Annotated in this window: 51 protein-coding genes and 1 pseudogene (1 of these 52 cut by a window edge); 27 read left to right on the forward strand and 25 right to left on the reverse strand. The window is 66.1% G+C overall.

Annotation, left to right across the window (positions count from 1 at the left end; genetic code table 11):
- The 6 genes and pseudogenes from LDO54_RS14290 to LDO54_RS14315 all read left to right on the forward strand — a co-directional run.
- Positions 1–493, forward strand: a pseudogene (locus LDO54_RS14290) (hypothetical protein); the annotation flags it as partial.
- Complete coding sequence (locus tag LDO54_RS14295; RefSeq protein ID WP_224011347.1) at positions 490–1,002, forward strand: hotdog family protein; 513 nt, start codon at positions 490–492, stop codon at positions 1,000–1,002. The pseudogene LDO54_RS14290 and the gene LDO54_RS14295, both read left to right, overlap by 4 nt.
- A 13-nt stretch (positions 1,003–1,015) precedes the next feature.
- Entirely contained in the window at positions 1,016–1,330 is a 315-nt protein-coding gene (locus LDO54_RS14300) for a hypothetical protein (RefSeq protein WP_224011348.1), read from the forward strand.
- A 419-nt stretch (positions 1,331–1,749) separates the two neighbouring features.
- Entirely contained in the window at positions 1,750–2,355 is a 606-nt protein-coding gene (locus tag LDO54_RS14305; protein WP_224011349.1) for a DUF2760 domain-containing protein, read from the forward strand.
- Positions 2,352–4,220, forward strand: a complete 1,869-nt coding sequence (locus LDO54_RS14310; protein WP_224011350.1) for an Hsp70 family protein — start codon at positions 2,352–2,354, stop codon at positions 4,218–4,220. The genes LDO54_RS14305 and LDO54_RS14310 overlap by 4 nt, the downstream gene beginning before the upstream one ends.
- 35 nt (positions 4,221–4,255) lie before the next feature.
- Positions 4,256–7,144, forward strand: coding sequence for an Hsp70 family protein (locus tag LDO54_RS14315; RefSeq protein ID WP_224011351.1), 2,889 nt, complete (start codon positions 4,256–4,258; stop codon positions 7,142–7,144).
- Positions 7,145–7,253: 109 nt separating this feature from the next.
- Here LDO54_RS14315 and LDO54_RS14320 read toward each other — a convergent pair whose 3' ends face one another.
- From LDO54_RS14320 to LDO54_RS14345, 6 genes are all read right to left on the reverse strand, one after another.
- Positions 7,254–8,648: an MFS transporter gene (locus LDO54_RS14320; RefSeq protein ID WP_224011352.1), complete on the reverse strand. Its 1,395-nt coding sequence runs from the start codon at positions 8,646–8,648 to the stop codon at positions 7,254–7,256.
- A gap of 24 nt (positions 8,649–8,672) precedes the next feature.
- Positions 8,673–9,449: a type IV pili methyl-accepting chemotaxis transducer N-terminal domain-containing protein gene (locus tag LDO54_RS14325; protein ID WP_356789968.1), complete on the reverse strand. Its 777-nt coding sequence runs from the start codon at positions 9,447–9,449 to the stop codon at positions 8,673–8,675.
- 454 nt (positions 9,450–9,903) lie between these two features.
- Positions 9,904–11,043: a porin gene (locus tag LDO54_RS14330; protein ID WP_224011353.1), complete on the reverse strand. Its 1,140-nt coding sequence runs from the start codon at positions 11,041–11,043 to the stop codon at positions 9,904–9,906.
- 166 nt (positions 11,044–11,209) lie between these two features.
- The gene (locus tag LDO54_RS14335) at positions 11,210–12,040 is read right to left on the reverse strand and encodes an ABC transporter ATP-binding protein (RefSeq protein WP_224011354.1); all 831 of its coding nucleotides are present in this window, start codon (positions 12,038–12,040) and stop codon (positions 11,210–11,212) included.
- Complete coding sequence (locus LDO54_RS14340) at positions 12,037–13,161, reverse strand: FecCD family ABC transporter permease (protein ID WP_224011355.1); 1,125 nt, start codon at positions 13,159–13,161, stop codon at positions 12,037–12,039. The genes LDO54_RS14335 and LDO54_RS14340 overlap by 4 nt, the downstream gene beginning before the upstream one ends.
- Complete coding sequence (locus tag LDO54_RS14345) at positions 13,158–14,474, reverse strand: ABC transporter substrate-binding protein (protein ID WP_224011356.1); 1,317 nt, start codon at positions 14,472–14,474, stop codon at positions 13,158–13,160. Before LDO54_RS14345 ends, LDO54_RS14340 begins: the two co-directional genes overlap by 4 nt.
- Before the next feature lie 124 nt (positions 14,475–14,598).
- On the opposite strand from LDO54_RS14345, the gene LDO54_RS14350 reads away from it, so the two are divergent.
- Positions 14,599–15,345, forward strand: coding sequence for a response regulator (locus LDO54_RS14350; protein ID WP_224011357.1), 747 nt, complete (start codon positions 14,599–14,601; stop codon positions 15,343–15,345).
- On the forward strand, positions 15,342–16,841 hold the full coding sequence (locus LDO54_RS14355; RefSeq protein ID WP_224011358.1) for an ATP-binding protein: 1,500 nt from the start codon (positions 15,342–15,344) through the stop codon (positions 16,839–16,841). The genes LDO54_RS14350 and LDO54_RS14355 overlap by 4 nt, the downstream gene beginning before the upstream one ends.
- Before the next feature lie 19 nt (positions 16,842–16,860).
- On the opposite strand, the gene LDO54_RS14360 is transcribed toward LDO54_RS14355, so the two are convergent.
- A complete protein-coding gene (locus tag LDO54_RS14360; RefSeq protein WP_224011359.1) occupies positions 16,861–17,655 on the reverse strand; it encodes an NAD(P)H-dependent oxidoreductase in 795 nt (264 codons plus the stop codon).
- 72 nt (positions 17,656–17,727) lie between these two features.
- On the opposite strand from LDO54_RS14360, the gene LDO54_RS14365 reads away from it, so the two are divergent.
- The 7 genes from LDO54_RS14365 (at position 17,728) to LDO54_RS14395 (ending at position 26,293) form a co-directional block, all read left to right on the forward strand.
- Positions 17,728–18,636, forward strand: coding sequence for a LysR family transcriptional regulator (locus tag LDO54_RS14365; RefSeq protein ID WP_224011360.1), 909 nt, complete (start codon positions 17,728–17,730; stop codon positions 18,634–18,636).
- Between the two features lie 429 nt (positions 18,637–19,065).
- Positions 19,066–20,700 (forward strand): peptide ABC transporter substrate-binding protein, encoded by a 1,635-nt coding sequence (locus LDO54_RS14370; protein ID WP_224011361.1) that lies wholly within the window; start codon positions 19,066–19,068, stop codon positions 20,698–20,700.
- Positions 20,701–20,713: 13 nt separating this feature from the next.
- Positions 20,714–21,652, forward strand: coding sequence for an ABC transporter permease subunit (locus LDO54_RS14375; RefSeq protein ID WP_224011362.1), 939 nt, complete (start codon positions 20,714–20,716; stop codon positions 21,650–21,652).
- Positions 21,653–21,677: 25 nt separating this feature from the next.
- The gene (locus LDO54_RS14380) at positions 21,678–22,562 is read left to right on the forward strand and encodes an ABC transporter permease (protein WP_224011363.1); all 885 of its coding nucleotides are present in this window, start codon (positions 21,678–21,680) and stop codon (positions 22,560–22,562) included.
- A gap of 1 nt (position 22,563) precedes the next feature.
- Complete coding sequence (locus LDO54_RS14385; RefSeq protein WP_224011364.1) at positions 22,564–23,547, forward strand: ABC transporter ATP-binding protein; 984 nt, start codon at positions 22,564–22,566, stop codon at positions 23,545–23,547.
- Positions 23,544–24,596 (forward strand): ABC transporter ATP-binding protein, encoded by a 1,053-nt coding sequence (locus tag LDO54_RS14390; protein ID WP_290371080.1) that lies wholly within the window; start codon positions 23,544–23,546, stop codon positions 24,594–24,596. Before LDO54_RS14385 ends, LDO54_RS14390 begins: the two co-directional genes overlap by 4 nt.
- Positions 24,597–24,691: 95 nt before the next feature.
- Entirely contained in the window at positions 24,692–26,293 is a 1,602-nt protein-coding gene (locus LDO54_RS14395; protein WP_224011365.1) for an OprD family outer membrane porin, read from the forward strand.
- Between the two features lie 40 nt (positions 26,294–26,333).
- Here the strand turns inward: LDO54_RS14395 and LDO54_RS14400 are convergent, their stop codons facing one another.
- From LDO54_RS14400 to LDO54_RS14410, 3 genes are all read right to left on the reverse strand, one after another.
- Entirely contained in the window at positions 26,334–26,720 is a 387-nt protein-coding gene (locus LDO54_RS14400; protein ID WP_224011366.1) for a carboxymuconolactone decarboxylase family protein, read from the reverse strand.
- Positions 26,704–27,210 carry a MerR family transcriptional regulator gene (locus LDO54_RS14405; RefSeq protein WP_224011367.1) on the reverse strand — a complete coding sequence of 169 codons (507 nt, stop codon included), beginning with the start codon at positions 27,208–27,210 and terminating at the stop codon, positions 26,704–26,706. Before LDO54_RS14405 ends, LDO54_RS14400 begins: the two co-directional genes overlap by 17 nt.
- Positions 27,211–27,313: 103 nt before the next feature.
- Positions 27,314–28,201: a LysR family transcriptional regulator gene (locus LDO54_RS14410; RefSeq protein ID WP_224011368.1), complete on the reverse strand. Its 888-nt coding sequence runs from the start codon at positions 28,199–28,201 to the stop codon at positions 27,314–27,316.
- Positions 28,202–28,305: 104 nt separating this feature from the next.
- Here LDO54_RS14410 and LDO54_RS14415 point away from each other — a divergent pair, with 104 nt between their 5' ends.
- A complete protein-coding gene (locus tag LDO54_RS14415; RefSeq protein ID WP_224011369.1) occupies positions 28,306–28,905 on the forward strand; it encodes a short chain dehydrogenase in 600 nt (199 codons plus the stop codon).
- 140 nt (positions 28,906–29,045) lie between these two features.
- Positions 29,046–30,791, forward strand: coding sequence for a tetratricopeptide repeat protein (locus LDO54_RS14420; RefSeq protein ID WP_224011370.1), 1,746 nt, complete (start codon positions 29,046–29,048; stop codon positions 30,789–30,791).
- 70 nt (positions 30,792–30,861) lie between these two features.
- On the opposite strand, the gene LDO54_RS14425 is transcribed toward LDO54_RS14420, so the two are convergent.
- Positions 30,862–32,382 carry a SulP family inorganic anion transporter gene (locus tag LDO54_RS14425; protein WP_224011371.1) on the reverse strand — a complete coding sequence of 507 codons (1,521 nt, stop codon included), beginning with the start codon at positions 32,380–32,382 and terminating at the stop codon, positions 30,862–30,864.
- A 413-nt stretch (positions 32,383–32,795) separates the two neighbouring features.
- Between LDO54_RS14425 and LDO54_RS14430 the strand changes: the two genes are divergently transcribed.
- Together LDO54_RS14430 and LDO54_RS14435 are read left to right on the forward strand one after the other, a co-directional pair.
- Complete coding sequence (locus LDO54_RS14430; protein WP_224011372.1) at positions 32,796–33,233, forward strand: carboxymuconolactone decarboxylase family protein; 438 nt, start codon at positions 32,796–32,798, stop codon at positions 33,231–33,233.
- An 8-nt stretch (positions 33,234–33,241) separates the two neighbouring features.
- A complete protein-coding gene (locus tag LDO54_RS14435; RefSeq protein ID WP_436975585.1) occupies positions 33,242–33,661 on the forward strand; it encodes a cupin domain-containing protein in 420 nt (139 codons plus the stop codon).
- 31 nt (positions 33,662–33,692) lie between these two features.
- Here LDO54_RS14435 and LDO54_RS14440 read toward each other — a convergent pair whose 3' ends face one another.
- Both LDO54_RS14440 and sfnG read right to left on the reverse strand, forming a co-directional pair.
- Positions 33,693–35,609 (reverse strand): hypothetical protein, encoded by a 1,917-nt coding sequence (locus LDO54_RS14440; protein WP_224011373.1) that lies wholly within the window; start codon positions 35,607–35,609, stop codon positions 33,693–33,695.
- Between the two features lie 710 nt (positions 35,610–36,319).
- Positions 36,320–37,423 carry a dimethylsulfone monooxygenase SfnG gene (gene sfnG / locus LDO54_RS14445; protein WP_224011374.1) on the reverse strand — a complete coding sequence of 368 codons (1,104 nt, stop codon included), beginning with the start codon at positions 37,421–37,423 and terminating at the stop codon, positions 36,320–36,322.
- Positions 37,424–38,043: 620 nt separating this feature from the next.
- On the opposite strand from sfnG, the gene LDO54_RS14450 reads away from it, so the two are divergent.
- Entirely contained in the window at positions 38,044–39,186 is a 1,143-nt protein-coding gene (locus LDO54_RS14450) for a porin (RefSeq protein ID WP_224011375.1), read from the forward strand.
- A 251-nt stretch (positions 39,187–39,437) separates the two neighbouring features.
- On the opposite strand, the gene LDO54_RS14455 is transcribed toward LDO54_RS14450, so the two are convergent.
- Positions 39,438–40,088 (reverse strand): histidine phosphatase family protein, encoded by a 651-nt coding sequence (locus LDO54_RS14455; protein ID WP_224011376.1) that lies wholly within the window; start codon positions 40,086–40,088, stop codon positions 39,438–39,440.
- 171 nt (positions 40,089–40,259) lie between these two features.
- Here LDO54_RS14455 and LDO54_RS14460 point away from each other — a divergent pair, with 171 nt between their 5' ends.
- Positions 40,260–40,589, forward strand: coding sequence for a hypothetical protein (locus LDO54_RS14460; RefSeq protein WP_224011377.1), 330 nt, complete (start codon positions 40,260–40,262; stop codon positions 40,587–40,589).
- A 129-nt stretch (positions 40,590–40,718) separates the two neighbouring features.
- On the opposite strand, the gene LDO54_RS14465 is transcribed toward LDO54_RS14460, so the two are convergent.
- The 5 genes from LDO54_RS14465 to LDO54_RS14485 form a co-directional block, all read right to left on the reverse strand.
- On the reverse strand, positions 40,719–41,576 hold the full coding sequence (locus LDO54_RS14465) for a sugar phosphate isomerase/epimerase family protein (RefSeq protein ID WP_224011378.1): 858 nt from the start codon (positions 41,574–41,576) through the stop codon (positions 40,719–40,721).
- Positions 41,573–42,823, reverse strand: coding sequence for an NAD(P)/FAD-dependent oxidoreductase (locus LDO54_RS14470; RefSeq protein WP_224011379.1), 1,251 nt, complete (start codon positions 42,821–42,823; stop codon positions 41,573–41,575). The genes LDO54_RS14465 and LDO54_RS14470 overlap by 4 nt, the downstream gene beginning before the upstream one ends.
- Positions 42,824–42,838: 15 nt before the next feature.
- Positions 42,839–43,903 carry a sugar ABC transporter substrate-binding protein gene (locus LDO54_RS14475; RefSeq protein ID WP_436975586.1) on the reverse strand — a complete coding sequence of 355 codons (1,065 nt, stop codon included), beginning with the start codon at positions 43,901–43,903 and terminating at the stop codon, positions 42,839–42,841.
- 43 nt (positions 43,904–43,946) lie between these two features.
- Positions 43,947–44,270 (reverse strand): non-heme iron oxygenase ferredoxin subunit, encoded by a 324-nt coding sequence (locus tag LDO54_RS14480; RefSeq protein WP_224011380.1) that lies wholly within the window; start codon positions 44,268–44,270, stop codon positions 43,947–43,949.
- A gap of 67 nt (positions 44,271–44,337) precedes the next feature.
- The gene (locus LDO54_RS14485; RefSeq protein WP_224011381.1) at positions 44,338–45,414 is read right to left on the reverse strand and encodes a fatty acid desaturase; all 1,077 of its coding nucleotides are present in this window, start codon (positions 45,412–45,414) and stop codon (positions 44,338–44,340) included.
- Positions 45,415–45,650: 236 nt separating this feature from the next.
- On the opposite strand from LDO54_RS14485, the gene LDO54_RS14490 reads away from it, so the two are divergent.
- The gene (locus tag LDO54_RS14490) at positions 45,651–46,706 is read left to right on the forward strand and encodes a LacI family DNA-binding transcriptional regulator (protein ID WP_224011382.1); all 1,056 of its coding nucleotides are present in this window, start codon (positions 45,651–45,653) and stop codon (positions 46,704–46,706) included.
- Between the two features lie 28 nt (positions 46,707–46,734).
- Here the strand turns inward: LDO54_RS14490 and LDO54_RS14495 are convergent, their stop codons facing one another.
- A complete protein-coding gene (locus tag LDO54_RS14495) occupies positions 46,735–47,649 on the reverse strand; it encodes an AraC family transcriptional regulator (protein WP_224011383.1) in 915 nt (304 codons plus the stop codon).
- 105 nt (positions 47,650–47,754) lie between these two features.
- On the opposite strand from LDO54_RS14495, the gene LDO54_RS14500 reads away from it, so the two are divergent.
- Positions 47,755–48,507, forward strand: coding sequence for an SDR family NAD(P)-dependent oxidoreductase (locus tag LDO54_RS14500; protein WP_224011384.1), 753 nt, complete (start codon positions 47,755–47,757; stop codon positions 48,505–48,507).
- A 55-nt stretch (positions 48,508–48,562) separates the two neighbouring features.
- On the opposite strand, the gene LDO54_RS14505 is transcribed toward LDO54_RS14500, so the two are convergent.
- The 4 genes from LDO54_RS14505 to LDO54_RS14520 all read right to left on the reverse strand — a co-directional run bounded on the left by LDO54_RS14505 (position 48,563) and on the right by LDO54_RS14520 (position 52,173).
- Positions 48,563–49,000 carry a MarR family winged helix-turn-helix transcriptional regulator gene (locus LDO54_RS14505; protein WP_224011385.1) on the reverse strand — a complete coding sequence of 146 codons (438 nt, stop codon included), beginning with the start codon at positions 48,998–49,000 and terminating at the stop codon, positions 48,563–48,565.
- A gap of 17 nt (positions 49,001–49,017) precedes the next feature.
- Positions 49,018–50,916 (reverse strand): FAD-binding monooxygenase, encoded by a 1,899-nt coding sequence (locus LDO54_RS14510; protein WP_224011386.1) that lies wholly within the window; start codon positions 50,914–50,916, stop codon positions 49,018–49,020.
- Between the two features lie 261 nt (positions 50,917–51,177).
- Positions 51,178–51,795 (reverse strand): glutathione S-transferase family protein, encoded by a 618-nt coding sequence (locus LDO54_RS14515; RefSeq protein ID WP_224011387.1) that lies wholly within the window; start codon positions 51,793–51,795, stop codon positions 51,178–51,180.
- 12 nt (positions 51,796–51,807) lie between these two features.
- Positions 51,808–52,173: a hypothetical protein gene (locus LDO54_RS14520; protein ID WP_224011388.1), complete on the reverse strand. Its 366-nt coding sequence runs from the start codon at positions 52,171–52,173 to the stop codon at positions 51,808–51,810.
- 92 nt (positions 52,174–52,265) lie between these two features.
- Between LDO54_RS14520 and LDO54_RS14525 the strand changes: the two genes are divergently transcribed.
- Both LDO54_RS14525 and LDO54_RS14530 read left to right on the forward strand, forming a co-directional pair.
- The gene (locus LDO54_RS14525; RefSeq protein ID WP_224011389.1) at positions 52,266–52,712 is read left to right on the forward strand and encodes a MarR family winged helix-turn-helix transcriptional regulator; all 447 of its coding nucleotides are present in this window, start codon (positions 52,266–52,268) and stop codon (positions 52,710–52,712) included.
- A gap of 37 nt (positions 52,713–52,749) precedes the next feature.
- On the forward strand, positions 52,750–52,950 hold the full coding sequence (locus tag LDO54_RS14530) for a hypothetical protein (RefSeq protein ID WP_224011390.1): 201 nt from the start codon (positions 52,750–52,752) through the stop codon (positions 52,948–52,950).
- Between the two features lie 16 nt (positions 52,951–52,966).
- Here LDO54_RS14530 and LDO54_RS14535 read toward each other — a convergent pair whose 3' ends face one another.
- On the reverse strand, positions 52,967–53,680 hold the full coding sequence (locus LDO54_RS14535; protein WP_224011391.1) for a FadR/GntR family transcriptional regulator: 714 nt from the start codon (positions 53,678–53,680) through the stop codon (positions 52,967–52,969).
- A 191-nt stretch (positions 53,681–53,871) separates the two neighbouring features.
- Between LDO54_RS14535 and LDO54_RS14540 the strand changes: the two genes are divergently transcribed.
- Both LDO54_RS14540 and LDO54_RS14545 read left to right on the forward strand, forming a co-directional pair.
- Positions 53,872–55,398, forward strand: coding sequence for a UxaA family hydrolase (locus LDO54_RS14540; RefSeq protein ID WP_224011392.1), 1,527 nt, complete (start codon positions 53,872–53,874; stop codon positions 55,396–55,398).
- 139 nt (positions 55,399–55,537) lie between these two features.
- On the forward strand, positions 55,538–56,284 hold the 5' portion of the coding sequence (locus LDO54_RS14545) for a 2-keto-3-deoxygluconate permease (protein WP_224011393.1). 261 nt of this gene lie beyond the right edge of the window; only the first 747 of its 1,008 coding nucleotides appear in the window; it begins with the start codon at positions 55,538–55,540; the stop codon falls past the right edge of the window.

A 56,284-nucleotide genomic window follows, 5' to 3' on the forward strand; every position in this document is an offset into this window, starting at 1 on the left:
CCTGCTCGAAGCGCTCGCGCAGGTGGCCGTGGACCGCGTGCCGACGCTGCTGGTCGCCTACGACTGCGAGTATCCCGAGCCGCTGCGCACGGTGCGTCCGATCGCGGATGCGTTCGGCGTGGCGCTGGTGCTCACGCCGGTCGCGCATGACGATGCCGATGCCGACGACAGCGACAATGAAAACGGCAATGAAAGCGGCAACGCAGGCACACGCGTCTGCATCGAAGCGAAGCTCACCGATGCGCCCGCCACGCAACTCGACGCGCCCGAACTCGAAGCGCTGCGCGTCAACAATCCGGCAGCACGCGTGCTGCCGCTGCTGCATGCGCTCGCGGCGCGGCAAGCGGCGAGCGTGGTGATCGACTATCTGCCGGAAACGCGCGTGCGGCTCGATCTGTCGTGGCCCGATGCGCGCGCCGATGGCGTGTCGGATGTTGCGTCGGACGTTGCGTCGGAGATCGCTTCAGGCGCTGCGCGCGAGGCCGCGCCATGACACCCGAAGCGCCGACGCTCGCCGCGCCGCTCGACCGCGACTGGATCGCCGCGCACATTCCGCACAGCGGCGCGATGTGCCTGCTCGACCGCGTCGAAGCCTGGGACGACACGCAGATCCGCTGCCTCGCGACCAGCCATCTCGACGCGCACAATCCGCTGCGCTCGAACGGCCAGCTCGCCTCGGTCTGCGGCATCGAATACGCGGCGCAGGCGATGGCCGTGCACGGCGCGCTGATCGCCGCGAATGGTGCGAACGGAGGCGCGCAGCGTCCGCGCGCGGGCTTTCTCGCGAGCGTGCGCGGCGTCGAAGCGCAGGTCGCGCGGCTCGACACGCTGGACGCGCCGCTCATCGTCGAAGCCGAGCGCGTCGGCGGCGACGGCACGACGGTGCTTTATCGCTTCACGCTGCGCTGCGAGGCGCGCGTGCTGATGACGGGACGCGCGGCGGTCATGCTCGACGCGTCCGCGGCCGGGGCGCTGCGGCGGCCCGCCATCGACAACACCTGAAGGGAGAACCAAGATGAAAAACACGCGAATCCTGCTGGCCGCGCTGGTGCTCGGCCTCGTCAGTTCGGCCTCGTTCGCCGACGTCCACGAAGTGAAGGAAGACATCAAGCACGACACGAAGTCGGCGGCGAAGGCGACCGGCCACGCCGCGAAGGACTTCGGCCACGCCACGGCGAGCGCGGCAAAGAGCGTCGGCCACGGCATCGCGCACGGCTCGCGCGAAGGCTGGGACGCGACCAAGCGCGTGACCCACGAGGGCTGGGACGCCACCAAGCGCACCACCAAGCGCGTGTTCCATAAGGACGACGCGGCGGGCGACGACGCCTGACGTGCCGGGGCACACGTCCAACTCGTCCGATCAGGACGATCAGGACGACCCGAACGACGGCATTCCCGTGCGATACGCCGTCTGCATCACCCGAAGCGCGCGGGCGGCCGTTCCGGCCATCGCGCCCGCGCCCGCGCCGCCCAAGCCTCGCCACTACCTCGCGATACCCCCGCCAGACGCCCGCCACACCGGCCTCGCACGCCGGTTTCCCTCCTCCGAACGGCCAATTTGCCCGCTTTTTGTCCGGTAAGCGCCCGCGACAAGGCAAAATACGGGTTTCGAGCCCGCACGGGCTCATGTTTTTTCCCGCCGGCCGCTCCGCACACGGGGCCAGAACACGGCGAAGCCACGCGAAAGACGCAGCGGCGCCCGGCCCGGCCGGACGCTCGCCCTCGCGTGCGAGACCACTGGAGTTGTTGATGACCGAAGCCAAGATTTCCTTCGCTGGCCGCCTTTCGCTGGCCATCGGATCGTTTTTCGCCATTCTCGGCGACGCCGACCTCGCGGCCGGCGTGCGCCGTCTGCGTAACGGCGAAGCCGTCGCGACCGCGCCGCAAGCACCCGTGCCTGCCGCCGCGCCCGTAGCGACTCCGGCGCCCGCGCCCGCCCCAGTCGTCCCCGCGCCCGTCGCCGCCATCGAGGAAGCCAGCCCGCAATCGGCGCTGCAACTGCTCGGCCTGCTGCAGCGTAACGCGCGCTTCGTCGACTTCGTCGAGGAAGACATCGCGGGCTACAACGACGCCGACATCGGCGCGGCCGCGCGCCTCGTCCACGAAGGCTGCCGCGCCACGCTGCGCGAGCACTTCACGATCCGCCCGGTGCGCAGCGAGGCCGAAGGCAGCCGCGTGACCCTCGCGGAAGGCTTCGACGCCACCGCCATCCGCCTGACCGGCAATGTGGTCGGCTCCGCGCCCTTCAACGGCACGGTCAGCCATCGCGGCTGGCGCGTCGAAGACGTCAAACTGCCCAAGCTCGTGAAGTCGCACGACGCGAAGGTCATTGCACCGGCCGAGGTGGAACTGTGAGCGATCCGCGTTTTTCGATCGGCGTCGATCTGGGCACGACGCACTGCGCCCTCTCCTACGTCGACCTCGCCGCCAGTGACGGCGAGAAGACCGTGCAGGGCGTGTTGCCCGTCACGCAACTCACCGCGCCCGGCGCGATCGAGTCGCCCGAGCTGCTGCCCTCGTTTCTCTATCTGCCGAACGCGGGCGAACTCACGCCCGGCGACCTGACGCTGCCGTGGACCGCCTCGCGCGACTACGCCGTCGGCGAAATGGCGCGCAGCCGTGGCGCGGGCACGCCCATCCGCCTCGTGTCGAGCGCGAAAAGCTGGCTCTGCCATCCGGGCGTGGACCGCCGCGCGGCGATCCTGCCGAACGACGCGCCGCCCGAAGTCGCGCGCGTCTCGCCGCTCGAAAGCTCGATCCGCTATCTGACGCATCTGCGCGAAGCCTGGGATCACGCGCATCCCGACGCGCCGTTCGCGCAGCAGGACGTCACCGTCACGATTCCGGCCTCGTTCGATCCGGCCGCGCGCGAACTGACGGCCGAAGCCGCGCAGGCCGCGGGCTACACCAGCATGACGCTGCTCGAAGAACCGCAGGCCGCGCTCTATAGCTGGATCCAGAAAAGCGGCGGCGCGTGGCGCAAGGACGTGAAGGTCGGCGACATCATCCTCGTCGTGGACGTGGGCGGCGGCACCACCGACCTTTCGCTGATCGCCGTGGTCGAGCGCGAAGGCAATCTCGAACTGCTGCGCGTGGCCGTGGGCGAGCACATCCTGCTCGGCGGCGACAACATGGACCTCGCGCTCGCGCACGTGGTCGCGCGCAAGCTCGCGCAGCAAGGCACGCAGGCCGATCCGTGGCAGCTGCGCGCGCTCACCTACGCGTGCCGTTCGGCCAAGGAGCAACTGCTCTCCGACGCCAGCCTCGAAGCCGTCCCGCTGGTCGTGCCGAGCCGAGGCTCGAAGCTGATCGGCGGCTCGATCCGCACCGAACTCACGCGCGCCGAACTCACGGCCACGATTCTCGAAGGCTTCTTCCCGCGCGTGGACGCGGCGGCGCGCCCGGTCGTGCGCACGCGCGCCGGTCTCACGCAACTGGGCCTGCCCTACGCGCAGGACGCGGGCGTCACGCGCCATCTCGCGGCCTTCCTCGGCCGCCAGGTCGCGGCGCTCGCGGAAGTCGAAGGCTTCGGCGCGCCCGCCGAAGGCACGAGCTTCCTGCATCCCACGGCCGTGCTGTTCAACGGCGGCGTGTTCAAGTCGTCGCTGCTGGCCGGGCGCGTGCTCGAGATCATCAACGGCTGGCTCGCGGCGGAAAGCGCGGCGAGCGCGCGTCTGCTCGGCGGCGCGGACCTCGACCTCGCGGTCGCGCGCGGCGCGGCCTATTACGGCTATGTGAAGCGCGGCAAGGGCGTGCGCATCCGCGGAGGCACGGCGCGCGCGTACTACGTGGCGATCGAGTCGGCCATGCCCGCGGTGCCGGGCCTGGAGCCGCCCATTTCGGCGCTCTGCGTCGCGCCCTTCGGCATGGAAGAAGGCAGCGACGCCGCCTTGCCGCCGCAGGAATTCGGCCTCGTCGTGGGCGAGCCGGTGCAGTTCCGCTTCTTCGGCTCGTCGGTGCGCCGCCAGGATCAGGTCGGCACGATGCTCGACTTCTGGTCGCCCGACGAACTTCAGGAACTCGAATCGATCCAGGCCACGCTGCCTAGCGCGGGCCGCACCGTGGGCGAAGTCGTCGCGGTCAGGCTGCATGCGCGCGTGACCGAAGCGGGCACGCTCGAACTCGAAGCCGTGCCGTCGGGTAGCGACGAGCGCTGGAAGGTCGAATTCGACGTGCGCGGCGGCGCGAGCGACGGTGCGAACCAGGGCGCTGACTTCTGAGCGCACGCTTGAAGTCCGATCCGCATGAGCACGCGATGAAGCAATACGTCGTCGGCATCGACCTGGGAACGAGCAACACGGTCGTGGCCTGGGCCGAAGCCGGCGCAAGCGGGGCCGATGCGGGCCAGGTCGGCGTGTTCGAAATCGAGCAGCTGACGGGGCTCGGCGAGGTGAGCGCGCAGCCGCTGCTGCCATCCGCGCGCTATCACCCCGCGCCCGGCGAACTCGCGGCCGAGGCGCTGCGGCTGCCTTGGCCTGAATCCGCTTCTTCGGCTGCCGCTTCCCCGGCTGACGCGCCCGCGCCCGTCGTCGGCAAGCTCGCGCGCACGCTCGGCGCGCAGGTGCCGGGGCGGCTCGTCGCCAGCGCGAAAAGCTGGCTCTCGCACGCCTCGGTCGACCGCCTCGCGCCGATCCTGCCCTGGGGCGCGCCCGAGGACGTCGCCAAGGTTTCGCCCGTCGATGCGAGCGCGAGCTATCTCGCGCACGTGCGCGCGGCCTGGAATCATCGTTTCCCGCATGCGCCGCTCGAACATCAGGACGTGGTGCTCACCGTGCCCGCTTCGTTCGACGACGGCGCGCGCGCGCTCACGCTCGAAGCCGCGCGGCGCGCGCAATTGCCCACGCTGCGGCTGCTCGAAGAACCGCAGGCGGCGTTCTACGACTGGCTGTTCCATCATCGCGACGCGCTGCAAACCGAGCTGGCGCAGACGCGGCTCGTGCTCGTCTGCGACGTGGGCGGCGGCACGACCGACCTCACGCTCATCAAGGTGCATTTCGAGAACGGCGTTGAGAACGGCGTCGAGAACGGCGAGCCGCAGCTGACCCGCATCGGCGTGGGCAACCATCTGATGCTCGGCGGCGACAACATGGACCTCGCGCTCGCGCATCTGGCCGAAAGCCGCCTCGCGACCCAGGACGCGCGGCTCTCGGCGGCGAGCCTGTCGCAGCTCGTCGAGCGCTGCCGCGTCGCCAAGGAGCAACTGCTCGGCGACGCCGCGCCCGAGTCGGTCGGCATCACGCTGCTCGGCGCGGGCGCGCGGCTGATCGGCGGCGCACGCTCGACGCAGTTGGGCCGCGACGAGGCCGAGCGCATCGTCGTCGATGGCTTCTTTCCGGCGGTCGGCCCGCGCGATCTGCCGCGCCGCTCGCGCGCGGCGATCGTCGAATTCGGCCTGCCCTATGCGGCCGACGCGGGCATCACGCGTCATATCGCGGCCTTCCTGCAACGCTTCGCCGCGCAGTCGCGCGAGGCGCTGGGCGTGTCCGCCAATGTTGTCGATTCCGGCAATTCCGCTGATTCCGCCAGCCTGCCGATGCCCGACACGCTGCTGCTCAACGGCGGCGTGTTCCGCGCGCCCGCGCTCGCGGCGCGTCTGCGCGAGACGCTCGGCAACTGGCGGCAGGCCCCGCTCACGGTGCTGCAAAACGATCAGCCCGACGTGGCCGTCGCGCGCGGCGCCGTCGCGTTCGCGCTGGCGCGCGCGGGTCACGCGCCGCGGATCGGCGGCGGCTCGCCGCGCAGCTATTTCCTCGTGCTCGACGATGGCAGCGAAGCGCGGCGCGGCATCTGCCTGCTGCCGCGCGGCACCGAAGAGGGTCACGAAGTGCGGCTCGACGAGCGCGTATTCGCGCTGCGCCTCGGTCATCCGGTGCAGTTCCATCTGGTCTCGACGGTCGCGGAAACGGCGTGGCAGCCGGGCGAGATCGTCGATCTCGACAACGACGCCGCCGACTTCGTGCGCCTGCCGCCGCTCGCGACGGTGGTCAAGCGCGAGCGCGGCGCGGGCAAGACGCGCGACGAACGGCCCGTGCGGCTCACGGCGCAACTGACCGAAGTCGGCACGCTCGAAGTGCGCTGTATCGCCACCGAAGACGCGTCGCAGCGCTGGCTGCTCGAATTCCAGTTGCGCCGCGACGAAGCCGCTCACGCCGAAGGCGCGGGCGACGACGATCCGCTCGCGGACAACGCGCGCCATCCCTCGCTCGATCACGCCATCGAACTGATCGAGCGCGTGTTCGGCGCGAAGTCGTCGAAGGTCGATCCGAAGGAGGTGAAGCGGCTGCGCGCGCAGCTCGAACAGACGCTCGGGGCGCGTCAGAACTGGGACAGCCCGCTGCTGCGCGAACTGTTCGGCGCGCTCTGGGAACGCGCGGCGCGACGCCGCCGCTCGCCCGACCACGAACGTCTCTGGCTCAATCTCGCCGGGTATTGCGTGCGGCCGGGCTTCGGCTATCCGCTCGACGAATGGCGCGTCGAACAACTGTGGACGCTGTTCGACGACGGCATCCAGCACATCAACGACAGCCAGGTCTGGTCCGAGTGGTGGACGCTCTGGCGGCGCGCGGCGGGCGGTCTCGACGAGGCCGCGCAGGAACAGGTGCTCGAAGCGATGCACTGGCTCGAAGAAGCAGCGAGTTCGAAGCAGCACAAGCTGCCTTTCGATCCCGCGCGCCTCGGCAACGCCGATATGACGCGGCTTTACGCGTCGCTCGAACGCATCGGTGCGGAGCGCAAGATCGAGATCGGCGAGCGGTTGCTGACACGGCTGCAGAAGCCTTCGGAAAATCATCAGAGCTGGTGGGCCGTGGGGCGTATCGGCGCGCGGCTGCCCTTCTACGGCAGCGCGCACGGCGTCGTGCCGCCCGAGGTCGCCACGCGCTGGCTCGACGCGATCCTCGCGCTCGACTGGAAGAAGGTCGAACCCGCGATGTTCGCGGCCACGCAGATCGCGCGCATGACCGGCGACCGCTCGCGCGATCTCGATCCTGCCGTGCGCGAAACGGTGCTGCGGCGGCTCGAACACGGCAACGCACCGCCTACGTGGATCGAGATGGTGCGCGAAGTCGTCACGCTCGATAACGCCGATACGGGCCGCGTGTTCGGCGAGGCGTTACCGGCTGGCTTGAAGCTGATGAGCGCTTGAGGTCCCTGCACCGCTCGCGCATCAACATCGACATCGCATCGCCCAAACGAAAACGCGCTCCGGCTTGAAACCGGAGCGCGTTTTTTATCGCGTGACGATGTGCGAGAACTTAGTTACCCGCACGCACCTCGACCGTCTGCACAGCCGGTTGCGGCATGACGCTTTCCTGCGGCAGCGCCCATTCGAGCCAGCGTGCACGATGCGCCACCACCAGCATGAAGGCCAGCGCCGCGATCGCACCGAAGGTCGCGAAACCCATCTGATAGCTGCCCGTGCTTTCCTTCGCGATACCCATGATCACCGGCAGATAGAAGCCGCCGATGCCGCCCGCCGCGCCCACGATGCCCGACATCAGACCCGTGCGGCCGGTCCAGCGGCGCGGCACGAGCTGGAAGGTCGCGCCGTTGCCGAGACCGAAGCAGACATACGTGAACAGCAGCAGGCCGATGCCCGCAGCGAACGGCGGCATCCACGCGGCGAACGCGAAGTCGCACAGCGAGATCGCCGCGAGCAGCAGCACGAGCGCACGCACGCCGGAGATGCGATCGGCGATCAGGCCGCCGAGCGGACGCACCATCGCACCCGTCAGCGCCAGCAGCGACATGATCACGCCCGCTTCGAGCTTCGGCACCTGATAGAGCGAGATCAGCAGCGTCGTCACATACGAGGACATGCCGACGAAACCGCCGAACGTGATGCTGTAGACGAGCATGACGACCCACGTGTCGCCTTCCGCGAGCACGCCGCGATAGTGGCGCGGCAGCACCGCGATCGCGAGCAGCGCGCCGAGCACCGGCAGCAGCAGCACGCCGGTCTTGCCCGCACCGAACACGCCCGCATGCACAGCCAGCACCAGCGCGATCAGGCCGGCGAGCGTGATGAAGAACGCGCGCATCGCCTTCGGTGCGCTGCCCGATTTCACGCCGAGATCGCGCGCCCAGAAGCACACGGCGAGCGCCGCGAGCGCCAGCAGCGGCAGCGCCGCGCCGGTCGCACGCGCCCAGCCGAAGCTGTTGGCGAGGCCCGGGAACAGGAAGCCGTCGAGCACCGCGCCGATGTTGCCGGCCGCCGCGAGGCCGAGCACGAGGCCCTGCACCTTCGGCGGATAGTTGCTGCCGGCCATCGGCAGCGCCACCGCGAAACTCGCGCCGCCCACGCCGAGCAGCACGCCCAGCACCAGCAGCATCGTGTACGACGGCGCGCCCGGCATCAGCAGCAGCACGAGCGCCGGAATCGCCGAGAGCGCAATGCCCATCAGCGCAACCTTGCGGCCGTCGCAAGCCTGATAGAGATTGCCGAGCGTCACGCGCAGGATCGCCGCGCCGAGCACCGGCACCGCGACCAGCAGGCCGAGTTCGGCCGGCGTCATCTTGATGTCCTTCTGGATGAAGGGCGCGAGCGGCCCCAACATCACCCACACCGTGAAGCCGGTGTCGAAGTACAGAAAACACGCGACCAGCGCGCGCCAGTTACCGCTCTTGAGCGAGTTCAGCAGGTCTTTCACGAGGCTCTCCCCAGGTAAAAACGATCAGCACGCCAGCGGCGCGTGAATCCGATGATTTCGTACTCCGATGCTTTGTCCGGCGCTTCTTGCGCCGTTGCGTCCAGCAGACGTATCGAGCCCGCCGCGCGCGCCGACCACGCCTTGAATCAGGCGATCCATTTCGCCGATCACGTTCGCCAGCTCGGCGGTGATCACGGCGAATTCGCGTCCGTACTGCCCCGCGCGCGCCGCCGCCACGCGGGCATTGAGCGCGACGATATTGGCGCGCATCGAAATGGTGGCGAGCTGGTCGGCGACCTCGGCTTCGCGGCGCTGCGTCTGGGCTTCGACGCCGCGCATCGCATCCTGATAGGCGAGCGTGAGCGTCTGCAGCAGATCGAGCAGCGGCGTGGCTTCGGCCGTGAGTTTCGCCAGCGCGTCGATGCCGTTGATGTGGCTTGCGCCCGCGCTTTTATCGATGCCGCCGCGTTCGAGCTGCGCGATCGCTTCGCCCGCGAGCTTCATGAACGCGCGGATACGGTCGTCGGCACGGCGCGCACCGAAGTAAAGCTGACGCAGCGCGTCCGAGAACACGCCCGGAAAATGACCGTCGCCTTCCACGAGTTGCGCGTGCGCTTCGGCGAACGCCGCGAGGCAGCCGCGCGCGACACCGAGCGCCTCCTGCCCTTGCGCGCCTTCCTGCGTCGCGAGCAGCACGTACAGCACGATGCGCTGCGAGAGCATGCGCTGACGCCCCGACAGGTTGATCAGTTCGCCCACGACTTCTCCAGATACGGCTTCGGCGGTTTCGTGCTTCATCATCAGGAGTACAGAATGGGTAAAAAGCGTGGGTGGCGAGCGATACGGCTCGAACAATCGTCAGGTGCGAGCGCCAATAAAAAAGCGTCCCGAAGCAACGCCCTCACGCGCCGCGTGTCGGGATATCGCTTCGGGACGCCGTTGCCCCGCTTGCTGCTTGACCTGCCGGATTCACTCCCGCTCGCGCGGGCGTCACATCAATTCGTTGGAGCCGTCATTGGCCCCGAGCCTATTTAGCAATACGTATGCCAACTGCGCATCCGCGTGCGTCGCGCGCGCGAAAACGCCGATGGCGTAAGGCTTTGGCAAGGGGCCCCGTTTCGAGCGGGGAAAAAGCGCGGCGGCCGCGCGCGTGACGCAGCGCCGCATTCGTGTGCCTGTCATGAAAGCTGGTGGTGCACCGCAGCGAGGCGGCGCACCATCGGCGGGCGCGCGTCCGCGTCCGCCAGGGCCGGGTTTAGAACCGGTGCCGGATGCCCACGCCCACGACCGTCTGCTGGTCCGAGCTCGACGCCGACTGGCCGCTCACGTCCGCGCCCAGGCCCGAGCCGTCGGCGGCGATGTGCTGCCAGCTCACCTGCGTATACAGATCGGTGCGCTTCGAGAGGAAGTAATCGGCTTCCACCGACACTTCATGCCAGCGCGGATGATGCTCGCCGCTCGCGCTCGACATCGTCCCCTGCGTGTACGTGTACTCGCCGCCCAGGCTGAACGCGGGCGTGAAGTGATAAACCGCGTTCAGCTCGTAGTTCGAGAAGCTCGCGCCCTCGCCGTTCGCCGAAATGCCGAGGCTGTTCGCGCCGTTGATGGTGTCGAGCCCGCCGAGCTGCGTGCGCGTCCACACGAAGCCCACGCGCGCATTGCCCGCGAACCAGTTCACGCCCGCGCCGTAAATGCGCTGCTGCGCGGCGATGAAGGTGCGCTCGGTCAGCGTGATCGCGCCGTTCGTGTTGCTGCTGCCGCCGTTGTTCGCCTGCAGATAGCCCGCTGCGAACAGCAGCGCGCCCGTGTCGTACGAGGCGCCGAGGCTGTAGACGCGGTTGTCGTCGAAGCCGCCCGCTTCGTTCGAGAAGCCGTAGAGCGCGCCGAACTTCACGCCGCCGTAGTTCGCGCTCGCGTACTTGACCGCGTTGTTCACGCGGAACGAGTTGTTCAGGTTGTCGTTGTCGTACGGGTGCGCGCTCAGGTTGTTGCCGCCGGGATGCTGGCCCGTGAAGCTCAGCGGCGCGAGGTAATCGACCACGGAGTCGTACTGGCGGCCGAGCGTGAGCGCGCCGTAACGCTCATTTTCAAGCCCGACGTAAGACTGGAAGCCGAACATGCGGCCGCCCTGGCGCAGCGTGCCGTTCATCACCGAAAAGCCGCTTTCGAGCTGGAAGATCGCGGCCGTGCCGCCGCCCAGATCCTCGCGCCCCTTAAAACCCCAATGACTGCCGGTCACGTTGCCGCTGCCCGCCTGGACCACGTGATGGCCGCCCGAATTGCTGTTGAACGAAAGACCGGCGTCGATGATGCCGTACAGCGTCACGCTGTCCTGCGCGTGCGCCGCGCAGGTCCATGCCGCCGCGCAGGCGGCGACCAGGAATGCCTTTTTCATAATGCCCTGTTGTGTGTCGTGTTGTTTCGAGTTGTCGTTCGCGGCGTGGCCGCGTGCATATCCGATGCGCGCGCGGGCGCGCGATGGCGCGGCGTCGAAAAACGACGCGCCATCGGCGTAGCGAAACGATCGGATTGGGGCGGGCTGGCTGGGCCGCGCGGCACGCTTAACGCGTGTGGCGACTGGCGATGCCCTGGCGATCGGCGAGACCGTCGATCAGCACTTGATGAAGACCGCGCGAGCAAGGCTCGATACGCGCGCGGACTCCGAAAACCTGCGCAAGACTCTGCGGCGTGACGACTTCGGCGCTCGGACCGAAGTGCGCGATGCGCCCGTCGTGCAGCAGCATCGCGCGATCACAGGTGCGCAATGCCGCGTTGATGTCGTGCAGCACGACCACGGTCGCGATGCCGCGCTCGCGCGTGACGTCGCGCAGCACCGCCATCACCTGGAACTGGTGATTGAGGTCGAGCGCCGAGAGCGGCTCGTCGAGCAGCAACACCTGCGGCTCGCGCACCAGCGCCTGGGCGATGCCGACAAGCTGGCGCTGACCGCCCGAAAGTTCGTCGAGCGAGCGGTTCGCGAGCGCCGCGATGTCGAGCCGTTCGAGCGTCGCGTGCGCCGCCGAAAGATCACGCTGCGCGGCCGATCCGGTGCGCGAACGCAAGGCCGGATCGCGGCCCGCGCGCGCGGCCACCAGCACCGACTCCAGCACCTGCAGCCGCACGCCCGCCGGCAGCGCCTGCGGCAGATACACCACGCTGTGCGAACGCGCGCTCGCCGCCGTGAGCGCGAGCGGCGCGCCGTCGAGCGTCAGCGAACCCGCAACCGGTTTCGCGAGGCCCGCGAGCGTGCGCAGCAGCGTGGACTTGCCGCTGCCGTTCGGCCCGAGCAGCGCCGTGATCTCGCCGCGCGGCAGCGGCCCAGCGCTCAGGCCGCGCAGCACGTCGCGGCGGCCGTAGCGCACGCTCAGGTCGTGAATCGCGAGACCGCTCATGCCGTGCCTCCCTGCGAGCGCACGACGATGCCGAGAAACAGCGGAATGCCCACCAGCGCCGTGACGATGCCGACCGGAATCAGCACGCCCGGAATCAGCAGCTTCGAGGCGATCGACGCCATCGACAGCATCAGCGCGCCCAGCAGCAGGCTGCCCGGCAGATAGAAACGATGGTCCTCGCCGAACAGTGCGCGCGCGACGTGCGGCGCGATCAGCCCGACGAAACCGATGGTGCCGACGAACGACACCGCGAGCGCCGAGAGCACCGCCACGCGCAACAGCGTGCCCAGACGCAGCCGCTTCACGTCGATGCCGAAGCTCGCCGCGCGGTCCTCGCCCAGACGCAGCGCGGTCAGCGCCCACGCGTTCTTCATCGAGAGCGGCAAGGCGATCGCGAGCGCCGCCACGAGCACGCCGATCTTCGGCCAGTCCGCGCGCGCGAGCGAGCCGAGCGTCCAGAACACGAGGCCCTGCAAGGCGTCGGCGGACGCGATGAACTGCATCAGCTCGACGAGCGCATGAAACGAGAACACCAGCGCGATGCCCATCAGCACCACGCCCGCCGTGCTCATGCCGCGCCAGCGCGCGACCAGATCGAGCACGAGCGCCGAGGCGAACGCGAACACGAACGCGTTGGCCGAGACGATCCACGTCTGCGACACGCCCGGAATCGCGAGATCGAGCACGATCGCAAGCGAAGCGCCGAACGCCGCCGCCGCCGACACGCCGAGCGTGTACGGACTCGCGAGCGGATTGTTGAGGATGGTCTGCATCTCCGCGCCCGAAAGCCCGAGCGCCGCGCCGACCGCGAGCGCCATCACCGCATAGGGCAAGCGGATCTGCCAGACGATCACGACGTTGGCCGGATCGGCGGAGGCGCGATCGAACAGCGTGCGCAGCAGCGTCGCGAGCGGCAGGCCCGACGGCCCCGAACTCAGATCGACGAGCAGCGAGGCCAGGATCAGCAGCGCGACCGCCACGAGCAGGAGCGCGCGGCGGCGCGTGAGCCGCGTGTAGGCGCGCAACTGGCGCTGCGCCTCGTCGCCGTGCGCGGCGAGTTGCGCATCGGCGTCGGCGTGCGCGCGCCAGCCCGAACCGGCCGGCAGGCGCGCGTCGCTCATCGCGCGGCCTCTTTCTGCGCCGCAGCTTGGGCCGCAGCCTGGGCCGGGGCTTGCGCCAGCGGCGCATCGACCCAATCGGCGCCGCTAACCGGCACGGCGAGGAAGCGTCGATACAGCTCGGCCTGGGTCGCCTTCACGTCGAGCGACTTGAACTGCTGCGGATAGAACCACTTCGCGAACGCCTCGATCGCCAGAATGTTGTACGGCGAGTCGTAGTAGTTGTGCGAGATGCCGTGCACGCGGCCATCGTGAATCGCCTTGATGGTGTCGAAACCCGGACGCGCCACCAGTTGCGCGAGGCTCGCCTGCGCGTCGTGCTCGCTCGTTTCCGCGCCCACGCGCAGCGACGCGAGACCCGGCTTGGTGCGGCTGCCCGTGGCGATATAGACATCGGGCTTCGAGGCGATCACCTGCTCCATGCTGATGTCGCCGAGCACGCCCGGCAGCAGATCCGCCGCGATGTTGCGGCCGCCCGCGGCCTGCACGAACTCGCCGAAATTGCCCTTGCCCGCCGTGTGGCAGCAGCCCGCGTCCCACACGCCCGCGAGCATGTCGACGAAGACCTTCGGCCGCTGATTCTCGGGAATCTTGTTCACGACGTTCTCGACCGCCGCGAGATGCTGCTGGTAGAACGCGATATACGCATCGGCCTGCTGCTCGCGGTGCAGCACCTCGCCGAGCAGCTTGATGCTCGGCACCGTGTTCTGCAGCGGATGCACGCGGAAGTCGATGAACACCACCGTCGTGCCGGTCGCTTCGAGTTGCTTCACGAGCGCGTTATAACGGCTCGGGCCGTGACCGGCCACGCTGAAGATCGCCACATCGGGCTTGAGCGCGAGCGCCTTTTCGTCGCTGATGCTGTCCTCGGTCGCCTTGCCGATCAGCGGAATCTGGCGGATCTGCGGGAACTTGCGCGCGTAGGCGTCGAAAGTCTGCGGGTCCATCGCGGGCAGATCGCCCTGCCAGCCGACGATGCGCGCGAGCGGCTGCTGGCCTTCGAGCAGCGCGACCGCCGAGAGCAGACGGCTTTCGCCGAGCAGGATGCGGTGCGGATTGGCGGGAATCTTGACCGTGCGGCCCGCCAGATCGGTGACGGTCTGCGCGGCGGGCGCGGTCGTGGCGGTCGTCGCGGCATTCGTCGTGCCATTGGCGGCGGCGCTCGACGCGGCGGGCGCGGCGGCCCAGGCCTGCGAGGCGCTCAGGCTCAGCCCCATCGCCAGCGTGAGCGCTGCGGCGGCCGTGCGTGCAAGGCGGGCGAAAGGTTCGGCGTGCGACGCAAGCGCGACGCGGGAAACGGGCGTGATATAGTTCATAAATGAGAACGATTGCTATTTGCAGGCCACACTTTAGCGGCGCGATGTAATGGCAATGTGTTGAGAAGCGGCGCTTTTGTAATGGAATGTGTTGGCGCCGCCCGCAGCGGAAAAAAGAACAGCGATGGACCACATACTCGTCGTCGACGACGACCCCAATATCCGCACGCTCCTGCGCGACTATCTGCGCGACATGGGCTACGAGGCGAGCGCGGCCACCAACGGCACGCAGATGAAACAGACGCTGCGCCAGCAGAAGATCGACCTGATCGTGCTCGATCTCATGCTCGACGGCGAGGACGGACTCGATCTCACGCGCGAGCTGCGCCGCGAAAACGCGGTGCCGATCATCATGCTGTCGGCGCGCGGCGGCCTGCTCGACCGCATTCTCGGCCTCGAAATGGGCGCCGACGACTATCTGCCCAAACCCTTCGATCCGCGCGAACTGGTCGCGAAGATCAAGGTCGTGCTGCGCCGCACGCGCGCCGTGCCCGTCGAGAACGCGCCCCATGCGCCGCACGCGCAGCACGTCCGGCACGGCGACGCCAGCGCGTTCGTGAGCTTCGCGGGCTGGCGTCTCGACACGCGCATGAAGCAGATGCTCTCGCCCGAGGGCGTGGTGGTCTCGCTCGGCGGCTCCGACTACCGCACGCTGCGCACGCTGCTCGATCATCCGAACCGGCCGCTGTCGCGCGAATTCCTGCTCGAACAGGTCTTCGACAAGGACCACACGCCGCTCGACCGCTCGATCGACGTCTGCGTGAGCCGCCTGCGCCATCACCTCAAGGATTCGGCGCGCAACGCCGCGCTGATCCGCACGGTGCGCAACGAGGGCTACATGCTGGTCGCCGACGTGAGTCACGAAGCGTGACGCAGCCGAACGCGACGACGCGCGCTTCACGTACATGGCAGCGCGTGAAGCGCGCCTTCTGGCCCGATACGCTGTTCGGCCGCCTCGTGCTGATTCTCGCGGCGGGCATGTTCGCGGGCCAGTTGCTCACGAGCACGATCTGGTTCGACACGCACGACAATCGCACGCTCGAAATCCCCGCGCGCCTGTTCGCGAGCCGTCTCGCCGACACGGTGCGCCTGCTCGAACGCGCGCCCGACGCCGCCACGCGCGCGAGCGTGCTGAGCGCGCTCGGCGACGACCGTTATCAGTTGCAGTGGGTGCAAGGCGCGCCGCCCGCCCCGCCCACGTCCTCGCTTGCGCCTTCGCTCACGCTGCGCGCGACGGGCGGGCTGATCGAAGGCGTGATCCGCAAGCGCCTTGGCACGCCCATCGAAGTGCGTCTGCTCGATGCGCATCTGCGCGACGACGCCGGACGTCATCACGGCATTCTCAGCCTGTTCGACTCGCGCATGCCCACGGGCGACTTCCACGTACTCCTGAATATTCCTCAGCAAGGCTGGCTGGAGATCCGTTCGAAGGAAGGCCAGGCGGGCATGCATTCGGAGCGCGGCGAACTCGTGTTCGATTACCTGCTGCGGATTTATCTGCTGCGTTTCGCGGCGGTCTGCGCGATTGCGTTCGTCGCGGTGCGCTTCGCGCTCGCGCCGCTGCGTTCGCTCACGCGCGCGGCGCAGGCGCTCGGCCGCAACATTCATCGCGCGCCGCTGCCCGAAACCGGGCCGCAGGAAGTGCGCAGCGCGGCGCAGTCGTTCAACGCGATGCAGCAGCAATTGATCGACAGCTTCGCGCAGCGCGCGCGTTTTCTCGCGGCCGTTTCGCACGATCTGCGCTCGCCGCTTACGCGCTTGCGGCTGCGCGCGGAAATGCTGCCCGATCCGGCATGGCGCGAGCGGCTGCGCGGCGATCTCGACGAAATGGAAGCGATGGTGCGCGCGACGCTCGATGTCGTGCAGGGCGTCGAAGTGACCGAAGCGCATCAGAAAATCGATCTCGATTCGATGCTCGAAGGCCTCGCCGCCGACGCGCGCGAAGCGGGACACGCCGTGAGCGTGACGGGCGCGACGCGCGCGCCCGTGCGCGGCTTCGCGCGCAATCTCAAGCGCTGTTTGCAGAATCTCGTGGACAACGCGATCCGCTACGGCGGCGCGGCGCAGATCGCCGTGCGCGATGAAGGCGGCAGCGTGCGCGTGACCGTCAGCGACAACGGACCCGGCATCGCCGACGACGCGCTGCGCGAACGCGTGTTCGAGCCGTATTTCCGTATCGCGTCGCTGCAACGCGCGGACGACGGTTCGGAAAACAATGAAGACCAACCCGGCGGCACCGGTCTCGGGCTCACGATCGCGCGCAGCGTGGCCGCCGCGCACGGCGGCACGCTCACGCTCATGAACCGCATCGAAAACGGCCGCATCGCCGGGCTGAACGCCGAACTCGTGCTGCCGCGCGACGACTGATCCTCGCGCTCAGGAACGCTCAAGCCACCGCGCCCGCGCCATCCACATGCGCGGCAAACCCCGTTCTCCCCGGCGCAATCTCGTCGCGCAAGGTCAGCGCCGGAATCTCGTAAGCCCCCGTATTCTGCGGACGAAATGCAATCGGCTCGGTCGTCCACAAGCGGTCGAGCCGTTCGCCCAGCGCCTCGCGCGTGGCGGCGAAACGCGCCTCGTCCATGCGGCTCGTGCGATAGACCACGAATGGCGGCAGCACGTCGAAACCGGGGTAATACAGCACGCCGTGCTGAATCGGAAACAGGATGTCGTCGATCGGCCCGTTGATGCCGCGCGGCCCGTAATGCGACTCCCAGCCGCCCGTGGTGACGACCAGCATCGCGCGCTTGCCGGCCAGCGTGCCCTCGCCGTAACGGCTGCCCCAGCGCTGATCCGAATGCTCGCCCACGCCGTACGCGAAACCGTAGGCATAGACGCGCTCGACCCAGCCCTTCAGGATCGCGGGCATCGTGAACCACCAGAGCGGAAATTGCAGGATCACGGCGTCGGCCCAGCGCAGCTTGTCCTGCTCGGCGGCGATATCGGCGGGCTGCGTGCCGCCCTCGAACGCGTGGCGCGAATCGGCGGACGGACGGAACGGCTCGGCGAGATCGCGCGCGGGTGCATCGTCGGCGTCGAGCGTGGCTTTCCAGTTCATCGCGTAGAGATCCGAGATCTGCACCGTGTGGCCCGCGCGTTCGAGACGCTCGACGGCGAAATCCTTGAGCGAACCGTTCAGCGAGCGCGGTTCGGGATGGGCATAGACCAGCAGCACGTTCATGACGACACTCCGTTTGGGTAAGTGAGATCGAGCTTAGCGGCCGCTCTGCTATATTTGAAATGAATAGTGGCAATGGCAGGTATTACCGTGAATAATCTCCGCCGTCTCGACCTCAATCTGCTGATCACGCTCGACGTGCTGCTCGACGAACTCAACGTCACGCGCGCAGCCGAACGGCTCGCGTTTTCGCAGCCCGCCGTGAGCGTGCAGCTGGCGCGGCTGCGCGACCTGCTCGGCGACCCGCTGCTGCTGCCCGGCCCGCGTGGCATGCGCCCGACCGCGCGCGCCGAGTCCTTGCGCGAGCCGCTGCGCGAAGCGCTCGACGCGCTGGAGCGCGCGGTCGCGCCCGAAGGGCCGTTCGATCCCTCGAAGGCGCAGCAGACCTGGCGCGTCTCCGCCACCGACTACGGCGAATCGACCATCGTGCTGCCCGCGCTCAATGCGCTGCGCGCCGCCGCGCCGCAAACGCGCCTCGCCGTCGTCGAACATCCGCCCGCGAATCTCGCCAAGGCCGCCGAACAAGGCGAGATCGATCTCGCGTTTCATATCGTCAGCGGCGCGCCCGACACGCTGCGCCAGCGCCTGCTGTTCAAGGAGCGCTACGTGCTGGCCGGGCGCGCGGGGCATCCGCGCCTGAAGCGCCGCCCGAACGCGAAGCAGTTCTGCGAACTCGAACACGTGATCGTCTCGCCCGACGGCGGCGGCTTTCGCGGCGTGACCGACGAAGCACTCGCACAAGCCGGACTCGCGCGCCGCGTGGTGCTCTCGGTGCCGCATTTTCTGTTCGTGATCGCCGCGATCTCACAGACCGATCTGGTCGCGATGCTGCCGTGGCGGCTCGTGCGCGGCAATCCGGCGCTGCGTCTCGTCGAGGCGCCCGTCGAGGTGCCCGGTTATGAGATGTGCATGCTGTGGCACGAGCGCGTGCATCGCGATCCGGTGCATCGCTGGCTGCGCGAACAGATCGCCGCGGCCATGTGAGCGCTCGCGCGCTTGATCAAATTGATCAAGCGCAACGCGCCGTCACGGCGCGAAACAACTTTCGGCGCATTCGTGTAGCCCGGCGCGCGGCGCATGTGCCTGATCGCGCCGATTCTCGCGCTCAGCGCCCAAAATAAAACAATCAATATCAACGGCTTACGCGCGCGCCCGCGAAACCGTTCCACGCCCCGCGCACACGCGACTGACGCGCCACTATCAGATAACTCCGATTCTTTCGGCGCATCCCCCCGGATTGACAAGCCCAGGCGCGATTCCAATAATCGCCCCCGGCTCGCCAGAGCAGGCTAATTCTCGAATCTTCGCGCGGACAATCCGCGCCGCGTGCGCCAAGGCCTGTGCGCGAACTGCACGTGCGCAAATCGCATCGACCGGCACGACCCAGTCAATGACATTTAATCAGGATAACGAATGAGACGATCGACCCGCCCCCTTCTCCGTGCCGCCACCTTCGCTGCGTTGACCGCGCTCTCGTTCGCGCAAATCGGTCCCTCGTTCGCCGTCACGATTCCGCCTGGCACCGCCCTCGCGCAGAAGCAGGAAATCACGCGCCAACTGCTTGCCGAAATCGAATCGCTCGATCCCGCGCGCATTGAATCGGTCAGCGCGAATCTCGTGGGTCTCGATATCTACGAAGGTCTCACGCGCATCGACGCGGCGGGCAACGTCGTGCCGGGCGTGGCCGAATCGTGGACGCGCCCCGCGCCCGATACCTGGATCTTCAAGCTGCGCCGCGACGCCAAATGGAGCGACGGCCATCCCGTGACCGCCGCCGATTTCGTCTACGCGTGGCAGCGCATGGCCGATCCCAAGACGGCTTCGGTCTATACGGTCGCGATCGAATTCCTCCAGAACGCCAAGGCGGTGATCGCGGGCAAGACACCCGTCACGAGTCTCGGCGCGCGCGCGATCGACCCTTACACGCTCGAAGTGAAGACCGAGGCGCCGGTGCCCTTCTTCACCGAATTGGCCGCGAATGCGAGCCTGTCGCCGATCGACCGCAACACCGTCGCGCGCTACGGCGCGAGCTGGACGCGTCCCGGCAATCTCGTGAGCAACGGCCCGTATGTGCTCGCCGACTGGCAGCCGAACAACCGCATCGTGCTCGCGAAGAATCCGCATTACTGGAACACCGCGCGCGTGGCGATCACCAAGGTCACGTATCTGCCGATCGAAAGCGACGAAACCGCCATGCGCATGTTCCAGTCCGGCCAGATCGACATGACGTATCAATTGCCGTCGGGCCAGTACGCGCAGATCCAGAAGCAGTTCGGCCCCGAGTTGCGCGCGGGCACGCAGATCGGCACGTATTACTACGCGCTCAACAACACCGACCCCGCGCTGCGCGACGCGCGCGTGCGTCAGGCGCTCTCGATGGTGCTCGACCGCGACCTGCTCACCGCGAAGATCACGCAGAACGGCGAGCGTCCCGCCTATGGCCTGATCGTGAACGGCACGAAAGGCGCGCAGCCGTTCGCGCCCGACTGGGCCGCGTGGCCGATGGCGAAACGTGTCGAGACGGCGCGCGGCCTGCTGAAAGCGGCGGGCTATTCCGATGCGAAGCCGCTGAGCTTCACCCTGATCTACAACACCAACGAAATGCACAAGAAGGTCGCGCTGTTCGCGACGAGCGAATGGCGCACCAAGCTCGGCGTGAATGCGAAGATCGAGAACCTCGAATTCAAGGTGCTGCTCAAGCAACGTCACGACGCGGCGTTCCAGATCGCGCGCGACGGCTGGTACGTGGACTACAACGACGCGATGTCGTACTTCGGCCTGATTCAATGCGGCAGCCCGCAGAACGATCAGCGCTACTGCAATCAGAAGGTCGATGCCGAAGTCGCGCAAGCCAATCGCCAGACCGACGACGCGAAGCGCCAGGCCCAGCTCACCGCGGCCTTCAATCACGCGATGGCTGACTATCCGCTGGTGCCGCTGTTTCAGTACGCGAACGCGCGGCTCGTGAAGTCCTATGTCGGCGGCTATTCGCTCACGAACTATATCGACGAGCGCGCCACGCAGGACATGTACATCCTCAAGCACTGATCCGCGCCTCGCCATGTTCGCCTATACCCTGCGCCGCCTGCTCTGGGCGGTGCCCACCGTGCTCGCGGTCGTGACCGCCTGCTTCCTGCTGCTGCATTGCACGCCCGGCGGCCCGTTCGACACCGACAAGCCGCTCTCGGCAGCGGCGCTCGCGAATCTCAACGCGCGCTATCACCTCGACGAGCCTCTGTGGCAGCAGTATTTGCGCTATCTGGGCGCGCTGCTGCACGGCGATCTCGGCAGTTCGTTCCGCTATGCCGACTGGTCCGTGAACGAGCTTGTCAGGAAGGCGCTGCCGATCAGTCTCGGCGTCGGCGGCATGTCGATTCCGCTCGCCGTGTTGTTCGGCGTGGCGCTCGGCTCGGTGGCCGCCGTGCGCCGCAACAGCCTGATCGATCACGCGGTGATGCTGCTCGGCAATCTCGGCAACGTCGTGCCGCCGTTCGTGCTCGCCCCCGCGCTCGTGTTGTGCTTCGCTATCCTGATCAAATCATCGGACGGCGGCGGCTTGCTGCCTGCGGGCGGATGGGGCGACGGCGAGTGGCACTACCGCGTGCTGCCCATCGCAGTGCTGGTGTTCGTCAACATGGCGTCGATCGCGCGCGTGATGCGCGGCAGCCTGATCGAAGTGATGTCGGGCAACTTCATCCGCACCGCGCGCGCCAAGGGCTTGCCCGGCCACACCATCGTGCTGCGCCATGCGCTGCGTCCCGCATTGATGCCGGTGGTTTCGCTGCTCGGCCCCGTCTGCATTTCGTCGATCACGGCGGCCGTGGTCACCGAGTCGGTGTTCGCGCTGCCGGGGCTCGGCCAGCTGGTCGTCAACGGTGCGGTCAATCGCGACTACACGCTCGTGCTCGGCCTCGTCGTGCTCACCACGGTCTGCGCCGTGCTGTTCAACCTGCTCGTCGATCTGGCGTATGCGTGGCTCGATCCGCGCATCCGTTACTGATTTCGCCTGCTTTCCCCTACCTCACATGAATGCCCTCACCACTCCCCCCGCGCACGCCGGCAACGCGCGGCGCGCGTTACCGCCCGCGCTCGCGCGCTTCGTGCGCCATCGCGCGGCGCTCGTGAGTTTCGTCTTGCTCGTGCTGATCGCGCTGGCCTGTTTCATCGGCCCCATGCTGCTGACGAATTCGCCCACCGACAGCGACTGGAGCGCCATCAGCCTCGCGCCCACGCTGCAAGGCGGCCACTGGTTCGGCACCGACGAACTCGGTCGCGATCTGCTCGCGCGCACGCTCGTGGGCGGCCGCGTCTCGCTCGAAGTCGGGCTGCTCGGCACACTGGTATCCACGCTCGCTGGCGTGCTGGTCGGCGCCACGGCCGGGTTTCTGGGCGGGCGCACCGACGCCATCCTCATGCGCCTCGTCGACATGATGTACGCGATTCCGTACATGCTGATCGCGATCCTGATGGTCACGCTGTTCGGCCGCGCGTTCTCGCTCGTGGTGCTCACGATCAGCGCGTTTTCGTGGCTCGACATGGCGCGCGTGGTGCGCGGCCAGACGCTGTCGCTGCGCACGCGCGAGTTCGTCGACGCGGCGCGCGCCATCGGCGTAAAACCGGCCGCCATCATCGTCCGGCATATCGTGCCGAATCTCGCGGGCATCGTCGCGGTGTACGCCACGGTCACGGTCCCCGCGATCATCCTCACGGAGTCGGTGCTGTCGTTTCTCGGCCTCGGCGTACAGGAGCCGATGACCAGTTGGGGCGTGCTGATCGAAGACGGCGCGCAGAAACTCGAAGCGATGCCGTGGCTGCTGCTCTGCCCCGCCGCGCTGCTGTGCACGACGCTCTATTGCGTGAATTTTGTCGGCGACGGGCTGCGCGATGCGCTCGACCCGCGGGAGCGTTGACATGGCGCTGCTCGAAGTCGATCAACTCGGCGTGCGCTTCCTGCGCCGCGACGGCCCGCCGCTCACGGTCGTGCACGACGTCTCGTTCGCGCTCGAAGCGGGCGGCACGCTCGGCATCGTCGGCGAGTCGGGCTCGGGCAAGAGCCAGACCGTCATGGCGATGCTCGGCCTGCTCGCCACGAACGGGCGCGCGTATGGCCACGCGCGTTTTCGCGGCGACGATCTGCTCGCGATGAAACCCGGCGCGCTCAATCGCCTTCGCGGCGACCGCATCGCGATGATCTTCCAGGACCCGATGACCTCGCTCAATCCGTTCCTCACGATCGAGCGGCAGATGACCGAGGCGCTGCAACTGCACCGCAAGCTCACGCGCCGTGCGGCGCGCATGCGCGCGATCGACGCGCTCGAACGCGTGCGGATTCCCGACGCCGCGCGCCGCATCGGCCTGTATCCGCACGAGTTTTCGGGCGGCATGCGCCAGCGCGTGCTGATTGCCACGGCGCTCATGATGGAGCCCGACGTGCTGATCGCCGACGAACCCACCACGGCGCTCGACGTAACGGTGCAGGCGCAGATCATGGCGCTGCTGCGCGAGATGAACCGCGAGCGCGGCACGGCCATTCTGCTGATCACGCACGACATGGGCGTGGTCGCCGAACTCTGCGACGACGTCATGGTGATGTACGCCGGACGCGCGGTCGAGAAGGCGTCCGCTGCGGCGTTATTCATCAGTCCCATGCATCCGTACACGGCCGGTCTGCTCGGCGCGCTGCCGCGTCTCGACGCGCCGGGTGGCGCGCCGCTGCGCACGATTCCCGGCAATCCGCCGCTGCCCGGCGGCGGCGGCGCGGGATGCGCATTCGCGCCGCGCTGTGCGCAGGCGTTCGAACGCTGCCGCCAGGAAACGCCGCTGCTGCGCGCGTCCGGCACGCGCGAACGCGCCTGCCATCTGCCCGCGCCCGTCGCGCAAGGAGCGTGCGCATGAACGTCGCCTCCCTCCACTCGTCCGCGATGACACCCGATCACGCATCCGCCGAAACGCTGCTGAGCGTGCGCGATCTCGCCGTGCATTTTCGCGTGAAGCGCGGCCCCTGGCCGTGGCAACAGGCGACGCTGCGCGCCGTCGACGGCATTTCGTTCGACGTGCGGCGCGGCGAAACGCTCGGTCTCGTCGGCGAATCGGGCTGCGGAAAATCGACGCTCGCGCGCGCCGTGATCGGTCTCGCGCCGGTCGCGGCGGGCAGCGTGAAGTGGCGCGGCGAAGAGACCGTGCACGGCGCGCGCCGCCAGCTCGGCACGCTGCGCCGCGACGCGCAGATGATCTTTCAGGACCCGCTCGCCTCGCTCGATCCGCGCATGTCGATCGCGCAGATCGTCGCCGAGCCGCTCGTCACGCACGCGCCGCAACTCGGCCGCAAGGAGATCGAGCGGCGCGTGCTCACGATGCTCGAACGTGTGGGCCTGAACGCGCATCACGCGGCGCGGCGCGCACATGAATTCTCGGGCGGCCAGTGTCAGCGCGTGGGCATCGCGCGCGCGCTGATCGGCGAGCCCGGACTCGTGATCTGCGACGAGCCGGTTTCGGCGCTCGACGTGTCGATCCAGGCGCAGATCGTCAATCTGCTGCGCGACCTGCAACGCGAACTCGCGCTCTCGCTGCTGTTCGTGGCGCACGACCTCGCGGTGGTGAAGACCATCAGCCATCGCGTGATGGTGATGTATCTGGGCCGCGTGATGGAACTGGGCGAGCGCGACGCGCTTTACGGCGCCGCACGTCATCCGTACACGCAGGCGCTACTCGACGCCGTGCCGCTGCCCGATCCGGCGCTCGCCCGCGCACGCAACGTGCCGTTGTTGAGCGGAGAAATTCCCTCGCCGCTCTATCCGCCTTCAGGTTGTGCGTTCCGCACGCGCTGCATGCGCGCGCTCGCGGTGTGCGCGACCCAGACGCCTGCGCTGCGTGCGCACGGCCCAACCGAATCGATTACCGCCTGCTGGCATCCGCGCATGGACGGCGATCCTCCCGCTGCCTGACGCGTCCGCCTGCTTCACGCAGGCGGTCGTCCAATCAGACAGATTGGCAATCCTGAGTAATTTCAAAAACCAAGACAGCACAAACAGGGAATGACATGAAACGAGACCAGCACATCAGGAGAACAACGCTCGCCGCCACGGCCGCATTGGCCACATTGGCCGCGTCGCTTGCGGTATCGCTCGGCGCGCACGCGGCCGAATCGGCGCCTGCGAACGGCACGGCCCCGCAAGCCGCGTCATCGGTCGCGCCTGCCGTCAAACCCGCCGCGAAATCCACGTCCAAGGCGAAGCGCAAATCGAAACGCAAAGCGTCGCGCCAATCCGCGCAGCAAGCCGCGCCGAAAAGCACGCAGGCGTCGGTGGAGCCGCTGCTCGCGCCCAACGCGGCCGATCAGCTCGCCGCGCCCACGCCCGACCAGAGCACCAACGAAGCCGTGCGCGCCGACAATCCGCGACGCGCGCAATCGGATCAGGCCGCCAGCCAGGGCTTCATCGGCGACAGTCATCTGACGCTGAACCTGCGCAACTACGCCGACGTGCTCGACATGGATGGCGGCCCGCATCGCCACGCGTGGGTGCAGGGCGCGATGCTCGACTACACCTCGGGCTTCACGCAAGGGCCGATCGGCTTCGGCGTGGATGCGTCGCTGTACGGCGCGCTCAAGCTCGACGGCGGCGCGGGCGCCGGCAACATGGTGCACGTGGGCAAGGACGGCGGCGGCTCGAATCAGCTCGCGTGGGGCTATCCGGGCGTCTACGACGTGAAGGCGCGCGTCTCGGACACGGTCGTCAAATACGGCCTGCACATGGTGGACGACAACCCGTTCTTCGAGCCGCACGACAATCGCGCGCTGCCGCCCACATTCATGGGCGTGTCGCTCGTGAGCCGCGACGTGGCGAATGCCGTGTTGCAGGCGGGCAGCTTCACGAAAGTGAACGCGCGCGGCCACACCAATCTCACCGACCTCACGACCTCATACGGCGGCGTGTCGTTCAAGCGCTTCAGCTACGTGGGCGGCACGTGGGATTACAGCCCGAACGGCAGCGTCGCGCTGTTCGCCAATCAGGCCGACGATGTCTGGCGCCAATACTACGGCTCGGTGCAGCAGAGTTTCGGCGATCCGTCGACGCTCAAATGGACCGGCTTCGCGAACATCTATTCGACGCACAGCGTGGGCGGCGGCAAGGAAGGCCATATCAACAACAACGCCTATAGCGTGTCGCTGGCCGCGCAGCACGGCGCGCATTCGCTGCTGTTCGGCTTCCAGCAGATTCTCGGCGACCAGTTCTTCGATTACGTGAACGAGACCAACGGCATCTATCTCGTCAACTCGATGGATGTCGATTACAACGCGCCGCACGAGAAGTCGTTCCAGGTGCGCTATGGCTTCGACGGCAAGTACGCCGGTCTGCCCGGCGCGAAGGCGCTGCTCTGGTACGCGCTGGGCTGGGGCGCGGACGCGTCGGCGGGCGCAGCGGCCAACCCGGATTCCGGCCTCTACTGGAAGAACGGTCAGCCCGTGCACGGCTCGCATCACGAGTTCGGCTTCATCCCGTCGTACACGCTGCAAAGCGGCCGCTTCAAGGACACGAAGATCTCGTTCGTCGCGATGTGGCATCACGGCTCGAAGTACTACTCCGACGCGAGCAACATGGAGTACCGGCTCGTGGTGGGCATGCCGCTGAAGCTGTTCTAAACGGCGTGGCCGCGCACGCCGCCGGGTTCGCGCTGGTGAATCAGGCGGCGTGCGCGGTTTCAACGCCCTCGTCGCGCGCATGCTGCGCATGCCGTGCCGCGAACACCTCGCGCGCGGCGAACAGGCCGTTCAGCGCGGCGGGAAAGCCCGCGTACACGGCCATCTGCATGATGGTCTCGACGATCTCTTCTTCGCTCAGGCCCACGTTCAGGCCCGCCGCGATATGCACCTTGAGCTGCGGCTGGGCGTGGCCGAGCGCGGTCAGCGCCGCGATGGTCGCGATCTCCCGCGCGCGCAGATCGAGACCGGGCCGCGCGTAGATGTCGCCGAACGGAAACTCCAACAGATAGGTGGCGAAATCCGGCGCAATATCGGCGAGCGAGGCCACCACCTGCTCGCCCGCGTGGCCGTCAATCGCCGTCAGCATGCGGAGGCCGCGTGACAGGCGGCTTTCCGGCGCGCTGTCCAGCGGCTCGCCGTGCGCCGCTTGCGCGTGGGGTTGAAGCGTCGGCTTCGTGGCGTTCATCGGGTTCGTGACGGTCTGCATGGGCGTGCCTCTGCGAAGAAATAGGAGCGGTCGAATAGCCTTCGATCTTGGCGTCGAGCGCGAGGAGGCACGTCTGCAATTCGGCGATATGGGCGCGCACGGCGTCGCGATGCTCGACGAGCAAGGCGCAGCGCTCGGCTTCGGTCGCGGCGCCCTCGGCACGCAACTGCGCGTAGCGCAGCATCCCCTGAATCGGCATGCCGGTTTGCTTCAGGCGGCCGAGAAAAGCGAGCCAGTCGAGAATCGAGCGGTCGTACGCGCGCTGCCCCGAGCCGTCGCGCAACGCGAACGGAATCAGGCCGATGCGCTCGTAATAGCGGATCGTATGGACCGAAAGGCCCGTCTGGCTGGCCACATCGCCAATCTTCATGTGCTTCCCCTCAACGACAGACACGATGGTGAGACTTCGAGCGCACTCGAAGTCAAGCGCGATTTTCTTGCGAATCCGCTGACTGTCCGATTCCCCGAATCGATCAGGCGAGCCGCGCCGCCGCGTGCTCCGCGAGGAAATCGACGAAGCTGCGGATCTTCGGCAATGGCTGCCGGTCCTGACGATACAGCGCGTAGACCGGGCGTCCTTCGGGCGCGAACGCGTCGAGCACGCTGACGAGGCGGCCCGACGCCAGATCGTCGGCGACGAGAATGGACGGTTGCAGCAGCAGCCCCGCGCCGTGCAGCGCCGCTTCGCGCAGGCCGTGGCCGTCGTTGCAGACGAAGTCCGTCTGCTCGGGCCAGCGGCTTTCGCCGACCAGCCGCCAGCCGTTGCGGCGGTCCCAGACCGCGTGACTCAGGCAGCGATGCGCGGCGAGATCGGCGAGCGTGCGCGGCGTGCCGTGCCGCGCCAGATAGGCGGGCGCCGCGCAAATCGTCATGCGGTACTGGCCGAGCGGACGCGCGACCAGATCGAGATCGGGGTCGAGCGCGCCGATGCGCACGGCCACGTCGAAGCCCTCGTCGACGAGATCGACCACGCCGTTGCTCAGATCCAGGTCGATACGCACCTGCGGATGCGCGTTCTGATACGCGGCCGCCAGCGGCGCGACCACGCAGGCGCCCAGCGTGGTCGCCGCGCTGATGCGCAGCGTGCCGCGCGGCGCGGCGCGCAGGCTCTCCACCGACGCCTCGGCCAGCGCCAGCTGCTCCAGCACCTTGCGGCTTTCCTCGTAGAAGCGCCGGCCCGCGTCGGTGAGGCTCTGCGCGCGCGTGTTGCGCTGGAGCAGTTGCGCGCCCAGATGCGTCTCCAGCTGCCGCACGTGCTTGCCCACCATCACCGGGCTCAGGTCGAGCGCGCGCGCCGCCGCGCTGAAGCTGCCGCGGTCCACGGCGCTCACGAACACTTCGATGCTGCGTAGCCGGTCCACGATTACTAACTCCTGGTTTCAATTGAACGAGATTATCGTCCATTTATTCTTTTGGGTGTCAGGCGGATAGTACGTGCATTCCCCTTTTCGATGGAGAGTCGCACATGAAAATCCTTCTGGTGGGTGCGGGCGGCGACGTGGGCCGCGCAATCGCGCAAACGCTCGGCGAGACGCACACGATCCTGGCCGTGGGCCGCACGAGCGGCGAATACCGCGCCGATCTCACCGACGACGCCAGCGTGGCCGCGCTGTTCCGCGAGACCGGGCCGGTCGACGCGATTGTCTCGGCGGCCGGCCATCTGCATTTCGGCCCGCTCGCCGAGATGAGCGCGGCGCAATTCAACGTCGGCTTGCAGGACAAGCTGCTCGGCCAGGTGCGGCTCGCGCTGATCGGCCAGCACTATCTGAACGACGGCGGCTCGATCACGCTGACGAGCGGGATCGTCGCCGAGGAACCCATCGCGCAGGGCGTCAACGCGACCGCCGTGAACAGCGCTATCGAAGGCTTCGTGCGCGCGGCGGCCACGGAGTTGCGCGGCAACCGGCGCATCAACGTGGTGAGCCCGACCGTGCTGACCGAGTCGTTGGAGCGCTTCGCGGGCTTCTTCCCGGGCTTCGAGAGCGTGCCCGCGCGGCGCGCGGCGCTGGCGTACCAGCGCAGCGTGGAAGGCGTGCAGACGGGGCGCGTGTTTCGCGTCTGGTGAGCGGCCCGCGCGGCGGCGGGTGCGCGGCACGGCCCGCCGTATCCTGATGCGCTGTCGGAAAATTCGGATTTCGCCGATGGATAGTGAGATGGCGCATGCCTAAGCTGGGGGCAGGTCAAACGTCCAGTCCCCGCCCCGCCATGAATACGCCCTCGCCCGACACTTCCGGCACGCCCGACACCGCCGCGCCCCTCGATCCCCGCGCGCTCCACGCCGCCGGACGCCATGCCGAAGCGCTCGCGGCGCTCGACGCGCTGCTCCAGCACGACCCGGCCAACCTCGCCGCGCTGCATCTGGCGGCGCGCTGCCTGCACGCGCTGGACAACGCGAAGACCGCAAACGACGCGAACACGGCGACCGACGGCACCTCGCCCGAACTGGCCAACGCGCTGCTCCCTCTCGGCAATCGTTTCTACGCGCGCAAGCAGCTTGCGCAGGCGGAGCACGCGTGGCGCGCGGCGCTCGCGATCGAGCCCGACTGGCCTTCGGCGCTCGGCAATCTGGGGCTCGTCCTGCGCGACCTGGGCCGCATGGCCGAAGCCGAAGCCGCGCTGCGCCGCGCGCTCGAACTCGCCCCCAATCACGCAGGATCCCGAAGTAATCTCGCGCTGCTGCTCTGGGGCACGCAGCGTCTGGACGAAGCGCACGCCGAATATCGCCGCATCCTCGCGCACGACGCCGACAATCACTACGCGCTCAACAATCTCGGCCTGCTGCTGCTCGACCTGAACCGCCAGCCCGAGGCCGAAGCCGCGTTCCGCCACGCGCTCGCGGTCGAGCCGAACGTGCCCGAGGCGCACAACAATCTCGGCAACGCGCTCAATCAGCAGGCGCGCACCGACGAAGCCATCGACGCCTATCGTCAGGCGCTCGCGCTGCGGCCCGATTACACGGTCGCCAAGGGCAATCTCGCGATGCTGCTGCTGCGCAACGGCCAGTACGCCGACGCCTGGCCGCTCTACGAGGCGCGTCACGACGAAGCCGTCGGACCGAGCGCCGTGAAGCTGCCGCCCTTGCCCTGGCCGCACTGGAGCGGCGAGCCGCTCGACGGTAAATCGATCATCGTCTGGCCCGAGCAAGGCTATGGCGACGACCTGCAATTCTGCCGCTATGTCACGCTGCTGAAGGCGCGCGGCGCGGCGCGCGTGAGCGTCGCGTGCGGACCCGCGCTCGGGCGGCTGTTCGAAAGCCTGGAGAACGTGGACGCGGTCTACCCGCTCGACGGACAAGGCACGATTGCGCGTCACGATTACTGGTGTTTCATGATGAGCTTGCCGCTGCGCTTCGGCACCACGGTCGAAACGATTCCCGCGCCCATGCCCTATCTGCGCGCGAATGCGGCGCTCGCGCAAACGTGGCGCGCGCGGCTGGACGCCGAGTGCCATCATGCTGGCCCGAAAGCGGGCTTCAAGGTCGGACTCGTGTGGGCGGGCGCGCCGCGTCCGCAGGACCTGCGCTCCAACGCGATCGACCAGCGCCGCTCGACACGTGCGTGCGACTGGCTGCCGATCCTGCGCGTGCCCGGCGTGCGCTTCGTGAGTCTGCAAAAGGGGGAAACGACGCAGCCGCAGATCCTCGAACTGCCGCCAGAACTGCGTCCGCTCGATCCGATGGACGAGGTGCACGATTTCGCCGATACGGCCGCCATCGTCGACACGCTCGACCTCGTGATCACCGTCGATACGTCGATGGCGCACCTCGCGGGCGCGCTCGGCAAGCCGGTGTGGATTCTGTCGCGCTACGACGCCTGCTGGCGCTGGCTGCGCGAGCGCGACGACTCGCCGTGGTATCCGCGCGCGCGGCTGTTTCAGCAACGCGCGCCTGGCGAATGGAGTGAGGTGATCGAGCGCGTCGCGCGCGCGCTCGAGGCGTTACGGAAGGAATAAGTGCGACGAACGCGGTGAACGCACGAGGCGCGGCGCGATGGCCGCGCTTCAAAACCGCTTCATACGCCCATCAAGACGCGCGTTCCGCCGCCAGCCGCACGTCGGCGTCGGCGCGCGCGAGCAGGCCGCTGCATCGCGGCGAGAGATGCGCAAAGCTCAGATGCTTGCCCGCGCGCTCGTAGCGCGCCTGCACCGCTTCGAGCGCGGCGATCGCCGAGTGATCGGCCACATGCAGATGCGCGCAGTCGAGGCGCACCTGCGCCGGATCGCGAGCCGGATCGAACAGCGTCTGGAACTGCGCCGCCGAAGCGAAGAACAGCGTGCCGCGCAGCGTGTAGACGCGCTCGCCCGACGGCTCGTCGCGCATCTCGCAGCGGAATTCGCGCGCGTGCTGCCACGCGAAGTTCAGCGAGGCGATCACGATCCCGCACATCACGGCCGTCGCCAGATCGGTGCAGACGGTGATCACGGTCACCGCGACGATCACCACGGCGTCGTTGCGCGGCACCTTGTGCAGCACGCGCAGCGAGCCCCACGCGAAGGTCTGCCCCGCCACGATGAACATCACGCCCACCAGCGCGGCGAGCGGAATGCGCTCGATCAGCGGCGACAGAAACAGGATAAACAGCAGGATCATCACGCCGCTCGTCACGCCGGAGAGGCGGCGGCGTCCGCCCGAGCCGAGGTTGATCACGGTCTGGCCGATCATCGCGCAGCCGCCCATCGCGCCGAACATCCCGGCCACCACATTGGCCGCGCCCAGCGCCACGCATTCGCGGTTGGGCTGGCCGCGCGAGGCGGTCACGTCGTCGGTGAGGTTGAGCGTGAGCAGCGTCTCCAGCAGGCCGACGAGCGACATCAGCACCGCATAGGGCAGCACGATGCGCAGCGTCTCCAGGTTCAGCGGCACGCCCGGAATCGCGAACGCGGGCAGGCCGCCCGCGATGTGCGCCATGTCGCCGAGCGTGCGCGCGGGCAGATGCAGCAGCGCCGCCGCCGCGCCCACGCCAACAATGGCCACCAGCGCGGGCGGCACGGCCTTCGTCAGGCGCGGCGTGACGAACACGATCGCCATCGTCAGCGCCACGAGGCCGCACATCAGCCAGAGCGCCTGGCCGTGCATCCATTCCATGCCGTGCGCGCCGGGCGTCTTGAAGTGCTCGAACTGCGCGCGCGCGATGATGATCGCGAGGCCGTTCACGAAACCGAGCATGACCGGATGCGGCACCATGCGGATCAGCTTGCCGAGCTTGAGCGCGCCGAACAGCATCATCAGCAGGCCGCCGAGCACGACCGTCGCGAACAGATACTGCGGGCCGTGCTGCACCACCAGCGCGACGATCACCACGGCCATCGAGCCCGCCGCGCCGCTGATCATGCCGGGGCGGCCGCCGAACAGCGCCGTGATCGTGCAGATGAAGAAGGCGCCATAGAGCCCCATCAGCGGATTCAGGTGCGCGACCAGCGCGAACGCGATGCACTCGGGCACCAGCGCGAACGAGGACGTGATGCCGGCGAGCAATTCGCTGCGCAGCGCGGAGAACGAAAACGGCGCCGAAGCACGGCTCGGAGCGGAACGGGCGGATTCCATGGAGCGGACGATAGAGCGGAAAAAAGCGGGAAAGAGGCTGAAAAACAGGCTGAAAATCGGCCGACAGGCGACAGACAAGCGCACGATGAGGCGCGTGGCAAGCCAATCAGGATGCACTTGAACGGTGCATCGACACGCTGATGCGCGAAGTCGGGAACGGCGCGGCGCGCAGTGAAACAGCCGTGGACCGGCAGGCGCGGTGCTGCCGCCGGACGAAAGGGCGCATGCTATCAGAATCGGCGCTCGCGCGCAGGCGGCCCGGGCGACGAGCGCCGCCTCGCGGCCACCTTGGAATCGCCAAAGTGGTTACTTCAGATAGCCGAAAACTGGCTATTTCGCATAGCCGCCTCGACGCCTACGATGACTTCCATCGCGCCACCCTTCCCGGCGCGGCCCACCTCGAAGGAACGATCATGCAACAGCGTCTCGACTTTTACCGCGCCAACCCGAACGCCATCAAGGCCCTGCTCGGGCTCGAAGAACGCATTGAAAAGAGCGGCATCGAAAAGCCGCTCGCCGAACTCGTGCGCCTGCGCGCCTCGCAGATCAACGGCTGCGCCTACTGCGTCGACATGCACGTGAGCGACGCGCGCAAGGGCGGCGAAACCGAACGCCGTCTGGCGACCGTCGTGGTGTGGCGCGAGACGCCCTTCTTCACCGAACGCGAACGCGCCGCGCTCGAATGGACCGAGGCGCTCACGCTGGTCTCGCACGAGCACGTGCCCGACGCGGTCTGGGAAGCCGTCAAGCCGCATTTCAGCGACGCCGAGATCGTCGACCTGACCCTGCTGATCAACGCGATCAACAGCTGGAACCGTCTCGCGATTGCTTTCCGCAAGCTGCCCGCGTGAGGTCCGCCATGAAGACGATTTCCCGATCCGCGCTTGCAACGATTGCATCGCTGGCCCTGCTCGCACCGATGAGCGCGGCTCAGGCCCACGACGCCGCGAGCGAAACCATCGCGCCCGTCATGAAGCAGGCGCTTCCCGAAGCGCCCGGCAAGAACGTGCTGATCGCCACCGTCACGTTCGCGCCGGGGCAGGTATCGGCGCCGCACATGCACAAGGGTTCGGTGTTCGCCTACGTCACGCAGGGCCATATCGAATCGCAGGTCGAAGGCTCGCCCGCGCGCACCTATGGGCCCGGCGAGGCGTGGTACGAGCCGCCCGGCTCGCATCACATCCTCGCGCGCAACGCCAGCGCGACGGAACCGGCGCAGATCCTCGTGTTCGCCGTTGCGGGCGAACACGATCCGATCAAGCAGCCGATTCCGCACTGAGCGCGGTCGGCATCATGCCGGCGTTCGCGCCTCAGTTCGGCACGTAGCCCGTCGGCAACGTCGAATTGGCCTTGGCGACCGTCGCGTTGTTCGACACCACGTAGACCGGCGACTCCGTGAGGTTCAGCGTGACGGTGCCGTTGCTGTAGGCCACCGTCGACGGATTGCCCATCATGTCGAGCACCGTGACCGTGCCGCTCGTGCCGGGCGCGTCCACCGCGAGGCTGTACGCCGTGCTGTACGTCGAGCTATAGCCCGCGCTGGCGTTCCACACGTCGTTGTTGTGGGTCCAGAGCGCCGTGACCACCGCGCCGTTGTTCAACTGCTGGAACGCGTAGGCATAGACGCCGGACGGCACGCCGTTGACGGGACCGAGCGTGTTGGTGCCGTCGAGAATGCGCGTCATCGCCGCCACGGCCATCGCCGCCGGTTTCGGGCTGATATTGGTCGCGCCGTACTGGCCCTGCGCATCGGCGAGATCGAAGAACGTGCCGTAGCCCACGAGGCCCGGGAAGTCCGCGCCGTAGAACACCCACGTCTGGTCCGCGCCCTCGCCGAGCACGATCAGATGCGCGCGCGCGGCCACCGCGCCCTGCGCGTACAGCACATTGGCCGTCGGATAGTTCGCGCCATACGACGAGCCGTTGTCGTAGCTGATGCCCACTTCGGTCTGGAACAGCTTCATGCCGGGCTTGTAGTCGGCGGCCATTTCGCTGCGCAGCGCGCGCATCTGGCCGATCAGCGAACTCGACGCCGTCGACGGATCGGTTGCCTGACGCTCGGGCGGATACGACGGCGAGGTGCCGTTGATGTCGTAATAGCCGTGCGTGGTCACGCCGTCGAGATACTGCGCGAAACCGAGCGAGGCGAGCGTGCGCAACTGGTCGGCGGTACCCGAGGGCGCGGTGTCGGCCGGGCCCATCAACACGGCGTGCGGATCGGTCGAATGCAAGCCTTGATAGACGGTCTGATAAAGCTGCACGAACTGCGCGTTCGTGCCCGCCCATTGCGCGTCCGGCTCCCACGTCAGCTGATAGTAGTTCGCCGACTGGTTCGGGAAATACGTAGTCCGAATCAGATTCGACTCGGTGCCGACGCGGCTCATGTAATCCTGGTAGTACGCGAGATCGGTGGGCGGCAGCGTTTCGTCCTCGAAGGCGTTCGTCGGGCTGGCCCAGGCCGGAATGCCGTCGAGACGGATCAGCCGCATCACGTTGCCCGAAGTGAAGAACGGATCGAGATTATTGGCGTTCGGATTGAAGGTGTTGCGCGCGGTCGGCTCCATGTTGTAGAGCTCGCGATGATCGAGCTGCCACGAGATGCCGAGCGCCGACAAGACCGCGCCGTTGCCGTCCTCGCCTTGCATGCCGAAGCGATGCAGGTCCTGGCGCGCATACGTCACCGCCGGAATCACGCTGCCCAGATTCGGCAGCACGCCGAAGGTCGCATTGCCGGCCGGACGCGTGCCCGCCGAAGGAATCTGGCCGCCCGCGTTGGCGAGCGACGCCGAGATCGCGAAGTAACCCGCGAGCGTCGACGAGCAGTTCACCGTGGTGGTCACCGCGCCCGCCGTGACGGGCGTGCTGCCGCTGGCCGCCACGTTGCCGAGCTGGTCGGCGATCGACCAGTTCAGCGTGTCGGGCGACGCCGCGTTGGTCACGATCGCCACCGGGAACGTCGCGCCCGAAGCGAAGATGCGGCCGCTTTGCGCGCTCGGCGTATCGGCGGAAACGAGCGTGCCGCTCGCCGTCGCGCTCGACGTCGACGGTGCGCCGCAAGTCATCGTGCCCTTCGTCACGGCCGCGGCGCTGGTGCCGCCGCCGCTCGCCGCATTGGACGTGTTCGAGCCCGCGTTTTGCGTGCCGCTCGCGGCATCCGAACCGGATCCCCCTCCCCCGCAGGCTGCCAGCAGCAGCGATGAGGAGAGCAAAATAAGCATGTGCTTCATCGTTTGAAAAAGGCAAAGCGACGCCCAACCGGCAGCGGCGCTCGCGCGCCCGGCTGCAGGCCGAAGGTCGGGTATGAGAGGACGGCGGACGCCGCGCATCGGTCGAATGCGCGCATCGTCCGTCACTACGAGGGCGCGTCGAGCGCGCCCGGTCGAACCGGCGTAACTGTCCTTTTCGCCTGGGCGCGGGCGCACCGTGAGCGCGCCGTTGCGGCGATTGCGTCGTCGGGACTTGCGGCCTTGCGCGGGTTCCCAAGAGGGTCGGGAGACGTGCGCCTTCGGTGAGCCGAAGCGGGCAAAATCACTGCTTAAAATCAGATCATTCGCGGCGGCAGATCTTACTTGGCATTTCTCCTGATATATACCAATTCGACGTAAGAAAGTGTTACAAAAGGCAATGCGAGACTGAATTGCCGATAATTAAATTCATTACCGTCGAGATCGCGCACATATCGGGGAATTTTTTCTCAGGCGCATGCCGCGATGCAGCGCGATAGACGCGGATGCGGACTACTTGAAGCCAATAACGGCGGACTTGAGGGGAACTTGAGAGGGACGGGGAAATTATGTTTGATAGATACCGGCCCCGTTTTTATCTGGCTTGTTATTTTAATTACGGGCCGGGTTCATTTTTCTTCGATATTATTTACTCGATTTTCGTCAGATGAATAAATCGTCTGACGAAAATGCCATTAAAATCCCGCTTGCGATCATGCGGGCTGCGATTCGCGCTCCCGTTCGAGTTCACGCACGAGCGGCAGCACCTTCTCACCGAAATACTCCACCTCCTCGATGAAGTGCAGGAAGCCCGCGAGCACGAGATCGACACCAATCGCCTTGAGCGCGACAATGCGCTCCGCAATCTGGCGCGGCGTGCCGATCAGGTTGGTGCGAAAGCCGTCGTTGTACTGCACTAGATCCTCGAAAGTCGATTTCGCCCAGTTGCCCTCGCCTTCGGGCGACGCCTTGCCCGCCTCCTTCACCGCGCTGCCGAACGCCTCCACGGCCTCCACGTGCGCGTGACGCACGATATCGTCGAGCACGGCGCGCGCTTCCTCTTCCGTATCGCGCGCAATCACGAACGCGTTCACGCCGATCTTCACGCTGTGATTGTTCTTCGCCGCCTTCGCGCGGATATCGTCGATCTGCGCCTTGAGATTCTCCACCGTGTTGCCGTTCGTGAAGTACCAGTCGGACACGCTTGCCGCGTTATCGCGCGCGGCCCGCGAACTGCCGCCCTGAAACACTTCGGGATGCGGCTTCTGCACGGGCTTCGGACTCAGCGTGTAGTTGTTGAAGCGATAGAAGTCACCCTTGAACGTGAAGTTGTCCTGCGTCCAGATGCCCTTCACCGCCTGAATGAATTCATTCGAACGCCGGTAACGCTCGTCGTGTTCGAGCCACGGCTCGCCAATCGACGTGAATTCGTCCTTGAACCAGCCGCTCACGACATTGATGGCGATGCGCCCATTCGAAATATGGTCGATGGTCGCGATCTGCTTCGCCACCACAGCCGGATGCCACGGGCCGGGCAGAATCGCCGCGATCACCTTGAGCTTCGTGGTCGCGTGCAGCAGCGCCTGGCTAAACGATACCGATTCGTGCTGATACTGCGCGCCATAGCCGGCCGTGAAGCGAATCTGGCTGAGCGCGTAATCGAAACCCGCCTGTTCAGCGGTTTGCGCGAGTTTCTGGTTGTATTCGAGACTCCAGTCGGTGCGTTGCTCGATCTTGCTCACGACGAGTCCGCCGCTCACATTCGGCACCCAGTAGGCGAATTTGATGGCGTCGTCGGACGCAGTGCGCTGGCTCATGATTGGCTTCCTCAAAGATAAATGGCGTGAGCGGGTTCCGCCATCTTTGGGGATTTGCGCGCGCGATTGAACGAATTTCTCGTGCTATGAAAAGTCGCGTGGCTGCTTTGTGCCGACGACACCGCAAGGGTACGAGTGACGTCACGACGGCGATCTGTCCGGCATGACGGAAAACGCATGACATGCCGCTTCCACCGGCTATTCGCCTTCATTCAACATCGTTAAAAGCTGCGCTATGGCGTCGTAAGTCGCGCTATCAACACGCACGAAGAACACGCAATCAAAGCGCATTGACCATGCTTTTCCCTCGATATCCAGCATCTCTCAATTAATCGATCAATTGCTTTCAAATCACGCAACAATCGCATCGCAATTCCGCACCAATAAAGGGCATCTCATCGCAGAATCAAGCCGCCATCTCACAACAGCGGTATTTCAGCGCACAAATTGATTATTTGCGTTATCTCAAAACATGTCGGTATTCGCCCGATTTGTTGGCTGAGTGCAACGGGCTTTGTCCGGTTGCGGGGATATATTTCGTCCGTCCCAACCCGGCAGCTTTATACCGCTCATATTCAACTTGTCTATGAGTGATTGCCTTAGAAACAGGAACGTGCAGAATGAACGTGAAATTCAATAAGAACTTGCTCGTGGCAGCAGCGCTTGGCGCATTCGGCATTGCGGCTCACGCACAAAGCAGCGTCACGCTGTATGGCTCGCTCGACGCGGGCATTGCATATGTCAATAACGCGGGCGGCCATAGCGACTGGCTTCAATCGAGCAGCCTGCTGTCGAATACCTATTTCGGTTTGAAAGGCGCTGAAGACCTGGGCGGCGGCCTGAAGGCAATCTTCAAGTTGGAATCGGGCTTCAGCCTGTCGAACGGCGGTTTCAGCAATGGCTCGATGTTTAATCGTCAGGCTTACGTCGGCATTCAAAGCGCCCAATACGGCACGGTCACGCTCGGCAAGCAATACGACTCGGTCGTCGATTATCTCTCGCCGCTGTCGCTGGCCGGCCAGGCAGGCGTGGTCAATCTCGCCGCTCACCCGTATAACAACGACAATATCGGCGCGCAATACTCGATCAACAATTCGATCAAGTATGAAAGCGCCAATTACGCCGGCTTCCACTTCGGCGGCCTGTACGGCTTCAGCAACGATCCGGGCCAGTTCACGAACGGCCGCGCATGGAGCGTCGGCGCCGGCTACTCGGCAGGCCCGTTCACGGTGGCCGCCGCGTATGACCAGACGAACACCGACATCAACGGCACCACGAACTCCAGCGCCGCCGCCACGACGCTGCTCGGCGGCGACGTGAAGCGCACCTACGGCGTCGGCGCGACCTACGCGTTCGGTCCGGGCACGGCAGGCGTGCTCTACACGCATACGCGCATTCAAGGTGCGTCGTTCGGCGTCACCGGCCTGAACGCGCGCTTCGACAATATCGAAGTCAACGGCACGTATAGCCTCACGCCGGCACTCGCGGTCGTGGGCAACTACACCTTCACCTACGGCAAGACGACGGGCGCGGACACGAGTTCGAGCGATCCGAAGTGGCACTCGGTCACGCTCGCGCTCGACTATTCGCTGAGCAAGCGCACCGACGTGTATGTGGCCGGCGCGTATCAACACGCTTCGGGCAATGTCTACGACAACGGCACGGACGTGATCGGCAATACGGCCAGCATCGCCGGTCTGCTGACGAATTCGTCGACGCAGAACCAGGTCGCTGCAACGGTGGGCATGCGCCACCGCTTCTAAACGCGATTGCGGTATCAGGCCGCTTAATCCCGATTGATCCCGATTGATCCCGATTCATTCCGATTCATCCGGCCTGATCGCAAGTCAATAAAAAAAGGCGCCTCCGCATTCACGGGAGCGCCTTTTTTACGGCCGACGATTCACGCAATACCTGAAAGCCTTGGGAATTTGCTGATTCCCCTCGCATTCATGCTTGCTCACTCCGATTTCATGCCGCCCATTTCCCGGGCGGCTTTTTTTCGCCTCGACGCTTAACGGCATCCTTCGGGAATCGCATTCCAGCGGCGCACGGCGCGGCTTTCGCGGTCGAAACCCAGCACGCTGATCGACGCCGTATCGAGGTAAAAATGCGCGCCCAGCGCCGCCGAGTCGCCGACCCAGCAGCCCGCCAGCGTGCGCAGAAAATGCGCATGTGAAAACACGGCGATGCGCCCACCATGCTCGACCATCACCAGCAGACTCTCGATCACGCCGCGCGCGCGCGTTTCGATCTGCGCGAGGCTTTCGCCTTGTGCGATCGTCGAGCGCCACACGCTCCAGTCAGGCTCGGTCTGGCGGATATCGGGCGTCGTGCGGCCCTCGTACACGCCATAGTCCCATTCGAGCAGATCGGCGGACACGATCATGCGCTCACCGAGCCCCGCGAGCTTGCAGGTCTCGATCGCGCGCGACATCGGGCTCGCGAGCACGGCGTCGAACTGCACTTCGGCGAGCGGCTTCGTCAGCGCGCGCGCCTGCTCGCGGCCATGCTCAGTCAGCGCGATATCGGTGCGGCCCGTGTGCTGGCCGGTGCGGCTCCACTCGGTTTCGCCATGGCGGATCAGCCAGACTTCGCGGGGCTTGGCGGGGTGTTTCGCATCGGGGGGCATCGAGGGAGGCTCCAGAATGAAGGGCGTGGTCATTCTATGCCGCGTGGACGATCCGCTTCAACCTGGCGCGCAAGTCGAACCGGACCGCGAGACCGCGGCACCGCTTTTCAGGACAGGCAATTTCGCGACGATGCGACTATATCGGCCCTGTTTTTGGCACCGCCCCTCTCTTTCTATTGCACCGCCGCCGCCGTGAGAATCCCGATGCTCCTGAAGTCGCTGTTCGACACCGAACCCGCCGCTGTGCCCACTTCCACGGCCGCTCCAGTCGCCGGGCCTGCGGCCGCCAGCGCGATACCGCCCGCCCCAGCCGCGCCGGGCGGGCAAAGCGCCCATGAAAGCGCCGACGCCCCGTCGCACGCCGAACCACCCGCGCCGCCGCACACGCCCGTGCCGCTGCTCGACGGCATCGACGCGCTCGGAGAAATCGTGCTGACGCTCGACGCGCAATTGCGCGCGGAACGCGCCACGCACAGCGCGCTCTACCAGCGCCTGCACGGCGAACTCGGCGCGCTGCGCCGCACGCTGCGCTGAGCGCGCCCGTCGCTTCGCACCGCGCAAAAAAAGAAAGCGATATGGGCCGAAACCCATATCGCCCACCCGCGCCCACTGGCACGGTGGAAAAGCCGGCGGGTGGAACGCCGGCCGAGCTACCCTTGCGTGTCAGGCCGCACGCGCCGCCTGCTCCGTTTCGATCTCGCGCCAAAGCGCGCGTATCCCGTCGCGCAGCAATAGCGATTCGGCCCAGCGGTCGGTCGTGTCGTTGCCGTCGCGCCCGATGATCGCGTAGGGCTTCGGCCCGAGTTCGCAGGTGAACGACAGCGTGTCGTGCTCACCCGCGCGCTTGCGCCACGACTCGAACCCGTAGCGCCACCAGCCCATGAACAAATCCACCCACATGCGATGCGGCTCGAACGACAACTCGATCTGCACCTGCTCGCGGCTCGCCACGCGGCCGTGAAACGCCCAGCAATGATCGAGAATGCGCCGCATCAGCGCGTGATTCTCCTCCGATACCGGCCACGCGAATTCGCGACCTACCAGGTAGTGCGAAATATCTCCGAGCAGTTTCAGGTCGGGGCGCGCGTCGAGCAGATCGAGCGTGAAATATAGATCCGTCGTCATGCGGTCGCGATGCGTTTCGATATACACCGGAAACGTCACCTGTTCCGCGAGACGCTGCCAGCCGTCCAGCAAACGCACCGCTTCGGCCACGGTGCGCGGGCGCACGTCGGGCTGCAAGTCGATGTGATGCACGCCGCACTCCACGGCGTTTTCGAGCACGGGCTGCAAGTCGTCGATGGTTTGCGGAAAGCACTGTCCTTCCGCATCGAGACCGTGCGCCGCGCGTAACTCGGCGAGGCGGCGCACGGCCGCGCGATCGGTGTAATGCGCGCTCACGCCATCAAAACCGGCTTCGGCAATCAGCGCGATATTCTCTTCGAGCGAGCGTTCGAAGCCATCGCTGTGACGGCGCTCCATCGCCCACATCGACTGAAAAACGAGCAGACGCTGGCTCATTGGACCTCCTCGGACAACAGCGACTTCAGTTTGATCGTGCGATCCGCGAGACGCTCGGGCGCGATGCGCGCGCGGCGCGCGATCAGTTCCTGGGCGATGCGCACCTCGCGCGCGATCTCGCTGTTCGGGCCCACACCGCTCGCGCCGACCAGCACGCCTGCGTCATCGAGCGCGAAAAAGATCGTCGAAGCCGAGCCGGTTTCGCGCCGCGCAGTCGTCGTGCCGAACGCGGGCAAGCCCGCGATCTGGATCGTGCGGTCGAACTGATCGGACCAGAACCACGGCACCGCGCGATGCATCTCCTCACCGCCCAGGATATTGAGCGCCGCCGTGCGCGCCTGATCCTCGGCGTTGCGCCAGCATTCGAGACGAATGCGCCGTCCGTAAAGCGGATGCTCGAACGCACACACGTCACCCGCCGCGTAGATATGCGGATCGCTCGTGCGCAGCGTGGCATTGACGGCAATGCCGCCTTCGGCAAGCTCCAGCCCGGCTTGCTGCGCCAGCTCCACGCGCGGCGTCACGCCCACGCCGACGATCAGCGCATCGCAAGGCACGCGCGTGCCGTCTTCGAGCACGACCGCGCGAATGCGATCCTCGCCTTCCAGATGATTGATTCGGATATCGAAATGAATCTCCACGCCGCGCTCGCGATGCAGATCGACCAGACGTTGCGCGACTTCGGCCGGCACCGCGCGCATCAGCGCACGCGGCGCGGCTTCGAGCACCGCCACGCTACAGCCGCGCTGCATCGCCGACGCCGCCACTTCCAGGCCGATAAAGCCCGCGCCGATGACCGCGATGCGCCGCCCCGGTTCGAGTTCGGCGGCAATCGCGAGCGCGTCCTCGGCGTTACGCAACACGTGGACGCCCGCCAGCGCGTGGCCGGGCAGGCTCAGGCGACGCGGCGTCGCGCCCGTCGCGATCAGCATGCGGTGATACGCGAGCGCCTCGCCGTTCGTCAACGTGACAGTACGCGCCGCGCGATCGATCGACGCCACACCGCACGCACGCCGAAAGTCCACCTCGTGCTCGCGATAAAACGATTCGCCGTGCACGGCGCATTGCGCGGGTGAACGCTCGCCCAGCAGCACCGCCTTCGACAACGGCGGGCGCTCATACGGCGCATGCGCTTCCTCGCCGATCAGAACGATTGCGCCGTCCCAGCCTTCGTCGCGCAACACCTGCACCGCGCGCGCGCCGCACTGCCCCGCGCCGATCACCACCATCGCTTCGCTCGTCTTCATCGTCGTTCTCCTCGTTCAGCGATATTGGCCTGCCAGCGCCGACACCTGCTGGATATTCTGCGGCGTGATAAAGCCCGGACCCGACGCAATATTGCGCGCCTCATAAACCGGCTTCAAGCCGTAGTCCTTGAGCCGCTGCTGAAACTTCGGATTCTTTTCGAGTTCCGCGCGCGCCTGTTCGATATTCGTGTTCCGGTTCTTGTGCATGATCGCGAGCATCGCCACCGGAATATAGCCCTGCAAATACGGCTGCTGATCGGTGCAGAATTTCACCGTGCCGTCCTTGATCGCCTTGGTGACATCCGTATCGATATCGAAAGTCGCGAACCAGATCTTGCCCGCGAGGCCCAGGCTTTTTACCGCGCGGATAGTCGGGTCCGCCGAAGTCGGACCAAGCGTCAGCACTGCCTGCGTATTAGGATGATTGCGCAAATATGCACTGACTTTCGCTTCGATGCCGGTCGGATCGGTGCCCGCATCGAGCACCGACGTTTTCATATCGGCGCCGATGGCTTCGGCGAAACCGCGGCAGCGTTCAAACGAAAGCGGATTCGTCGCGTAGTGATTCACGCACAGAAACGACTTCACGCCGTCCGCCTTCGCGCGCAATCCGGCTTCTTTTCCCGCGAGATATTCGGGCTGGCCCACGTGCATCAGCGCGCCGAGTTGCGCGCTTTGCTGCTCGGTGCCCGTATTCGCGGTGATGAACGGAATATCCTTCGCCTTCAATTTTCCGAGCGCGCCTTTCAGCAAATCGTAATCGGCGATAGTCGTGACCACGCCGTCGTAATTGCGCGCGGCGGCCTGATTGACGAGTTGCACCATGTCGGCAATATCGCCGTTCGGCGGATTGCGGTAATCGGTTTGCACGTTGAAATCAACGTCGGCCTGTTTGATGCCGTTTTTCACCGCGTTCCACCACGCATCCGAATCGGGCGCGTGCGAAATGAAATCGAAATGCGCGGCCGGCTCCGCCTGCACGGCGGCGTTCATGCCGAATGCGAGCGCGGCCGCCAGCGCACAAACCGGCATGGCGCGCCGCATCGCGCGAAACGCAATCTTCATGGTTGTCTCCTTCATGGCATCGTTATCGTGAGGTGCCTGTATGCACGCGTGGCGCGTTTCAATCGGCCGCGAGTCCAATGAATAGCCTGCCGCCCTCCACCTTCACGGGATGCACGGCGAGATTCACGCACACGGGCGCGCCTTTCGCGGCGCCGGTCGGAATATGGAATCGCCCCATATGCATCGGACATTCGATGATCTCGCCGAATACCAGCCCTTGCGCGAGGCGCGCGGTTTCGTGCGTGCACACACCCGCCGACGCATAAAAGCCCGTGGGCGTGTGATAAATCGCGTAGAGCGCGCCTTCGTGCTCGAATTCCATCACGTCTTCTTCTTCGAGATCGTCGCTCGCGCCAACCTCGTGCCATTGCAGGATGTTCATGCGTCTCCTCCGTGAATTGCGGGTGTTTTATCTTGCCGATTCATTCTTCAGCGGGATTCAGCGAATATCAGCGGGATTCAGCAACACTCAGCGCGGCATCTTCACCAGCATTCGAAGCGGCGCGCGCATCGCCCGCCGTCTTGCCCGGAACCGCCGGCGTAATCATGTAATCGGGATCGCTGCGCTGCATGCGGAACACCTGCACGATCTCGCCCCACGCCGCGAATAATCCCTCGTAGGCGGGCGGCAAATCCTGTTCGATCGCGCGGCGCAGTTTGGGCAACGCATGAAACGGCACGTTGGGAAACATATGATGTTCGACGTGGTAATTCATATTCCAGTAGAGAAACTGCAGCACGGGATTCAAATACAGCGTGCGTGTGGAAAAACGATGATCGAGTTCGTTTTCGCGCAGGCCCGTATGCTGCGTGATCGCGAGCAATTCGTGCAGCCACGCGCCATAGGAACGCGGCAGCAGCAGAAACACCACCGGCAGCCAGCTTTGCGACACGATCGCCCACGCGCCCACGCCCAGGTAAAGCGCCAGAATCACCCTTGAATTACGGCACATCGCGCGATATTCGACCGGCGGCACCACGGCCTTTGCGCCCGTCGAGATAATGCCGAAGCTATGCAGCACGATATTGCCGAGGTGATGAATGCCGTGCGAAACACGCAGAAAATCGGTGGCAAGCTTGAAATAATTGGGCGGACGCTTGACGGCAAGTTCAGCGTCGGCGGGCACGGTGGCCGTGAGATGCGTATAGGTGTGATGCTGCGCGTGCGACCAGCGGCTGTAGATCTGTTCACGCCACGTCATGAAGCAGATCACCCAATGCACCGACGCATTGAGCCACTCGCTGCGAAACGGCGTGCGATGGCGCAGCTCGTGTTCCATCGCTTCGGCGAAGGCGTAGATCGTGCCGTAGAGCAGCAGCGCGGGCACGATCCAGAGCGTGCCGAGCGCACACCATGCGAGCGCGCCCGTGCCGATCACGAGCGCCATGAGTCCGCCGAAATACGCGAGCGCCACATGGTCGTTGCGGCGCGTGACTTCCTTGAGCGTCTTGCGGTCGAGCGGGCATTTGTACCAGTCGTCCATGGTGATCGGCGGGTTGCCCGGTTGGGCGGCATTGACGGACATGAAGCGTCTCCAGAGCGGAATCCAGGCGGCCGGTGCGGCGCGGCGGGGTCATCGTTGAGCTCCATTGAAGTCTCTAAATGAGCATCGGTCAAAACCTAAAATGCCTCATTTAGATCACTCAAGGGTAATCACCAGGCGAAACATCGCTTTCCGCATCGGCAAACGCGTCATATAACGAATCAAAGAACTCAGTTTGAGGCAAAATGGCCTCAAACTTGCCTCGATCAGGAACCGCGATGAAAGGCCGTCCCACGCTCAAGCAGCTCATGGAGATCACCCAGCTCAGCCGGGCGACCATCGACCGCGCGCTCAACGACCGGCCCGGCGTGCATCCGCGCACGCGCAGCGCCGTGGAAGCGGCGATCCGGCAGATCGAGTTGTCCGCGGCGAACGGCGAGGCGGCGCTGGCGAACGACGCCTTCGCGCCGTTCACATCCGGGGCCGCCGCGCCGTTCCGCGCGCGCTTCGTCATCCAGGCGGGCGACGCGTTCACCGCCGAACTCACGCGCACCGCCGAAGCCCTCGCGCCCGCGCTCGCGCAACAGGGCGTGACGCTCGACATCGTCGATTGCGTGGGGGCGAGCGAGGAGGCAGTCGCGCAACGCGTGCGCGAAGCGGCGGAGCAAGCGGATGGCATCGGCATCATCTGCACCAACACGCCGGCCATTACCGCCGCGCTGCGCGAGTGCATGGCGGCGGGCAAGAGCGTCGTGACGATGATCACCGACGTGGACGCCGACGCGCGCCACACCTACGTCGGCGTGAACAATCGCGCGGCGGGCCAGGCGGCCGCGCATCTGATCGGACGGCATCTGGAAACGCGGCCCGCGCCATCTGTCGCGGTCGTCGTTGCTACGTTCTCCTATACGTGCCACGAGGATCGCGAGATCGGCTTTCGCTCGCTGCTGCGCCAGCGTTTTCCCAATGTGAATCTCGTCGAGGTGATCAAGGGCGCGGATTCGGGCGCGGCCACTTACGAGGCCACGCGGCGCTGCATGGAGACGCATGGCGCGCTCGATGGCATCTATAACGTCGCGGGCGGCAACGAAGGGCTCGCGCAGGCGCTGGAGGAACGCGGGCTCGCAGGCAAGACGCTCTACGTGACGCACGAAGTCAACCGCGTGACCGAGCCGCTGTTGCGCGCCGACGTGATCGACTATCTACTCTCGCAGGATTTGCGTCTGCTGATCGAGACCGCCATCGCGCATCTGCGCAGCGCGGCGAACGGAAAAACCAGCACGCCACAAGCGCTGATTCCGATCGAGACGTGGTCACGTTATTCGCTGTACTGATCAATTTTCCCGCATCACGCGCGACGCCTTACACCACGCCCAGATTCGCCTGTTCCTCGCGCGCGTATTGTGCGGGCGGTCTGCCGACGTGCCGCGTGAACGCCACGCTGAACGTGCTCGCGGAGCTATAGCCCACGCGCTCCGCGATCTCGGCGACACGGCCCGCATTACGGCGCAGCAGATCCTTCGCGAGCGCCATGCGCCAGTTGAGCAGATACTCCATCGGCGCCACGCCCACCGCGCGGCTGAAGCGCTCGAAGAACGTCGAGCGTGACAAGGCCGCCGCTTTCGCGAGTTCGGCGACGGTCCACGCGCGCGTCGGCTGCTCGTGCATGCCGCGAATCGCTGCGGCGAGGCGCGCGTCGGCGAGTCCGCGCACGAGACCCGGCGACGCCTGCGTGCCCGCCACCGATCGCAATGCCTCGATCAGCAGCACTTCCATCAAGCGCGACAGCACGATGTCGCGCGCGGGCCGCTGCTCGCGCGTTTCCTCGCGCACGAGCCCGACCAGCGTAGCGAGGCGCTGCTCGCCGCGCACATGCACGAAGCGCGGCAGCAGCGACACCAGCAAGGCCGCATCGGGCGAGGCGAACGAGCAATGCCCGGCCATCATGCGCGCGTCCACGGGCCGGTCCGGCGGGCCGATCCTGAACTCGTTGTCGCCGAGCGCGACCGGCTCCGGCGACGCGTCGCCGGGCGGCGCGCCGAGACTCGTCATCGCCACGCCGTAGACCGCCGGAATCAGCACGAAATCGCCCGCGTGCAGCGCAATCGGCGCATGACCGTCGATGACCATCTCGCAGCCGCCTTCGAGAATCACGCAATAGAACGGCTGGCCCGAATCCGAGCGGCTGATGCGCCACGGACTCGCGCCGTGCACGAGCTTCGAGAAGCGCGCGCCCGGCTGCAACAGCATGACCACCTCGGCCAGCGGATCGATCATCGCCGGACTCCTGCGAAAGAATTTCGGATTTTCGATTGTAGCAAGTACGGTCAGCGCGCTTTATCGTAAGCGCACTTACCGACCACCTCACTCACTGGAGCGCTCATGAAAACCGTGCTGATCACCGGCTGTTCCTCGGGCTTCGGCCTTGAAATCGCGCGCGAATTTCTCGCTCGCGAGTGGCGCGTCGTCGCCACGATGCGCACGCCGCGCGCCGATCTGCTGCCGCCGTCCGAGCACCTGCGCGTGCTGCCGCTCGACGTCACCGACGCGCAAAGTATTCAGGCCGCCATCGAGGCTGCGGGCCCGATCGACGTGCTCGTGAACAATGCGGGCGTCGGCATGGCCGCGCCCGCCGAACTCGCGCCGCTCGCCGCCGTGCGCGAGATCTTCGAGACCAACGCGCTCGGCACGATCGCGCTCACGCAGGCGGTGCTGCCGCAGTTTCGCGAACGCAAGTCGGGCGTGGTGGTGAACGTCACGTCGAGCGTGACCTTGAAGGTGCTGCCGCTGTTGAGCGCCTACCGCGCGAGCAAGGCGGCGGTGAACGCGTTCAGCGAATCGGCGGCGCTGGAAATGGCGCCGTTCGGCGTGCGCGTGCATCTCGTGCTGCCGGGCCGCTCGCCCGAAACGCGTTTCGCCGATAACGCGCGCGGCCATATTTTCGGCTTCGAGCACGAGGCGTACGCCGATCTCGTGAAGCATGTGCTCGCTGGATTCGCCGATACCGAAGCGCCCGTCACCTACGCGAAGGACGTGGCCGCCGCCGTGTGGCGCGCGGCCACCGATCCCGCCGCGCCGATGCGCATGGCGGCAGGCGTGGATGCCGAAGCGTGGGCCGCCGAAGCAGCGCGCTGATCGAACGCAGATCGCACGTGAGTCACGCGCGATTCACGCGCGATTCACGCGTAAATCACTCACGCGGCGGCATCAACGCCAGCAGCAGACGGCGCAGCTCCATGCTTTCGCCCGGCGTGAGCCGCGCCGTGAGCACGCGCTCGACCTCCTCCACGCGCGGGCGCAGCGTGGTCAGCTGCTGCTTGCCCGCCGACGTGAGAAACAGCACATAGCTGCGCTTGTCGGCGGGATCGTCGGAGCGCTCGATCAGATCGTTGCGCACCATGCGCGCCACGAGGTCCGCGATGGTCGAGCGATCGACGTCGAGCTCGTCGCCGAGTTGCCGTTGATTGAGGCCGGGCGTCTGCTGGAGGATTTCGAGCGCCGCATACTGCACGCTCGTGATCTCCGCCGAGACTTCGCTCAGCCACACCGCCGCGTGGCGCTGCTGCGCGCGGCGCACGAGGCTGCCCGTGAATCGGGAAAGCGCGGGATCGTCGGGTTGTTTCGGCAATTTCGCTATCGATGGGTTTAGCGCGTGCGGAAGACCGGCGCGAAAAAGGCGTCGAGCTCCGCGTACGCGTCCAGTGGAAGAACATGGGCGACGTATTGATCCGGGCGGACCACGACGAGCGCGCCGCGTGCGCGGTCGATGCCGCGCTCGTCGAAGATATCAGTCGCGGCGTCGCTCGTAAATGCCTTCTCGTAATCGATCAGGCCATGGCGGCCCTTGCGCGGCAGCAGCAGCGCGGGCAAATCGTCGACGCGCGTCTCGCGATGCGGCTGCTGCAGAATCGCGCGCAGATCGAGCACGCTGTCGATGTCGGCGTGGTCGGGCGTGGACCGGCGCAGCACCGACTCCGGCGCGTGGGCCAGATGCTCGCAGAGCGCGCGCAGCGCGTGGCCTTGCGCATCGGCGAACGCATAGAGACGCCAGCGGCCGTCCGCTCGCGCGGCGTGGCCGAGATGCACGGGCTTCGCATCGGCGAGCCGCACGACCGGCGACGAATGAAAGCGCGCGCCAATCGGAAAGCCCGTGGCCAGCGCCTGATGCGTGGCCGCGCCCGTGAGCGCGCCCGGCCGGTAACGCGTGGCGACGCCCGCCGTGTAGCGGCCCGCGCGCACGAAATAGGCCTGCAATTCCGCGGGATCGACGCCGCCCGCTTCGGGACGCTGCGGATCTTTCGGCGGCGCGGCCATCATCGCGGACCATTCCTTGTCGAAGTCGATCAGTTCCTGCGCGACCGGCTGGCGTTCGTCCGAATAGCTGCGCAGCAGGCTCGCGTCGCTGCGCCCTTCGAGCACCGCGCCGAGCTTCCAGCCCAGATTGAAACCGTCCTGCATCGACACGTTCATGCCCTGCCCCGCCTTCGCGCTATGCGTGTGGCAGGCGTCGCCCGCGATGAACACACGCGGCTCGCGCGCGCTGCCGTCGGCGGCGATGGCGTCGTCGAAACGCTCGGTCAGGCGCTGGCCCACTTCGTACACCGAGAACCACGCAACCTCTTTCACGTCGAGCGTATACGGCTGCAAAATGCGCTGCGCCGTTTCGATCAGACGCTCGACCGTGGTCTGCTTGATGCTGTCGCGATTCTCGGGCGTGACGTCGCCGAGATCGACGTAAAAGCGCACCAGATAACCGCCTTCGCGCGGAATCAGCAGCAGATTGCCCTTGCTCGCCGACTGGATCGCCGCCTTCAGGCGAATGTCGGGGAAGTCGGTGACCGCGAGCGCATCCATCACGCCCCACGTGTGATTGGCGGCGTCGCCGCGCAGCGTCTGTCCGATCGACGTGCGCACGCGGCTGCGCGCGCCATCGCAGCCCACCACGTAACGCGCGCGCACCGTGACCGTTTCGCCTTCGTGCGCCGTGTCGGTGCGGCGCAGCGTGACGAGCACGGGATAGTCGGCGTCGACGTTATCGCGCTGCACATCGACCACTTCGAGACCGTAATCGGGCTCGACACGTTGCGCAGAACGGCGCATCACGTCGAGCAGATAGTCCTGCACGCGCGCCTGATTGACGATCACATGCGGAAACTCGGACAAACCTGTTTCGGTATCCTGAACACGTCCGGTACGCCGAATCGCGCCGCGATCCTGTGCATCGGGCCGCCAGAACACGGTCTCGTTGACCCAATACGCTTCGCGCAGCAGACGGTCGCTCAGACCGAACGCCTCGAACATTTCGACCGTGCGGCAGGCCACGCCGTCCGCCTGCCCCATCTGCAACGGTCCCTCGCGGCGCTCGACGACGCAGGTCTTGACCGACGGGAATTGCGAAAGCTGCGCGGCCAGCACGAGCCCGGCGGGACCGCTGCCGGCGATCAGCACATCGACTTTCTCGGGCAAACCGGCGCGCGGCGCGTCTGCGGCGGCGGGTTCGATGGTCGGGTCGCCAACGCGAAAACCGTTGAGATGGAACTGCATGGTGTCTGCCTCCATGGCTATATGTATCGTGATGGAGGGAAATATACTCCGTACACCAACTATTTTAAAGTTTTTCCGACAGGACTGATGTTTACCCTGGGATGAGGAGAGGCGGCACGCGCGCCGTGAAGATTAGGGGCGGACCTGCCTTGCCGGTTCCGGCCGATGCGGGGCATCGGTCGAGTCAGCGGGTCCGCCCGTTTTGCGCATTCCGGTTTGCTAACACTTAATCAGCATCCCGAATCAATCCGGTTCAATGCGCTAAGCTGCCTTGCGTGCTTCGGCGATACGCTGCGGCGCTTCGGGGCGCGCATACAGCCGCTCCAGATACGACTGCAAACGCGGAAAGCCGTCGAGCAATTGCACTTCGCCGGCCCAGTCGATCAGATAAGCCGTCACGCAATCGGCAACGGTTAGCCGGTCGCCGACGATAAACTCGCGCCCTTCCAGATGTTTCTCCAGAATCGCCGCCATCGTCGTGAAGTCGCCGCGCGCGAGTTCGATATCGGCGGGCGAGCGTTTATCGGGCGGATAGATAAAGCTGTGCCGCGTGATGCGCCAGAGCGGCTGTTCGAGTTCGGTCACCGCGAACATCGTCCATCGATACACCTGGGCGCGCGCGTCGAGATCGTCCGGCAGCAGCCCTTTCTCGGGATATTTGTCGGCCAGATACAGCACGATCGCGGCGGACTCGGGAATCACGCGGTCGCCGTCCACGAGCACGGGCACCTTGCCCGCCGGATTCAGGCGCAGATAGTCGGGCCGTTTGTGCTCGCCTTCGAGCAGATTGACCGAAATGAATTCGAAGTCGGCGTCGACTTCCTTGAGACCCCACAACGCGCGCTGCGAACGGGTTCCCGCAAATCCATAGAGTTTCATGGCGATCCTCACTCAACCGGCCGGAATAGGCAGCACCGGCATCACCTCGACGGTCTCGCCCGGGAAAATCGTGAAATGCGGATGGGCTTCGAACATCTTGGCCGCGTCCGCATGCGAGGCGCTGCGTACCACCGTGAAGCCCGTCAGCCGATTGGAGGCGTCTGCCACGCCCTCCACGCCGATGGCCTTGGTCTTGCCGAGCGGGCCGCCGATATCGACGATCGACGCCTTGTGTTTTTCCACCCACGCCTTCCACGCCGCGATGCCCTCGTGCTCTTTGGCGTGCCGTTCGGCTTCGGGCATCGCCATCCAGGCTTTCATACGCGGCGTGTCCTTGCCGCCGAGAAAAACCGCGAGAAACAGTTGATGATCGCTCATGCTTCCTCCAGCTATCGTCCAGCTATTGAAAGGAACAACGGGACTGCTCAACCGGCCTTGACAATATAGGTTGATATCAACACAATTGCAACATGGCCCACCCGAAAAAACTTCCCTTCGACGCCACGCTCATGGTGCGCGATTGCTGCCTGTGTCTGCATATGCAGCGCGCGGCGCGCAATCTCGCGCGCATTTTCGACGAAGCCCTGCGTCCGCTCGATCTCACGAACGGGCAATTCTCGCTGCTGATGTCGCTGAATCGGCCGCATCCGCCCACGATGAAAGAGGTGTCGTCGCTGCTGGCGATGGACCGCACCACGCTCACGGCCGCGCTCAAGCCGCTCGAACGGCGCGAACTGGTGGTGATCGAACAGGATGAAGACGACAAGCGCAGCCGCCGACTGAGCCTCACGCCCGCCGGCGACCGTTTGCTTGCGCAGGCCTTTCCAATCTGGCAGCGCACGCACGAGGAAATCGAAGCGCCGTTTCCGGCAGGCGAGATGGACCGCTTGCGCACCCATTTACGCGCGCTTTCGTAGACAATGTGGCGATGCAACGTAGCAGGAGTTCATCGCCATGAGGCGTCTTTATTTCGCCGCAGTTTTTTCCGTTTTGTTCAGCGCGCTAGTTTCAGGCTGCGCGTCGAACTCGCCGCCCGCCAGCGGCCCGGCAGGCTCGCAACCGCCGAGGCTCACGGTCGGCACGAGCTATCCCGACACGCAATTGATCCTGCCGTGGTTTCTCAACGACGTGATCAATTTCGTGAATTACCGGTAATAAAAAACCGGTCGGTTCACACGTTGAATTGTTTGCCCACGTAATCGATGTGCACGAACATCGCCTGCTGCGCGGCATCGGGATTGCGGTCGCGAATCGCGTGATAAATCGATTCATGCTGATCGAGACGATTGCGCGCCTGCGTCGCCGCGTTGGCGTTATTGACCGTCGCATCGTAGGTATTGCTCGCGATGTGATCGCGCAACATCGTAATCACGCTCGCGTAAAACTGATCGAGCAGACGATTATGCGAGGCGGCGGTGAGCGCCGTGTGGAATTCGCCGTCGGTGGCCGCTTCGGCGTCCACGTCGGCGTGCGTGACGGCGTCGCGCATGCGTTCGAGTATGGTTTCGAAGCGTTCGAGTTCATGCGTCGACGAACGCAGCGCCGCGAAACGCGCCGCCGCACATTCGAATACCAGACGGAATTCGAGCGTTTCCGAGCGTAACGGCGGCGTATCCGCGATCAATTGCAGCCAGGGCGCCGCGAGGCCCGCGGGTTTCGCGCGCAGCAGATACACGCCGCTGCCGCGCCGCGTTTCGAGCACGCCCTTGCTCGCCAGCCGGCCAATCGCCTCGCGCACCGTCGCGCGCGACACGCCATACGATTCGGCGAGCGCGCGCTCGGACGGCAGACGCTCGTCCGCTTGCCAGCGTCCCTCCTGAATTCCTGTCTCGATGCGCCGGACTGTCTGGGCCAGCGCGCCCGTGTTTTTCGAACGACTTTCCACCTTCGACTCTCTGTTCGCTATGCCTGTCTGGCGCGGAAAAATGCCGCGTTACCCAGCGGCCAACCAAGTGGCCTGACCAATTTGCGCCTGCCTCCTGGCCGCCCGATCATGTGCTCACGCCGGTCATCAACGCTCGCACGCCACTACGACGAGCCGTGCCCGGCACCCCGACCCCACAATCAGGAGGCACCATGAGCCAGGCTACGCTCGCCATCAAACTGCACGACCTCGACGACGTGCTGATCGCACGCGGCGCACTCGCCGCCGGTACGATTCTCGCCGATTTCGACGATATTGTTTGCGCCGCCGACATTCCCGCCGCCCACAAGGTCGCCTGCCGCGACGTCGAGCAGGGCGCGCCGGTACGCCGCTACGGCCAGATCATCGGCTTCGCCACGCAGCCGATCCGCGTGGGCGATCACGTGCACGTGCACAATCTTTCGATCGGCGAATTCGACCGCGATTATGCCTTCGGCGAAGACCTCAAGACCGTCGAGCCCGCGAGCGCACCGCTGACTTTCAAGGGCTTTCGACGCGCCGACGGCCGCGTGGCCACGCGCAACTATATCGGCGTGATCAGCACGGTCAACTGCTCCGCGACCGTGACGAAACTCGTTTCGCAGCACTTCAGCGCACCGGGCGCGCTCGATGCCTACCCGAACGTCGACGGCATCGTGCCGATCACGCACAGCTTCGGCTGCTGCATCGACCATCACGGCGAAGGCATCGCGCAACTGCGCCGCACGATCGGCGGCTATGTGAAGCATCCGAATTTCGCGGGCGTGGTCATCATCGGCCTCGGTTGCGAGGCGAACCAGATGGGCGCGATGTTTATCGCCGAAGGCGTCGAGCCCGGCCCGCTGCTCGTGCCGCTCGTCATGCAGGAAGAAGGCGGCACGCAGAAGACCGTGGACGCCGCCATCGCCGCCGTGAACACCATGCTGCCGATCGCGAATCAATCGGTGCGCGAGCCGCTGCCGGTTTCGCACATCAATATCGCGCTGCAATGCGGCGGCTCCGATGGCTATTCGGGCATCACCGCCAATCCCGCGCTCGGCGCGGCCGTCGATCTGCTCGTACGTCATGGCGGCACCGCGATTCTTTCCGAAACGCCCGAGATTTACGGCGCCGAACATCTGTTGACGCGCCGCGCGATCAGCCAGGAAGTCGGCGAGAAAATCGTCGAGCGCATTCACTGGTGGGAAGCCTACGCGGAGCGCGAGAAAGGCAGCATCGACAATAATCCGACGCCCGGCAACAAGGCCGGCGGCCTCACGACGATCCTCGAAAAGTCGCTGGGCGCCGTGGCGAAAAGCGGCTCGTCGCCGCTGATGGGCGTGTATCGCTACGCCGAGCCGGTCGATACGCACGGCCTCGTGTTCATGGACGCGCCGGGCTACGACCCGATGGGCGCAACCGGTCAGATCGCCAGCGGCGCGAACCTCGTGGTGTTCACGACGGGACGCGGCTCGTGCTTCGGCGCCAAGCCCGCGCCGTCGATCAAGCTCGCGACCAATTCGTCGATGTATCGCCGCATGGCCGACGACATGGACATCAATTGCGGCGACATCATGGACGGCACCGCGAGCGTCGAACAAAAGGGCGAGGAGATTTTCCGCATGATCGTCGAGGTGGCGTCGGGCGGCAAGAGCAAGAGCGAAGCGCTCGGCGTCGGCAACGAGGAATTCGTGCCGTGGATGATCGGCGCGCAGATGTAACGCCGTGCGCGGCCTGTTCATGCCGATTCACGTCGATTCAGGCCGCGCCCTCGCCTCGCATGAACTTTGAAGAATGAAAACCGGCCGGACGCCCGCGTAAATGCGTGCGTCCGCGCCAGAATAAAGCAGGAGACTCAAGGTGAAAATCAAACAGGCCATCGAACGCTTTCCTGGAGGGATGATGGTCATCCCTCTGCTCTGGGGCAGCGTGCTCAATACATTCGCGCCGCGCGTGCTCGGCATCGGCAGTTTCTCGACGCAGCTCGCGCATGGCGCATTGCCGATTCTCGCGGTGTTCTTCGTCTGCATGGGCGCCGAAATTCAATTTCGCACCGCGCCGCGCGCCTTGCGCAACGGCGCGGCGATCACGATTGCGAAACTCGTGAGCGGCGTGCTGATCGGACTCATGGTCAGCAAGCTTTTCGGCGCGCAAGGCTTTCTCGGTTTATCGGGCATGGCGATCATCGCGGCCGTCACCAATGCGAACATGGGACTTTACGCGGCGCTGACGCGACAATTCGGCGATGAAATGGATCGCGGCGCGCTTGCGGTGCTATCGATTCTCGAAGGCCCGTTCGTGACGATGGTCGCGCTCGGTCTCTCGGGTCTCGCGAAGATTCCCGTGCTCGATCTCGTGGCGACCATCTTGCCGATCGTAATCGGCATGGTGCTCGGCAATCTCGACGCCGATATGCGCAAATTCCTCAAATCGGGCGGCGATCTGCTGATTCCGTTTTTCGCTTTCGGACTCGGCGCGCAAATCAATCTGCACGCGATTCTCGGCGCGGGTCTTTCGGGCATCGTGCTCGGCCTGATTACGCTCGCGGCAGGCGCGGTATTCAACGTGCTGGCTTCGCGACTGATGGGCGGCTCGGGCGTGGGCGGC

Source organism: Paraburkholderia tropica, assembly GCF_914484835.1.
Lineage (GTDB): Bacteria > Pseudomonadota > Gammaproteobacteria > Burkholderiales > Burkholderiaceae > Paraburkholderia > Paraburkholderia tropica_A.

What these genes read in the sequence shown, in the direction of transcription:
- LDO54_RS14390 (WP_290371080.1), top strand. Translation starts at nt 23,544, where the DNA reads ATGAACGTCGCCTCCCTCCACTCGTCCGCGATGACACCCGATCACGCA.
- LDO54_RS14360 (WP_224011359.1), bottom strand. Translation starts at nt 17,655, where the DNA reads ATGAACGTGCTGCTGGTCTATGCCCATCCCGAACCGCGCTCGCTGAAC.
- LDO54_RS14440 (WP_224011373.1), bottom strand. Translation starts at nt 35,609, where the DNA reads ATGAAGCACATGCTTATTTTGCTCTCCTCATCGCTGCTGCTGGCAGCC.
- LDO54_RS14500 (WP_224011384.1), top strand. Translation starts at nt 47,755, where the DNA reads ATGAAAACCGTGCTGATCACCGGCTGTTCCTCGGGCTTCGGCCTTGAA.
- LDO54_RS14340 (WP_224011355.1), bottom strand. Translation starts at nt 13,161, where the DNA reads ATGAGCGACGCGCGCCTGCCGGCCGGTTCGGGCTGGCGCGCGCACGCC.
- LDO54_RS14345 (WP_224011356.1), bottom strand. Translation starts at nt 14,474, where the DNA reads ATGAACTATATCACGCCCGTTTCCCGCGTCGCGCTTGCGTCGCACGCC.
- LDO54_RS14405 (WP_224011367.1), bottom strand. Translation starts at nt 27,210, where the DNA reads ATGAAGATTGGCGATGTGGCCAGCCAGACGGGCCTTTCGGTCCATACG.
- LDO54_RS14540 (WP_224011392.1), top strand. Translation starts at nt 53,872, where the DNA reads ATGAGCCAGGCTACGCTCGCCATCAAACTGCACGACCTCGACGACGTG.
- LDO54_RS14365 (WP_224011360.1), top strand. Translation starts at nt 17,728, where the DNA reads ATGGCAGGTATTACCGTGAATAATCTCCGCCGTCTCGACCTCAATCTG.
- LDO54_RS14525 (WP_224011389.1), top strand. Translation starts at nt 52,266, where the DNA reads ATGGCCCACCCGAAAAAACTTCCCTTCGACGCCACGCTCATGGTGCGC.
- LDO54_RS14375 (WP_224011362.1), top strand. Translation starts at nt 20,714, where the DNA reads ATGTTCGCCTATACCCTGCGCCGCCTGCTCTGGGCGGTGCCCACCGTG.
- LDO54_RS14475 (WP_436975586.1), bottom strand. Translation starts at nt 43,903, where the DNA reads ATGAAGGAGACAACCATGAAGATTGCGTTTCGCGCGATGCGGCGCGCC.
- LDO54_RS14495 (WP_224011383.1), bottom strand. Translation starts at nt 47,649, where the DNA reads ATGATCGATCCGCTGGCCGAGGTGGTCATGCTGTTGCAGCCGGGCGCG.
- LDO54_RS14530 (WP_224011390.1), top strand. Translation starts at nt 52,750, where the DNA reads ATGAGGCGTCTTTATTTCGCCGCAGTTTTTTCCGTTTTGTTCAGCGCG.
- LDO54_RS14325 (WP_356789968.1), bottom strand. Translation starts at nt 9,449, where the DNA reads ATGATGAAGCACGAAACCGCCGAAGCCGTATCTGGAGAAGTCGTGGGC.
- LDO54_RS14295 (WP_224011347.1), top strand. Translation starts at nt 490, where the DNA reads ATGACACCCGAAGCGCCGACGCTCGCCGCGCCGCTCGACCGCGACTGG.
- LDO54_RS14450 (WP_224011375.1), top strand. Translation starts at nt 38,044, where the DNA reads ATGAACGTGAAATTCAATAAGAACTTGCTCGTGGCAGCAGCGCTTGGC.
- LDO54_RS14380 (WP_224011363.1), top strand. Translation starts at nt 21,678, where the DNA reads ATGAATGCCCTCACCACTCCCCCCGCGCACGCCGGCAACGCGCGGCGC.
- LDO54_RS14385 (WP_224011364.1), top strand. Translation starts at nt 22,564, where the DNA reads ATGGCGCTGCTCGAAGTCGATCAACTCGGCGTGCGCTTCCTGCGCCGC.
- LDO54_RS14490 (WP_224011382.1), top strand. Translation starts at nt 45,651, where the DNA reads ATGAAAGGCCGTCCCACGCTCAAGCAGCTCATGGAGATCACCCAGCTC.
- LDO54_RS14485 (WP_224011381.1), bottom strand. Translation starts at nt 45,414, where the DNA reads ATGTCCGTCAATGCCGCCCAACCGGGCAACCCGCCGATCACCATGGAC.
- LDO54_RS14455 (WP_224011376.1), bottom strand. Translation starts at nt 40,088, where the DNA reads ATGACCACGCCCTTCATTCTGGAGCCTCCCTCGATGCCCCCCGATGCG.
- LDO54_RS14435 (WP_436975585.1), top strand. Translation starts at nt 33,242, where the DNA reads ATGAAGACGATTTCCCGATCCGCGCTTGCAACGATTGCATCGCTGGCC.
- LDO54_RS14470 (WP_224011379.1), bottom strand. Translation starts at nt 42,823, where the DNA reads ATGAAGACGAGCGAAGCGATGGTGGTGATCGGCGCGGGGCAGTGCGGC.
- LDO54_RS14300 (WP_224011348.1), top strand. Translation starts at nt 1,016, where the DNA reads ATGAAAAACACGCGAATCCTGCTGGCCGCGCTGGTGCTCGGCCTCGTC.
- LDO54_RS14370 (WP_224011361.1), top strand. Translation starts at nt 19,066, where the DNA reads ATGAGACGATCGACCCGCCCCCTTCTCCGTGCCGCCACCTTCGCTGCG.
- LDO54_RS14415 (WP_224011369.1), top strand. Translation starts at nt 28,306, where the DNA reads ATGAAAATCCTTCTGGTGGGTGCGGGCGGCGACGTGGGCCGCGCAATC.
- LDO54_RS14400 (WP_224011366.1), bottom strand. Translation starts at nt 26,720, where the DNA reads ATGCTGACGGCGATTGACGGCCACGCGGGCGAGCAGGTGGTGGCCTCG.
- LDO54_RS14430 (WP_224011372.1), top strand. Translation starts at nt 32,796, where the DNA reads ATGCAACAGCGTCTCGACTTTTACCGCGCCAACCCGAACGCCATCAAG.
- LDO54_RS14465 (WP_224011378.1), bottom strand. Translation starts at nt 41,576, where the DNA reads ATGAGCCAGCGTCTGCTCGTTTTTCAGTCGATGTGGGCGATGGAGCGC.
- LDO54_RS14460 (WP_224011377.1), top strand. Translation starts at nt 40,260, where the DNA reads ATGCTCCTGAAGTCGCTGTTCGACACCGAACCCGCCGCTGTGCCCACT.
- LDO54_RS14395 (WP_224011365.1), top strand. Translation starts at nt 24,692, where the DNA reads ATGAAACGAGACCAGCACATCAGGAGAACAACGCTCGCCGCCACGGCC.
- LDO54_RS14350 (WP_224011357.1), top strand. Translation starts at nt 14,599, where the DNA reads ATGGACCACATACTCGTCGTCGACGACGACCCCAATATCCGCACGCTC.
- LDO54_RS14520 (WP_224011388.1), bottom strand. Translation starts at nt 52,173, where the DNA reads ATGAGCGATCATCAACTGTTTCTCGCGGTTTTTCTCGGCGGCAAGGAC.
- LDO54_RS14305 (WP_224011349.1), top strand. Translation starts at nt 1,750, where the DNA reads ATGACCGAAGCCAAGATTTCCTTCGCTGGCCGCCTTTCGCTGGCCATC.
- LDO54_RS14335 (WP_224011354.1), bottom strand. Translation starts at nt 12,040, where the DNA reads ATGAGCGGTCTCGCGATTCACGACCTGAGCGTGCGCTACGGCCGCCGC.
- LDO54_RS14330 (WP_224011353.1), bottom strand. Translation starts at nt 11,043, where the DNA reads ATGAAAAAGGCATTCCTGGTCGCCGCCTGCGCGGCGGCATGGACCTGC.
- LDO54_RS14480 (WP_224011380.1), bottom strand. Translation starts at nt 44,270, where the DNA reads ATGAACATCCTGCAATGGCACGAGGTTGGCGCGAGCGACGATCTCGAA.
- LDO54_RS14510 (WP_224011386.1), bottom strand. Translation starts at nt 50,916, where the DNA reads ATGCAGTTCCATCTCAACGGTTTTCGCGTTGGCGACCCGACCATCGAA.
- LDO54_RS14515 (WP_224011387.1), bottom strand. Translation starts at nt 51,795, where the DNA reads ATGAAACTCTATGGATTTGCGGGAACCCGTTCGCAGCGCGCGTTGTGG.
- sfnG (WP_224011374.1), bottom strand. Translation starts at nt 37,423, where the DNA reads ATGAGCCAGCGCACTGCGTCCGACGACGCCATCAAATTCGCCTACTGG.
- LDO54_RS14315 (WP_224011351.1), top strand. Translation starts at nt 4,256, where the DNA reads ATGAAGCAATACGTCGTCGGCATCGACCTGGGAACGAGCAACACGGTC.
- LDO54_RS14425 (WP_224011371.1), bottom strand. Translation starts at nt 32,382, where the DNA reads ATGGAATCCGCCCGTTCCGCTCCGAGCCGTGCTTCGGCGCCGTTTTCG.
- LDO54_RS14420 (WP_224011370.1), top strand. Translation starts at nt 29,046, where the DNA reads ATGAATACGCCCTCGCCCGACACTTCCGGCACGCCCGACACCGCCGCG.